The organism is Rubrivirga litoralis, assembly GCF_031846415.1.
Taxonomy (GTDB): Bacteria; Bacteroidota; Rhodothermia; order Rhodothermales; family Rubricoccaceae; genus Rubrivirga; species Rubrivirga litoralis.
Genome location: NZ_JAVRHT010000007.1, coordinates 1 through 57,671, shown reverse-complemented (window position 1 = coordinate 57,671; position 57,671 = coordinate 1). Strand labels below are relative to the sequence as shown.

Annotated in this window: 42 protein-coding genes; 31 read left to right on the top strand and 11 right to left on the bottom strand. The window is 74.1% G+C overall.

Features of this window, described 5'->3' with window-relative positions; translation table 11 throughout:
• Window positions 1-253 precede the first annotated feature (253 nt).
• Window positions 254-895 (top strand): hypothetical protein, encoded by a 642-nt coding sequence (locus RM540_RS04570; RefSeq protein WP_311662355.1) that lies wholly within the window; start codon window positions 254-256, stop codon window positions 893-895.
• 160 nt (window positions 896-1,055) lie between these two features.
• Here the strand turns inward: RM540_RS04570 and aspS are convergent, their stop codons facing one another.
• Window positions 1,056-2,945: an aspartate--tRNA ligase gene (aspS, locus tag RM540_RS04565; protein ID WP_311662354.1), complete on the bottom strand. Its 1,890-nt coding sequence runs from the start codon at window positions 2,943-2,945 to the stop codon at window positions 1,056-1,058.
• A 285-nt stretch (window positions 2,946-3,230) separates the two neighbouring features.
• Here aspS and meaB point away from each other — a divergent pair, with 285 nt between their 5' ends.
• The 19 genes from meaB (at window position 3,231) to RM540_RS04470 (ending at window position 31,091) form a co-directional block, all read left to right on the top strand.
• The gene (gene meaB, locus RM540_RS04560) at window positions 3,231-4,232 is read left to right on the top strand and encodes a methylmalonyl Co-A mutase-associated GTPase MeaB (protein WP_311662353.1); all 1,002 of its coding nucleotides are present in this window, start codon (window positions 3,231-3,233) and stop codon (window positions 4,230-4,232) included.
• 341 nt (window positions 4,233-4,573) lie between these two features.
• Complete coding sequence (locus RM540_RS04555; protein WP_311662352.1) at window positions 4,574-5,557, top strand: LacI family DNA-binding transcriptional regulator; 984 nt, start codon at window positions 4,574-4,576, stop codon at window positions 5,555-5,557.
• Between the two features lie 86 nt (window positions 5,558-5,643).
• The gene (locus RM540_RS04550) at window positions 5,644-8,718 is read left to right on the top strand and encodes a SusC/RagA family TonB-linked outer membrane protein (protein WP_311662351.1); all 3,075 of its coding nucleotides are present in this window, start codon (window positions 5,644-5,646) and stop codon (window positions 8,716-8,718) included.
• A gap of 58 nt (window positions 8,719-8,776) precedes the next feature.
• Window positions 8,777-10,624 carry a RagB/SusD family nutrient uptake outer membrane protein gene (locus tag RM540_RS04545; RefSeq protein WP_311662350.1) on the top strand — a complete coding sequence of 616 codons (1,848 nt, stop codon included), beginning with the start codon at window positions 8,777-8,779 and terminating at the stop codon, window positions 10,622-10,624.
• 275 nt (window positions 10,625-10,899) lie between these two features.
• Window positions 10,900-13,218: a beta-glucosidase BglX gene (gene bglX, locus RM540_RS04540; protein ID WP_311662349.1), complete on the top strand. Its 2,319-nt coding sequence runs from the start codon at window positions 10,900-10,902 to the stop codon at window positions 13,216-13,218.
• Window positions 13,219-13,336: 118 nt separating this feature from the next.
• Window positions 13,337-14,860, top strand: coding sequence for a sulfatase family protein (locus RM540_RS04535; protein ID WP_311662348.1), 1,524 nt, complete (start codon window positions 13,337-13,339; stop codon window positions 14,858-14,860).
• The gene (locus RM540_RS04530; protein ID WP_311662347.1) at window positions 14,860-15,792 is read left to right on the top strand and encodes an endonuclease/exonuclease/phosphatase family protein; all 933 of its coding nucleotides are present in this window, start codon (window positions 14,860-14,862) and stop codon (window positions 15,790-15,792) included. Before RM540_RS04535 ends, RM540_RS04530 begins: the two co-directional genes overlap by 1 nt.
• Window positions 15,789-17,954 (top strand): glucoamylase family protein, encoded by a 2,166-nt coding sequence (locus tag RM540_RS04525; protein ID WP_311662346.1) that lies wholly within the window; start codon window positions 15,789-15,791, stop codon window positions 17,952-17,954. Before RM540_RS04530 ends, RM540_RS04525 begins: the two co-directional genes overlap by 4 nt.
• Before the next feature lie 113 nt (window positions 17,955-18,067).
• Window positions 18,068-19,093, top strand: a complete 1,026-nt coding sequence (locus RM540_RS04520; RefSeq protein ID WP_311662345.1) for an extracellular solute-binding protein — start codon at window positions 18,068-18,070, stop codon at window positions 19,091-19,093.
• A gap of 391 nt (window positions 19,094-19,484) precedes the next feature.
• Window positions 19,485-19,853: a fluoride efflux transporter CrcB gene (gene crcB / locus RM540_RS04515; RefSeq protein WP_311662344.1), complete on the top strand. Its 369-nt coding sequence runs from the start codon at window positions 19,485-19,487 to the stop codon at window positions 19,851-19,853.
• Window positions 19,854-19,959: 106 nt separating this feature from the next.
• Window positions 19,960-21,396: an ABC transporter substrate-binding protein gene (locus RM540_RS04510; protein WP_311662343.1), complete on the top strand. Its 1,437-nt coding sequence runs from the start codon at window positions 19,960-19,962 to the stop codon at window positions 21,394-21,396.
• Window positions 21,397-21,885: 489 nt separating this feature from the next.
• Complete coding sequence (locus RM540_RS04505) at window positions 21,886-22,698, top strand: outer membrane protein assembly factor BamD (protein ID WP_311662342.1); 813 nt, start codon at window positions 21,886-21,888, stop codon at window positions 22,696-22,698.
• Between the two features lie 250 nt (window positions 22,699-22,948).
• Window positions 22,949-23,509: an RNA polymerase sigma factor gene (locus RM540_RS04500; protein ID WP_311662341.1), complete on the top strand. Its 561-nt coding sequence runs from the start codon at window positions 22,949-22,951 to the stop codon at window positions 23,507-23,509.
• Window positions 23,510-23,520: 11 nt separating this feature from the next.
• Entirely contained in the window at window positions 23,521-24,714 is a 1,194-nt protein-coding gene (locus RM540_RS04495) for a FecR family protein (RefSeq protein WP_311662340.1), read from the top strand.
• Between the two features lie 60 nt (window positions 24,715-24,774).
• Window positions 24,775-27,342, top strand: a complete 2,568-nt coding sequence (locus RM540_RS04490) for a TonB-dependent receptor (RefSeq protein WP_311662339.1) — start codon at window positions 24,775-24,777, stop codon at window positions 27,340-27,342.
• A gap of 449 nt (window positions 27,343-27,791) precedes the next feature.
• A complete protein-coding gene (locus RM540_RS04485; RefSeq protein WP_311662337.1) occupies window positions 27,792-28,505 on the top strand; it encodes a regulatory protein RecX in 714 nt (237 codons plus the stop codon).
• Window positions 28,506-28,560: 55 nt separating this feature from the next.
• A complete protein-coding gene (locus RM540_RS04480; RefSeq protein WP_311662336.1) occupies window positions 28,561-28,959 on the top strand; it encodes a hypothetical protein in 399 nt (132 codons plus the stop codon).
• Window positions 28,960-29,083: 124 nt separating this feature from the next.
• Window positions 29,084-29,950: a purine-nucleoside phosphorylase gene (locus tag RM540_RS04475; protein ID WP_311662335.1), complete on the top strand. Its 867-nt coding sequence runs from the start codon at window positions 29,084-29,086 to the stop codon at window positions 29,948-29,950.
• A gap of 241 nt (window positions 29,951-30,191) precedes the next feature.
• Window positions 30,192-31,091, top strand: coding sequence for a hypothetical protein (locus RM540_RS04470; protein ID WP_311662334.1), 900 nt, complete (start codon window positions 30,192-30,194; stop codon window positions 31,089-31,091).
• A 129-nt stretch (window positions 31,092-31,220) separates the two neighbouring features.
• Here the strand turns inward: RM540_RS04470 and RM540_RS04465 are convergent, their stop codons facing one another.
• A complete protein-coding gene (locus RM540_RS04465) occupies window positions 31,221-31,874 on the bottom strand; it encodes a DUF1684 domain-containing protein (RefSeq protein WP_311662333.1) in 654 nt (217 codons plus the stop codon).
• A 163-nt stretch (window positions 31,875-32,037) separates the two neighbouring features.
• On the opposite strand from RM540_RS04465, the gene RM540_RS04460 reads away from it, so the two are divergent.
• The 4 genes from RM540_RS04460 to ggt all read left to right on the top strand — a co-directional run bounded on the left by RM540_RS04460 (window position 32,038) and on the right by ggt (window position 37,982).
• Entirely contained in the window at window positions 32,038-32,469 is a 432-nt protein-coding gene (locus tag RM540_RS04460; RefSeq protein ID WP_311662332.1) for a hypothetical protein, read from the top strand.
• Window positions 32,466-33,134 carry a hypothetical protein gene (locus RM540_RS04455; protein ID WP_311662331.1) on the top strand — a complete coding sequence of 223 codons (669 nt, stop codon included), beginning with the start codon at window positions 32,466-32,468 and terminating at the stop codon, window positions 33,132-33,134. Before RM540_RS04460 ends, RM540_RS04455 begins: the two co-directional genes overlap by 4 nt.
• Before the next feature lie 423 nt (window positions 33,135-33,557).
• Entirely contained in the window at window positions 33,558-36,014 is a 2,457-nt protein-coding gene (locus RM540_RS04450) for a prolyl oligopeptidase family serine peptidase (protein ID WP_311662330.1), read from the top strand.
• 207 nt (window positions 36,015-36,221) lie between these two features.
• Window positions 36,222-37,982: a gamma-glutamyltransferase gene (gene ggt, locus RM540_RS04445; RefSeq protein ID WP_311662329.1), complete on the top strand. Its 1,761-nt coding sequence runs from the start codon at window positions 36,222-36,224 to the stop codon at window positions 37,980-37,982.
• 280 nt (window positions 37,983-38,262) lie between these two features.
• Here the strand turns inward: ggt and RM540_RS04440 are convergent, their stop codons facing one another.
• A complete protein-coding gene (locus RM540_RS04440) occupies window positions 38,263-41,502 on the bottom strand; it encodes a TonB-dependent receptor (RefSeq protein ID WP_311662328.1) in 3,240 nt (1,079 codons plus the stop codon).
• Window positions 41,503-41,673: 171 nt separating this feature from the next.
• Between RM540_RS04440 and RM540_RS04435 the strand changes: the two genes are divergently transcribed.
• Entirely contained in the window at window positions 41,674-43,005 is a 1,332-nt protein-coding gene (locus RM540_RS04435; protein ID WP_311662327.1) for an alkaline phosphatase family protein, read from the top strand.
• A gap of 139 nt (window positions 43,006-43,144) precedes the next feature.
• Here RM540_RS04435 and RM540_RS04430 read toward each other — a convergent pair whose 3' ends face one another.
• The 4 genes from RM540_RS04430 to thyA form a co-directional block, all read right to left on the bottom strand.
• A complete protein-coding gene (locus tag RM540_RS04430; protein WP_311662326.1) occupies window positions 43,145-44,317 on the bottom strand; it encodes a dipeptidase in 1,173 nt (390 codons plus the stop codon).
• Between the two features lie 209 nt (window positions 44,318-44,526).
• Complete coding sequence (locus RM540_RS04425; RefSeq protein WP_311662325.1) at window positions 44,527-45,432, bottom strand: SDR family oxidoreductase; 906 nt, start codon at window positions 45,430-45,432, stop codon at window positions 44,527-44,529.
• Window positions 45,433-45,597: 165 nt separating this feature from the next.
• On the bottom strand, window positions 45,598-46,152 hold the full coding sequence (locus RM540_RS04420) for a dihydrofolate reductase (RefSeq protein ID WP_311662324.1): 555 nt from the start codon (window positions 46,150-46,152) through the stop codon (window positions 45,598-45,600).
• A gap of 120 nt (window positions 46,153-46,272) precedes the next feature.
• The gene (gene thyA, locus RM540_RS04415) at window positions 46,273-47,226 is read right to left on the bottom strand and encodes a thymidylate synthase (protein ID WP_311662323.1); all 954 of its coding nucleotides are present in this window, start codon (window positions 47,224-47,226) and stop codon (window positions 46,273-46,275) included.
• 195 nt (window positions 47,227-47,421) lie between these two features.
• On the opposite strand from thyA, the gene RM540_RS04410 reads away from it, so the two are divergent.
• Both RM540_RS04410 and lysA read left to right on the top strand, forming a co-directional pair.
• Complete coding sequence (locus RM540_RS04410) at window positions 47,422-47,685, top strand: hypothetical protein (RefSeq protein WP_311662322.1); 264 nt, start codon at window positions 47,422-47,424, stop codon at window positions 47,683-47,685.
• A gap of 61 nt (window positions 47,686-47,746) precedes the next feature.
• Complete coding sequence (gene lysA / locus RM540_RS04405) at window positions 47,747-48,988, top strand: diaminopimelate decarboxylase (protein ID WP_311662321.1); 1,242 nt, start codon at window positions 47,747-47,749, stop codon at window positions 48,986-48,988.
• A gap of 35 nt (window positions 48,989-49,023) precedes the next feature.
• On the opposite strand, the gene RM540_RS04400 is transcribed toward lysA, so the two are convergent.
• Genes RM540_RS04400 through RM540_RS04390 form a run of 3 tightly spaced genes read right to left on the bottom strand, consistent with a single transcriptional unit; the run spans window position 49,024 to window position 50,584 of the window.
• On the bottom strand, window positions 49,024-49,398 hold the full coding sequence (locus RM540_RS04400) for a hypothetical protein (RefSeq protein WP_311662320.1): 375 nt from the start codon (window positions 49,396-49,398) through the stop codon (window positions 49,024-49,026).
• A 23-nt stretch (window positions 49,399-49,421) separates the two neighbouring features.
• Window positions 49,422-49,805: a Co2+/Mg2+ efflux protein ApaG gene (gene apaG, locus RM540_RS04395; protein ID WP_311662319.1), complete on the bottom strand. Its 384-nt coding sequence runs from the start codon at window positions 49,803-49,805 to the stop codon at window positions 49,422-49,424.
• Entirely contained in the window at window positions 49,805-50,584 is a 780-nt protein-coding gene (locus RM540_RS04390; protein ID WP_311662318.1) for a BtpA/SgcQ family protein, read from the bottom strand. The genes apaG and RM540_RS04390 overlap by 1 nt, the downstream gene beginning before the upstream one ends.
• 227 nt (window positions 50,585-50,811) lie before the next feature.
• Between RM540_RS04390 and RM540_RS04385 the strand changes: the two genes are divergently transcribed.
• The 4 genes from RM540_RS04385 (at window position 50,812) to dut (ending at window position 56,700) form a co-directional block, all read left to right on the top strand.
• A complete protein-coding gene (locus RM540_RS04385; protein WP_311662317.1) occupies window positions 50,812-52,710 on the top strand; it encodes a 2-oxoacid:acceptor oxidoreductase subunit alpha in 1,899 nt (632 codons plus the stop codon).
• A 528-nt stretch (window positions 52,711-53,238) separates the two neighbouring features.
• On the top strand, window positions 53,239-54,276 hold the full coding sequence (locus RM540_RS04380) for a 2-oxoacid:ferredoxin oxidoreductase subunit beta (RefSeq protein ID WP_349256296.1): 1,038 nt from the start codon (window positions 53,239-53,241) through the stop codon (window positions 54,274-54,276).
• Between the two features lie 281 nt (window positions 54,277-54,557).
• Complete coding sequence (locus RM540_RS04375; protein ID WP_311662315.1) at window positions 54,558-56,183, top strand: peptide MFS transporter; 1,626 nt, start codon at window positions 54,558-54,560, stop codon at window positions 56,181-56,183.
• 64 nt (window positions 56,184-56,247) lie between these two features.
• On the top strand, window positions 56,248-56,700 hold the full coding sequence (gene dut, locus RM540_RS04370; RefSeq protein WP_349256295.1) for a dUTP diphosphatase: 453 nt from the start codon (window positions 56,248-56,250) through the stop codon (window positions 56,698-56,700).
• Between the two features lie 107 nt (window positions 56,701-56,807).
• Here dut and RM540_RS04365 read toward each other — a convergent pair whose 3' ends face one another.
• Window positions 56,808-57,563 carry a class I SAM-dependent methyltransferase gene (locus tag RM540_RS04365; protein ID WP_311662313.1) on the bottom strand — a complete coding sequence of 252 codons (756 nt, stop codon included), beginning with the start codon at window positions 57,561-57,563 and terminating at the stop codon, window positions 56,808-56,810.
• Window positions 57,564-57,671: the final 108 nt, after the last annotated feature.

Genomic DNA, 57,671 nt, shown 5'->3' with positions numbered 1-57,671 from the left:
CGGAGAGCGGCGGCGGCCGGTCGGACCGCCCCGCCCGGCGTGCCCACCGTGTCGTGGGCGCCGCCGGACGGGTCCGCGCCTCCTGAGACGGGCGGGGCGGGGCGGGGTTCGGAGTGGGCGCCTGTCGGGTCGCCTTGCGCCGTGGGCTCCCGCCCCGCCCGCCGCGTGACTGAGCGGGGCGGCGCTGTTTTGGTGGGGGGTGACCTGCGCGGTCAGCCCTTTGCGTACAGGAGGGTAGACCTCCCTCCTCGCCATGCCCCGCCTCCCGCTCCTCGCCGCCCTCGCCCTCCTGGCCGCCCCGCTCGCCGGGTGCGGCGGCTCCGACGACTACGGCGGCGACGTCGAGGATACGGGCGAGACCGGCCTGTTCGGGCGCGCTCAAGAAATGGCCGCCGCCGTCGAGCAGATGGAGGAGACGGCCAACCAGGCGCCCGCCGAGCCCGTCGACTTCCGCCGCCTCCGCGACCTCCTGCCCGAGACCCTCGTGGGGTTGGAGCGGACGAACGTCGAGGGCGCCAAGCAGGGCTCGATGGGCTTCTCGATCTCCGAGGCCTCGGCCGACTACGGCGCCGGCGACTCGACCGTCAGCGTCAAGGTCACCGACATGGGCGCCGTCCCGGCGATGGGCATGATGGGCGCCGCGTGGACGATGACCGACGTCGACCGCGAGACGGCGACGGGCTACGAGAAAACGGTTCGCCTGGGCGAGAGCAAGGGGTACCGCACGTACGACACCGGCTCGCGGCGCGGCGAGTTCAGCCTCGTCGTCGCCGACCGCTTCCTCGTCAACGTGACCGGGCGGGGCGTGGACGACGCCGACCTGGAGGCGGCGCTGCGGGCCGTCGACCTGAGCGCGCTCGCGGCCATGCGCGACGACGGCCGGCAGGAGGCGTAGGGGAGGGATCGAGGGATGCGGGACGGAGGGATGGGCAGAGCGGCCGCCCCGCCCCCGCGCTCGCACCGAGGGCGGGGCGGCTCGGGCGACCGTCCGAGGGCGGGGTGGTCCGGCACCGCCCCGCCCCATCTCTCGATCCCTCCATCCCGTATCCCTCCCCTTACGTCGGGTCCGCCGAGAGCGGCTGCGTCGTGTCCACGTCGGGCGGGGCGGCGGTCGTCTCGATGTGGAGCTCGGCGAGCTGCTCGGGGTCGACGGCGGCCGGCGCCGACGACATGAGCTCGGTCGCCTGCTGCGTCTTGGGGAACGCGATCACGTCGCGGAGCGACGTCGCCCCGGTGAGGAGCATGACGAGCCGGTCCAGGCCCAGCGCGATGCCGCCGTGGGGCGGGGCGCCGTAGCGGAGGGCGTCCAGCAAAAACCCGAACCGCCGCTCGGCCTCCTCGTCCGAGATCCCCAGCAGGTCGAACATCCGGCGCTGCACGTCGGCGCGGTGGATGCGGATGGAGCCGCCGCCGACCTCGGACCCGTTGAGGACGAGGTCGTAGGCGCGGGCTCGCACCTCGCCCGGGGCGCTGTCGAGCTTGCCCATGTCCTCGGGCGCCGGGCTCGTGAACGGGTGGTGCATGGCGTAGTAGCGGCCGTCGTCCTCGCTGTACTCGAGGAGCGGGAAGTCGGTCACCCAGAGGAACCGCCACGGGCCATCGGCGCCCTCGGGGACGAGCCCGGTCTCGCGCGCCATGTGCAGGCGGAGGCTGCCCATCTGCTCGAACACCGTCGGCTGCGGCCCCGCCAGAACGAGTACGAGGTCGCCCGCCTCGGCGCCGACCGCGTCGATCACGGCCTGCATCCGGTCGCGGCCGAACACCTCGTCCTTGACGGACTGCGAAAACTCGGACCCGTCGCTCGGGAGCTTGGCGTAGAACAGGCCGCCGGCGCCGATCTGCTTGCGGACGACGTCCTTGTCCAGCTTGTCCATCGGCTTGCGCCCGCGGTCGCCCTCGCCCTCGACGCGGATCGCGACGACCGCCCCGCCCGCGTCCAGGATCGAGTCGAACACCGTGAAGCCCGAGCCCTCCACCGCCCCGCTCACGTCGGCGATCTCCATGCCGAAGCGGAGGTCGGGCTTGTCGGACCCGTAGCGGCGGAGCGCCTCGGCGTAGGTCACGTGGGGGAACGGCGTCTCGATCTCGATGCCGCGCGTGTCGCGCCAGACGTCCGCGATGAGCCCCTCGACGAGCGCGTAGACGCCCTCCTCGGTCGCGAACGTCATCTCGACGTCGATCTGCGTGAACTCGGGCTGGCGGTCGGCGCGGAGGTCCTCGTCGCGGAAGCACTTCGTGATCTGGACGTAGCGGTCCATGCCGGCCACCATCAGGATCTGCTTGTACGTCTGCGGCGACTGCGGGAGCGCGTAGAACTGGCCCGGGTGGACGCGGCTGGGCACGAGGTAGTCGCGTGCGCCCTCGGGCGTCGACTTCATGAGGACCGGCGTCTCGACCTCGACAAAGTCGCGGTCCGCGAAGTAGCGGCGGACGCTCTGGTACAGCTTCGAGCGCAGGAGCAGGTTCTTCTGGAGCGCCGGCTTGCGGAGGTCGAGGTAGCGGTACGTCAGGCGGAGCTCGTCGCCGGCCTGCGTCGACTTCGGATCGCCCGCCGACACCACGAACGGGGGCGTGTCGGAGACCGCGAGCACGTCCAGGTCCGACACGTAGACCTCGACGTCGCCCGTCGCCATGTCGGGGTTTTTCCGCTCGCGCACGCGGACCTCGCCGCGCACCGAGATCACGTCCTCGCCGCGGAGCTTCTCGGCGAGATCGGCGAGGTCGGCGTCGATCTCGGGGCTGAACACGAGCTGCGTGAGCCCGTAGCGGTCGCGGAGGTCGATAAACTGGAGCCCGCCGAAGTTGCGCCGCGTGTCGACCCAGCCCTTGAGGACGACGGTCTGGCCGGCGTCGCTCTCGCGGAGCTCGCCGCTCGTGTGCGTGCGGTCGCCGTGGTCCGAGGCGTCGGTGGGCGTGAGGGCGCGGGCGTGCGGGGCGTCGGGCATGGGGCCGGGGGCGGGGAGGGCCGGCCAAGCTAGGCGGCGCGACCCGCGGGGCGGGGTGGAGAGTGGGCGGAATGCGGGAGCGTAGGCTGCGGGCGGGGTGGCGGGCGCAGAAAGGGTCCAGGCCGCCCCGCCCAGCAGGTAGAGCAGGTAGGGCGGGGTGGCGGCCGAGGCGTCGTCCAGCGCTCCCGCCCCGCCCGGTGGCGCGGCGAGGGCGGGGTGGGCACTGTGCCGTCGTGCCCGCGCGATCTTCCACTCGCCCCGACACCCTCGACCGCCCCGCCCTGCGTGCCCGACGCCCCCGACCGCCCCGCCCTCGCCGACGACGTGCTCGCCGGCCGCCGCCGCGCCGTCGCCCGCGCGATCACGGCCGTTGAAACCGCCGCAGGCGACGGCGCAGCGGGCGACCTGGGCGGGGCGGACGCGCTCGTCGACGCGCTCTACCCGCACACCGGCCGCGCGTGGCGCGTCGGCGTGACCGGCCCGCCCGGCGCCGGCAAGTCGACGCTCGTGGACCGGCTCGTCGGCGCGTTCCGGGCGCGGGGGCAGACGGTCGGCGTCGTCGCCGTCGACCCGTCGAGCCCGTTCACGGGCGGGGCGCTCCTGGGCGACCGCGTGCGCATGGACCGCTGGGCCGAGGACGACGGCGTGTTCGTCCGCTCGCTGGCCGCGCGCGGCGCGCTGGGCGGGCTGAGCGAGGCGGCCGAGGCGGCCTGCGACGTGCTCGACGCGGCCGGCTACGACGTGGTCCTGGTCGAGACGGTCGGCGTGGGGCAGGGCGAGATCGACGTGGCCGAGACGACCGACACCACGCTCGTGGTCCTGGTGCCGGAGTCCGGGGACGCGGTCCAGGCGATGAAGGCCGGGCTCATGGAGGTCGCCGACGTGTTCTGCGTCAACAAGGCCGACAAGCCCGAGGCCGGGCGGCTCGTCCGCGCGCTCCGCCAGGCACTCCACCTGAGGGCCGCCGCCGCCCCGCCCGTCGTCACGGCGTCGGCTTTGAACGACGAGGGCGTGGGCGGGGTGGTCGAGGCGCTCGACGCGCACCGCGCCGGTCTCGACGCCGAGGCGACGCGCGAGGCCCGGCTGCGGCGCCGCGTCCGGCGGCTCGTCGAGGCGCAGTGGCGCCGCCAGTTCTGGGCCGGCGGGCGCGGCGCGGCCCTCGCCGACGCGGTCGCCGCGCTCGACCCGGCCGAGCGGGCGCCGCACCGGCTGGCCGCCCGCCTTCTGGCCGCCCCGCCCGCCCCGTCCGTGGAGCCAGGGCGGGGCGGGGTGGAGCGCGAGGCGTAGCCCCGGCGGCCCCGTCTGACACGAACTGGGGGATTCCGCGGCGGAGTCGCTCGGGACGAGCGCGCGAGGCTCTTCTGAAACGCTCGCGCTATCGCGGATCACACGTCGAGTCCCGACCGCCGATCCTGGCGTCGGAGAGCCGGAACGGGAGGAGTCGCCGGGCGGGGCGGGTGGAGGGGGCGGCAATTCACCAGACCACCGCCGCCTTCGCTTGACCCTGAGAGGGCAACCCCGTACACTCGCTGTAACCGATTACAGTCGGCTCCTCTACAGCGTGAGGGGCCAACGCCCTGCTTCTCAAACCCCCTGGCCACAGGCGCTCCCGGACAGTGGCCGTTACCATGCGCGAGGTAGCCCGACAGGCCGGCGTCTCCGTCGCCACCGTGTCCCGCGCGCTCAACGCGAGCGGGCCGGTCGGGGAGGAGACCCGCCGCCGGATCCTGGAGACGGCCGAGCGCCTCCGCTACGTCCCCAACCGGACGGCCCGGAACCTGAAGCGGGTTGCGACCGAGACCATCGGGGTCCTGCTCCCCGACCTCTACGGCGGCTTCTACTCCGAGGTCATCCGCGGCGCCGAGCGGGCCGCGCGGGCGGCGCGCTACCACACGCTCCTCGCGAGCGCCCACGACGGGCTGCCCGAGCTGGTCCGCGCCCTCCGCACGCTCGTCGGTCGCGTCGACGGGCTCGTTGTCATGTCGCCCGACATCGAGGCCGACGTGCTCCGCAAGAACCTCCCGCCCGGCCTGCCCGTCGTGGTTTTGGGCGGGGCGGTCGCCGGCCACGGCTCGGTCGCCATCGACAACGCGGCCGCGGCGGAGGCCGTGACGCGCCACCTCGCCGGGCTCGGGCACCGCCGGATCGCCCTCGTCTCTGGCCCCGCCCCGAACGCCGACGCCCGCGCCCGCCGTGACGGCTACCGGCGCGCGCTCGCCGAGGCGGACCTCGCGCCGGACCCCGTGCTCGAACTGGCCGGCGACTTTACCGAAGCCTCGGGCCGCGCCGCCGCCGCCTCTTTTCTGGCCCTCTCGCCCCGCCCGACGGCCCTGTTCTGCGCCAACGACGCGATGGCCGTCGGCGCCCTCCAAGCCCTCCGCGACGCCGGCCTCCGCGTGCCGGCCGACGTCGCCCTCGCGGGCTTCGACGACATCCCCCTCGCGCGCTACGTGACACCGGCCCTGACCACGGCCCACGTGCCCATCGACGAGATGGGGTCGCAGGCCATCGACGCCGTGCTCCGCGCCGTCCGCGGCGACGCGCCCGCCCCGCCCGCCGTCACCCTCCCCACCCGGCTCGTCGTGCGCGAGTCGTGCGGCGCGCGCCTCTAGTGGCCGCCCCGCCCCTCGCGCCCACTGCGGGCGCACCCTCCGCCTGAGCCCCCGGCTCCCACCCCGCCCGCCTTTCCCCGCTCCCCATGAACATGGTGACCCTGCGCCTCCGGCCGCCCGCCGCCGGACTCTCTGCCCGCCCCGTCCGGCGGCTCCTCGCGGTCCTCGCGCTCGTCCTGGGCGGGGCGGTCGCGGCCCAGGCCCAGACGGGCCAGATCGCCGGCGTGGTGACGGACTCGCTCGACGCGACGACGCTCCCGGCGGCCAGCGTCGTGGTCCTGGACGACGACGGGCAGGCGATCCCCACACTCGGCGCCAGCACCGGCGCCGTCGGCGAGTACGAGATCCGCGGCGTCCCGGCCGGTGCCTACACCGTCCGCGCCTCCTTTATCGGCTACGCCCCGCAGGAGCGGGCAGTCGTGGTCCGGGCCGGCGAGACGGCGATGGCCGACTTCGCGCTCGTCTTCGCTGATGCCTCGCTGGGCGAGCTCGTGGTCGTCGGCTACGGCGAGCAGCGCCGCCGCGACGTAACCGGCGCCGTGTCCTCGGTGTCCGGTGAGGAACTCGCCGAGCAGGCCACGCCGTCGGTCGCGCAGGCCCTCCAGGGCCGCGTCGCCGGCGTCCAGGTCACACCGTCCAGCGGCGCGCCTGGCTCGGGCGCACAGATTCGGATCCGCGGCGTGGGCACGCTCAACAACGCCAGCCCGCTCTACGTCGTCGACGGCCTGCTCCTCGACGACATCGACTTCCTCAACCCCAACGACGTCGAGTCCATCGAGGTGCTCAAGGACGCCTCTGCCACGGCCATCTACGGCTCGCGCGGCGCCAACGGCGTCATCCTTATCACGACGAAAAAAGGCGGGTTCGAGGCCGGCACGACCGTTAGCGTCGACGTCTACAACGGGGTCCAGAGCCTCCAGCGCGAGATCGCCCTCGTCAGTGGGGCGGAGTACGCCCAGCTGGCCAACGAGCTTGCGGCCAACACCGGGCTCGACCCGTTCTTTGCCGACCCCTCCGCCGTTGTGACGAGCACGGACTGGCAGGACCAGGTCTACCAGACGGCCCCCATCCGAAACCTCACCGTTTCGGCACGCGGCGGCAACGAGAACATCTCGTACTACGTCAGCGGCGACGTGATCTCGCAGGACGGGATCCTTCAGGGGTCTTCGTACCAGCGGGCGACGCTCCGCTTGAACAACGAATACCGGCTGGGCGGGGCGGCCCAGATCGGTCACAACATCAACCTCATCTACCGCGACGGCGAGCGCTCGGCTGGCGTCGTGCGGGCGGCCCTCCTCGCCGACCCCACGGTCGCGCCCATGACCGACGGCGTGTTCAACGACGCCGGCGTGCGGTCCTCGGCCGGCAACCCGGCCGCGTCCATCTTCTACAACCGGAACGACGAGGGCGGCTTCCGTCTGGCGGGCAACGTGTTCCTCGACCTCGACCTCCCGGAAGGGATTGGCTTCCGGTCCAACTTCGCCGTCGACCTCGACGACGCCGAGTACAAAAACTTCGTCCCCGTCTTCCTCGTCTCGCCGACGCAGCAGAACGAGACCAGCCGGCTCCTGGTCGAGCAGGGAAACACGGACACGTGGCTGTGGGAGAACACGCTGACGTACGACCTCCTCACGCCCGACGACCGACACCGGCTGGACGTGCTGGGTGGGTTCACGCTCCAGTCGTACTACACCGAGGAGATCCGGGGTCGGCGGCAGAACCTGATCGGCGAGGATCCCTCGTTCTGGTACCTCCGGGCGGGCGAGGAGGACGGGCAGACGGTCGAGGACGAGGCCTCGAGCTGGACGATGCAGTCCTACCTCGCCCGGGCCAACTACTCGTTCCTCGACCGCTACCTCGCCACCGTTTCGGTCCGTGTCGATGGGTCGTCGCGGTTCGGTGAGAACAACCGCTACGGCACGTTCCCGTCGATCGGACTGGGATGGAACGTGGCAGACGAGCCGTTCATGGACGGCGTCCCCTACGTCTCGGCCTTCAAGCTCCGCGGGAGCTACGGCCGGATCGGCAACGACAAGATCGACCCGTACGCCTCGCTCGCGCTCGTCGACAACAACCTCAACGCTGTGTTCGGCGGCGACCCCACGCTCAACTTTGGTCAGACGCTGACGTCGCTGGCCAACCCCGACATCCAGTGGGAGAGCGTGGTCCAGACGGACGTGGGGCTCGACGCCGCGTTCTTCGACGACCGCCTTACGGCCACGTTCGACTACTACCGCCGCGACACCGAGGACATCCTCGTCCGCGTGCCGATTCCAGACTACGTCGGATCAGCTCAGAACCCGTTCGTGAACGCGGCGTCCGTTCGCAACTCGGGGTTCGAGACCAGCCTCGGCCTCAGCGGCACGGCAGGCGACTTCCTCTACGGCGTGCGGTTTAACGGATCGACGATCCACAACGAGGTGCTCGCGCTGGGCGAGGGCAACGAGGAGATTCTCGCCGGTGGGCTTGGCAACGAGGTGACGAACACCAACCGGACGATCGTTGGCGAGCCTATCGGATCGTTCTATGGCTTCCAGGTCGAAGGCGTGTTCCAGACGCAGGAGGAGATCGACAACGCACCGACGCGCGGAGGCGAGAGGCCCGGCGACCTCCGGTTTGCCGACACGAACGGAGACGGCACGGTCACGAACGACGATAAGGTCAACCTCGGGTCGCCCATCCCGGACTACACGCTCGGGTTCGGCGTCGACCTCGGGTGGAACGGGTTCGACGTGAGCGCGGCGTTCACGGGCTCGATCGGAGCCGACGTCTACAACGCCCGGACGTCGGTCCGCTTCGGGGTCGAGAACTACGAGGAGTCGTTCCTCGACCGCTGGACCGGCCCCGGCACGAGCGACACCGAGCCGCGCATCACGAACGCGGGCCACAACTTCCTGGCGTCGAGCCGCTTTGTCGAGGACGCCTCGTTCCTCAAGCTCCAGACGCTCCAGGTGGGCTACGCCATCCCCGCCCAGTACGCGAACCGCATCCGCGTTGACCGCGCACGGATCTACGTGAGCGGGACCAACCTGTTCACGCTCACCGGCTACGACGGCTACACGCCCGAAATCGGCGGCAGCAGCGTCCTCGGCCCAGGCATCGACAACGGCGTCTACCCCATCGCGCGGACCATCACGGTCGGCCTCAACCTCTCCTTCTAGTCTGCCTGGGCGGGGCGGCGACCACCCCGCCCGCGCTCCTGACAGGACCCCCTTTGTTATGACCTTCCGATCCTTCCCCCTCGCGCGCCCAGCGACCCTCGTCGCCCTGCTGGCGACGGCCGGTCTCCAGGGCGGGTGCGACTCGTTCCTCGGGCCCGAGCCCCGCGGTGAGCTCACGACCGACAACTTTTTCGAGACCGAGGCCCACGCGGTCCAGGCCACGAACGCGACGTACAGCTACCTCCGCAACTGGAACGTCCACGTGTTCGGGTGGATCGGCATGACGGACATCGCCTCGGACCAGTCGGTGAAGGGGAGCACGCCGGCCGACGGGAGCTTCCTCCTGGACCTCGACAACCTCACGTTCGACCCGGGCAACAACGCCTTTAGCGGCACCTGGGCCGGGTACTACCGCGGCATCTTCCGCGCGAACGTGGCCCTGGAGGGGATCCCGCGCGTGCCCCAGATGGACGAGGCGCTCCGCGCGCGGCTGATCGGGGAGAACCAGTTTCTCCGGGCGTACTACTACTCGTTCCTCGTCCGCGCCTACGGCGGCGTTCCCCTCGTCACTGAGCCCCTGGAGCCGGACGAGCTGGAGCAGCCGCGCGCGTCGCGCGAGGAGACCTACGCGCTCATCGAGTCCGACCTGCGCGCGGCGATCGAGGCGCTACCGGAGGAGAGCGCGTACGGCGCCGCCGACGCCGGCCGGGCGACGAAGGGCGCTGCGAGGTCGCTGCTCGCAAAGGCTCACCTGTACCAGGAGGAGTACGAGGAGGCGTACCAGCAGGCGACGGCCGTGATCAACTCGGGCGAGTACGCGCTGTACCCGGACTACGCCGAGCTCTTCTCGTACGCGGGTGAGAACTCGTCGGAGTCTGTGTTCGAGGTGCAGACGGTGTCGACGGCCGAGAACAACGCAGGCTCGCAGTACTCCCAGGTCCAGGGCGCGCGCGGCAACCTCAACCTGGGCTGGGGCTTCAACCAGCCGTCGGACCAGCTCGAAGAGGACTTCGAGCCGGGCGACCCGCGCCGCGAGGCCACGATCCTCTACCCCTGGGAGCAGATCCCCGACGGGTCGGGCCGGGTGCCCTACCTCAACCCGCAGATCCAGAATCAGCGCTTTAACCAGAAGGCGTTCGAGTCGCCGGACCGGGCGGGCAACCAGGGCAACAGCGGCGTCAACATCCGCCGCATCCGCTACGCCGACGTGCTTCTGGTCGCCGCCGAGGCCGCCGCGCGGACGGGGCGGGACGCCGAGGCGCAGCGCTACCTCAACGAGGTGCGCGCGCGGGCGCGCGGCGAGATGACGGCAACGCTCGGGCTCCAAGTCGAGGCGCTCGCCCCCAGCATCGCCCAAGTCTTGAACCTGGGAGGCGTCGACAGCCGCGTGTTCGCCCGCCGAGTGGAGGGCGCCGCCGCCGAGGCGGGCCTCGCGCCCCTCGACGCCGGGCTCGACACGGAGGTGGAGCCGGCCCCCATCGTCGTGCGCAGCATCGACCTGGTCACGTCGGTGGACGGCGCGGCGGTTCAGAGCCTGGCCGATTACGAGGCCGCGATGGCATCCGTCACGCCCGGGCAAACCGTCTCGGTCGGCGTGGTCCGCCTCCGCCAAGCGGCCGCCGGCGCGGCGCCGACGCGGGAGGATCTCACGCTCTCCGTCACGGCCGAGGCTCTGCTCCCCGACGTCACCGCTGCCGGCGACGCCCTCGTGCAGGCCATCTGGCGCGAGCGCGGCAGCGAGCTCGCGATGGAGCAGCACCGCTGGTTCGACATCATCCGCCAGGGCCGCGCGCCCGAGCTGATGGCCGCCGCCGGCAAGACGTTCATCGTCGGCAAGCACGAGCTGTACCCGATCCCGCAGTCGGAGGTCGAGAGCTTCGGGCTCCAGCAGAACCCGGGCTACTAGACGCCGCCCCGCCCGCTCTCGACCGGCCACCCCGCCCCGCCCGCGTGTGGGGGCGGGGTGGTTCGGGTGGCACCCGCCCCGCCCGTAGCGCCGCCCGCGTGGGCGGCCACCCCGCGCTCCTCCTTTCGCCGCCCCGCGCGTGGGCGGGGCGGTCTGGGGCACCCGCCCCGCCCGAGACGTCGCCCTGCCCACGTGGGCGACCCGTCAGCGGGCGACCGCCGGCCGCCCCTACGGCCACCCCGCCCCGCCCTCTTTTCAGGCTTCCCATTCTGACTGTGCGTTCTGCCCTCCTTACCGCCCTCCTCCTCGTCGCCACGGCCGCTCAGGCGCAGCGGCCGCCCATGTTCGAGCGGGGCGGCTACGACGACGCCGCCGAGGCCGCGTTCGTCGACAGCCTGCTCGCGCAGATGACGGTCGAGGAAAAGCTCGGCCAGCTCACGCAGTACACGGGCCAGTGGGCCGTGACCGGACCGGCCGTGACGCAGGGCGGGGAGGAGGACATCCGGGCGGGGCGCGTGGGCTCGTTCCTCAACGTGTACGGGGCCGAGTACACGCGCCGCGCGCAAGAGGTGGCGGTCGAGGAGAGCCGGCTGGGCATCCCGCTGATCTTCGGGTACGACGTGGTCCACGGGTTCCGGACGATCTTCCCGGTCCCGCTCGCTGAGACGGCGTCGTGGAACCTGGGCGCCATCGAGCACGCGGCGCGCGTGGCGGCGCGCGAGGCGGCGGCGGTCGGGCTCCACTGGACATTCGCGCCGATGGTCGACGTGGCCCGCGACGCGCGGTGGGGGCGCATCGTCGAGGGCGCCGGCGAGGACCCGTTCCTGGGCAGCCGCGTGGCCGAGGCCCGCGTCGTCGGGTTCCAGGGCCGGTCCCTCACCGGGCTCGCCGCCGACACGACGGTCGTGGCGACGGCCAAGCACCTGGCGGGCTACGGGTTCGCCGAGGGCGGCCGCGACTACAACACGGCGGACGTGTCGGAGCGGACGCTCCGCGAGACGATCCTCCCGCCGTTCCGCGCGTCCGTCGACGCCGGCGTGCAGACGCTGATGTCGGCGTTCAACGAGATCGGCGGCGTCCCAGCGACGGCCGACGAGGACCTCTTTACAGACGTGCTCCGGGACGACTGGGGCTTCGACGGGTTCGTCGTCGCCGACTACACGGCGGTCCGCGAGCTGATCAACCACGGGATCGCCGCGAACGACGCCGAGGCCGGTGTCCAGGCGCTCCGCGCCGGCGTCGACATGAGCATGGTCGACGGGATCTACGTCGAGGACCTCCCCGCCCTCGTCGAGAGCGGGGCGCTGTCGATGGACGTGGTCGACGAGGCCGTGCGCCGCGTGCTCCGCGTCAAGCGGCGGGCGGGGCTCTTCGAGGACCCGTACCGCTACGGGAGCGAGGCGCTCGAAGCGTCGGTGCTCCTCGCGCCCGAGCACCGGGCGGCGGCGCGCGATCTCGCGCGGCAGTCGGTCGTGCTCCTCAAAAACGAGCCGGGGCGGGGCGGGTCAGCCGCCCTCCCGCTCCAGCGTGGCCTGGGCTCGGTCGCCGTGATCGGCGCGCTCGCCGCCGACTCCATCTCGGCGCTGGGCTCGTGGGCCGGGGCGGGGCGGCGCGAGGACGCGACGCCCATCCTCCCCGCCCTCCGCGACGCCATGCCGGGCACGGACGTCCGCTACGCGCCGGGCTACCCCGCCCCGCCCCGCGACGGGTTCCTGCCCATCGTCGACGCGCTCCTCAGCGACGACACTGCGGGACACGCCGAGGCCGTGGCGCTCGCGGGCGGGGCGGACGCCGTGGTCCTGGTCCTGGGCGAGCACCGCGAGCTGACGGGCGAGGCCGCGAGCCGCGCGTCGGTCGACCTGCCGGGCGCGCAGCTCGATCTGGCGCGGCGCGTGATCGCGGCGGCCGGCGATAAGCCCGTCGTCGTCGTCCTCACGAACGGCCGGCCGCTCGCGCTCGGCGCCCTCGACGCGGTCGCCCCGACGATCCTGGAGGCGTGGCACCTGGGGACCGAGATGGGGCCGGCCGTCGCCGACGTGCTCCTGGGCGACCACAGCCCCGGCGGCAAGCTGCCCGTCTCGTTCCCCTACGTGACCGGCCAGGAGCCGCTCTACTACAACCGCAAGCGGACCGGCCGCCCCGCCGACGTGCCGGGCGCGAGCGAGAAGTACGTCTCGCGCTACCTCGACGTGCCCGTCGAGCCGCTCTACCCGTTCGGGCACGGCCTCAGCTACACGACCTTCGAGACCACCCCGCCCGTCCTCAGCGCGGACCGCCTCGCGATGGGCGGGGCGGTCGACGTGACGGTCGAGGTCACGAACACGGGTGACCGGGCCGGCGCCGAAGTCGTCCAGCTCTACGTCCGCGACGAGGTGGCGAGCGTGACGCGGCCGCTCCGCGAGCTGAAGGGGTTCGAGCGCGTCGAGTTGGCGCCGGGCCAGACGCAGCGGGTCGCGTTCACGCTCACGCCGGACGACCTCCAGTTCTGGGGCGAGGGCGGGGCGTGGACCGTCGAGCCCGGGTGGTTCACGGTCTACGTCGGCGGCTCGTCGGCCGCGACCGAGTCGGCCCGCTTCGAGCTGGTCGCCGAGTAGGCCGCCCCGCCCACGCCCGCCACGAGTTCTGTTGTGACCACCCCGCCCGCGTCGGTCCACCACCCCTAGCCCCTCCTGTCCAGGAGGGGGACTTTGCACAAGACGTCCCGCTCGATCCATGCGCTTCCGCCCCGCCCTCGCGCTTTTCGTCGCCCTCGTCCTGTCGCTCGTCGCGGGCGGGGCGGTGCGCGCGCAGAGCGCTCCGCGCAACGTGGTCATCATCCTGTCCGACGACCACCGCTACGACTTTATGGGGTTCATGCCCCAGGCCCCGGACTTTCTGCGGACCCCGAACATGGACCGCATGGCGGCCGGCGGCGCGCACGTCGCCAACGCGTTCGTCACGACCTCGCTGTGCTCGCCGAGCCGGGCGTCGATCCTGACGGGCCAGTACGCCCACAACCACGGCGTCGTCGACAACACGAGCCCGATCCCCGAGGGCACGCGGTTTTTCCCCCAGGACCTCCAGGCCGCCGGCTACCAGACGGCGCTCATCGGCAAGTGGCACATGGGGGAAGACGACGACCAGCCCCGGCCCGGGTTCGACCGCTGGGTCTCGTTCCGCGGGCAGGGCGTCTACGTCGACCCCGTCCTCAACGTCGATGGCGAGCGCGTCGAGCGCGAGGGGTACACGACGGACCTCCTCACGGACTACGCCCTCGACTTCCTGAAGGAGCAGAGCGGCGACCGCCCGTTCTTCCTGGAGCTCTCCCACAAGGCCGTCCACGCCGAGTTCATCCCGGCCCCGCGCCACGCCGGCGCCTACGCCGCCGACGCGATCCCGTACGCGCCGTCGATGTGGCTGACCGAGGCGAACTACGCCGGCAAGCCGCGGTGGGTGCGCGAGCAGCGCGGCTCGTGGCACGGCGTCGACTTCGCGTACCACGGCGACCTCGGCCCGGGCATGACCGGGTTCGACAATTTCTACCGCCGCTACGCCGAGACGGTCCTGGCCGTCGACCAGTCGGTCGGCCGCGTCCTCGACTACCTCGAGGAGAGCGGGCTGGCCGAGAACACGCTGGTCCTCTACCTCGGCGACAACGGGTTCCTGCTCGGTGAGCACGGGCTGATCGACAAGCGGAACGCCTACGAGGAGTCGATCCGGATCCCCTTCCTGGCGTGGTCGCCTGGGTTCGTGCCAGCCGGGAGCCGCGTCGACGGCCTCGTCCGCAACCTGGACATCGCCCCGACGCTCCTGGAGATGACGCGCACGACCTCGCCCATCGACATGGACGGGACGTCGTTCCTCGGCCTGCTCGCGAACGCCGAGAGCGGGGCGGCCACCCCGCCCGACGCCGCCCCGCTCCCGACTGACCCGCTCCAGGCGGCGGGCGACCCGGGCCGCGAGTTCCTCTACGAGTACTACTGGGAGTACGCGTTCCCCCACACGCCGACCACGTTCGCGCTCCGCGGCGACCGCTACAAGTACATCACCTACCACGGCGTCTGGGACACGTCCGAGTTGTACGACCTCCAGGCCGACCCGCGCGAGCAGGTCAACCTCATCAACGTCCCGACGCTGAAGCCCATCGCCGACGCCATGCGTCGGCGCCTGTTCGACCGCCTCGAGGCCGACGACGCGATGCGCGTGCCGATGCGGCGCGGGAACTGGCAGGCCGCCGAGCGCCTGCTCTACGACTGATGCCCGCCGCCCCGCCCCAACAGTCGCCGCGCCGGTGGGGGAGAGGGCGGGGCGGTCCGCGCGCCCTGGACGGCGCCACCACCCCGCCCCGCTCCACCCGTTCTCTGCGCCTGTGGGCGGGGTGGACGCTCGCGGCCCTGTGCCTGCTGGCGACGCTCGCCCCGCTCCGCGCCGAGGCCCAGGCGCCGGACACGCTCGTCGTCGTCACCCTCAACATCTGGCACGACCAGGGCGACTGGCCGGCGCGGCTGGACCTGATCGAGCGCGACCTGCGGGCGCTCCGGCCGGACGTGGTCTTTCTCCAGGAGGTCCTGCAAAAGGAGGGGCTCCCCAACCAGGCCCGGACGATTGCCGACCGGCTGGGCTTCGCCCACGTCCACTTTGTCTCGGTCGACTCGGCCGGCGCGCCGAAGCGGTACGGCAACGCCATCCTCTCGGCCCACCCGTTCGCCGAGACCGCCGAGCGCCGGCTCCCCCCGCTCGACGCCTTCCGCACGGCCGCCTACGCCCAGATCGAGGTCGGCGGGCGGCCCGTCCGCCTCTACACGACGCACCTCCACCACCCGGCCACGCCTGAGGGGCGGGGCGTGCGCGCGATGGAGATCGCCCACCTCCTCGACTTCGTCGCGTCGACCGGCGGCGACGCCCCGCTCGTGCTCGGGGGCGACTTCAACGCCGAGCCGTCGTGGCCCGAGATGCGGATGCTCGGCGGGCTCCGCGACCTGGGCGGGGCGGGCATCACCTGGGGGCCGCCGTACGCCGGCGCCGCCGGCCGCCGCATCGACTACCTGTTCGACGCCGCCGACGCGCGGCTCGTCCCCGTCGCCGCCGGCGTCGCCCTCGACCGCCCCGCCCGCGACGGTGACGGGGCGGGGGCGGGGCGGTACCCGAGCGACCACTTCGCCGTCTTCGCCCGCTTCCTCCTCCCGTGAGCCACCCCGCCCGCCCGTTCGCCCTCCTGCTCGCCGTTCTGGCCGCCGCCGCGTGCGCGCCGCCGGCGGCCGTGGCCCCCGAGTCTGCCCCGCCCGCCGTGGGCGGGGTGGAGGTCGCGCTCACGGCCGACGACGAGGTGTTTCTCGACACGCTCCAGGCCCGCACGTTCCGCTGGTTCTGGGAGTCGACGGACCCCGAGACCGGGCTCGTCCCGGACCGCGCGCCGACGCGGGCGTTTTCGAGCATCGCGGCCATCGGCTACGGGCTCCCGGCCTACGGGATCGGCGCCGAGCGCGGCTACGTCACGCGCGGCGAGGCCGCCGAGCGGACGCTGAACACGCTCCGGTTCCTCTACACGCGGCCCCAGGGGACGGAGCAGGTGGGGACGGCCGGGCACCGCGGCTACTTCTACCACTTCCTCGAATACGACGGCGGCACGCGGTTCGGCAACACCGAGCTCTCGACCATCGACACGGCGCTCCTCATGGGCGGCGTCCTGTTCTCGCGCGAGTACTTCGACGGGGGCGGGGCGGACGAGGTGGCGATCCGGGCCTACGCCGACTCGCTCTACCAGCGCGTCGACTGGCCGTGGCACCGGCGCGCGGGCGAGACGCGGCTGACGATGGGGTGGTACCCCGAGGTCGGCTACGGCCCGGCCGTCTGGCAGGGCTACAACGAGGGCATGATCCTCTACCTCCTCGGGCTGGGCTCGCCCACGCACGCCCTCGACGAAGACGTCTGGCCCGCGTGGACCTCGACCTACGAGTGGGAGGACTTCTACGGCTACGAGCACGTCAACTTTACGCCGCTCTTCGGCCACCAGTACAGCCACCTTTTCGTCGACTTCCGGGACATCCAGGACGAGTGGATGCGCGGCAAGTCGGCCGAGCTGGGCGAGCCGTACGACTACTTCGAGAACAGCCGCCGCGGCACGCTCTCGCAGCGGGCCTACGCCCAGGACAACCCGCAGTCGTGGACCGGCTACGGCGGCGACGTCTGGGGGCTCACGGCCAGCGACGGGCCGTCGAACGAGGCCCACGAGTTCCGCGGCGAGCGCCGCCAGTTCCACACCTACTGGGCGCGCGGCGCGAGCGCCGACCACGTCAACGACGACGGGACGATCGCGCCGACGGCCGCGGGCGGGTCGCTCCCGTTCGCGCCCCGCGAGACGCTCGCGGCGCTGAAGGAGATGGCCCGGCGCTACCCGGGCACGCTCTGGACCGACGACTACGGGTTCCGCGACGCGTTCAACCCGTCGTTCACCTTCCGCGACGCCCGCATCAAGCAGAACTCCGAGGTGACGGACGAGGGCTGGTTCGACCACGACTACTTGGGCATCGACCAGGGGCCGATCCTGATCATGGCCGAGAACCTCCGCACCGGGCTCGTCTGGGAGACCATGAAGCGGAGCCCGTACCTCGTGCGCGGGCTGGAGCGGGCCGGGTTCCGGGGCGGCTGGCTCGACGGCGCCCGCCCCGCGCAGGCCGCCCCGCTCGACCTGCCGCCGGCCGCCGACGCGGGCGGGGCGGCGGAGGACGCCCTGCTCGTCGTGGTCCTGGGCTCGTCGACGGCCGAGGGCACGGGACCGGAGCACGCGGACAGCACCTGGGTCAACCGGCTCCGCGTGTACCTGGACGACGTGGACCCGCGGTTCGAGATCCTCAACCTCGCGCGCGGCGGCTACACGACGTACCACGTGCTCCCCGAAGGCTCGACGGTCCCGGCCGATCTCAACGGTGCGCCCGACCCGCTCCGCAACATCGACGCCGCCCTCGCCCGCGACCCCGACGCCGTCATCATCGGGCTGACGTCGAACGACGCGGCGCGCGGCTACGGCGAGGCGACGCAGGAGGCGAACTTCGAGGCCGTCGCCGCGCGGGCCGCCGCCGCCGGCGTCCCGCTCTACGTCACGACCACGGCCCCGCGCAACCTCGACGCCGCCGGGCGCCGGAGCCAGGCCGCCGTCCGCGACTGGATCCTCCAGCGCTTCGGCGACCGCGCCGTCGACGTGTGGACGGGCGTCGCGCTCCCGGACGGCCGCCTCGACCCGCGCTGGGACGCCGGCGACGGCATCCACCAGAACGACGCGGGCCACCGGCTGATCTTCGAGCGCGTGCGCGACGCGGGCCTCGCCGAGGAGGTCCTGAGCGGGGCGGAGTAGGGGCGGGGCGGTCCCTCCTGAGGAACGCGGGGCGGGCGGGGCGGTCTGCTGCACCGCCCCGCCCTCGGAGCCTGCCCGCTCTGGTCGGCCTCCCCTCTCGCTCCACCCCGCCCATGCGCCCCGTCCTCTTCTGCCTCGCCGCCGTTCTCGGCCTCGCCGCGTGCGGCGACGACCGTACGCCGCTCCTCGTCTACTCGCCCCACGGCAAGGAAATGCTCCGGGCCTACGAGGAGGCGTTCGAGGCCGAGCGCCCGGACGTCGACGTGCAGTGGATCGACCTGGGCAGCCAGGAGGCGTACGACCGGGTCCGCGTGGAGCAACAGAACCCGCAGGCCAGCGTGTGGTGGGGGGCGCCGCAGACGCTGTTCGCGCAGGCGGCCGACGAGGGCCTCCTCCAGCCGTTCGAGCCGTCGTGGGCCGCGGCGGTCCCCGCCGACGCGAAGGACGCGGGGGGCCGGTGGTACGGGACGTACCTCACGCCCGAGGGCGTCCTCTACAACACGGCCGCCGTCGACTCGGCCGCCGTGCCGGCGACCTGGGACGACCTGCTCGACCCGCAGTGGCGCGACCGGCTCCTCATCCGCTCCCCGCTCGCGTCGGGCACCATGCGAACGATCTGGGCGGCCATGATTCTCCGCCAGCCGACCGTCGAGGACGGCTACCGCTGGCTGGCGCGGCTCGACCAGAACACGAAGGGCTACGCCGCCGACCCGACGCAGCTCTACCTCCGCATCGCCCGCGGCGAGGCCGACCTCACGCTCTGGAACCTCCCCGACACCTACCTCCAGGCCCAGAGCTACCCGTTCGCGTTCTCGGCCCCGGCGCCCGCCGTGCCCGTCCTGGTCGACGGCGTCGCGATCCCCAAGGGCGCCCCGCAGCCCGACCTCGCCCGCGAGTTCGTCGAGTTCGTGACGACGCCGGACGCCCTCGTCCGCCAGGCGCAGGAGTTCGGCCGCATCCCCGCTCGCACCGACATCGCTCAGGACCGCCTCCCCGCCTGGATGGCCGCCCAGATCTACACGCCGATGGACCTCGACTGGGAGCGGATCGCGGCGGAGGGGGCGGGGTGGATGCAGGTCTGGGACGAGCGCATCAAGGGCCGCGGCGCGGAGTACCTCGCAGAAACGGGCGGGGCGTGAGGGACGGGAAAAGGGAAAAGGGAAAAGGGAAAAGGGAAAAGGGAAAAGGGAAAAGGGAAAAGGGAAAAGGGAAAAGGGAAAAGGCGTGCGCGGGCGGGGTGGTGCCCGCTTTTGTTCCGCCCCGCCCCGTGTAGGCACGGGCGGGGCGGTGATTAAGCGAGGCCGCCGTTAACCGGAGGCGACGGCAGTCCCCCTCCTGGACACCGCGCAGCGTCGGCGCAGCCAAGAGGGGCTAGGGGTGGTTGTGACGAGGGCGGGGCGGTCAGAGAAAGGCACCGCCCCGCCCGACGCCGCCCCGCCCAGCCCACGTTGCGGGCGGGGTGGCGGATCTTCTGCCCGCTGCCCGCCGCGGCTGTACGTTCCCCCGACGCCGCTCCGCCCCCGCCTCTCCATGCGCTTGCTGTTCGTTGCCCTGGGCGGGGCGGTCGGCGCCGTCGCGCGCTACGGCGTCGGGGTGGCCGCCGTGCGGCTGGCCGGGGCCGGGGTGCCGGCGGGGACGTGGGCCGTCAACGCGCTCGGGTGCCTCGCGATCGGGCTCGCCGTCCCGCTGGTGACCGACGACCGCGCCCGGCTCGCGCTCGTGGTCGGCGTGCTGGGGTCGTTCACGACGTTCTCGACCTACAGCGCCGACACGGTCCTGCTGTGGGAGGCCGGGCGGCGCGGCCTCGCCGTAGCCAACGCGGCGGGGAGCGTGGTCGTCGGCGTCGGCTTCGTGGCGCTCGGGCTGGCGCTGGGGCGCGCGTGGGGCGGGGCGGGGTAGGGCGGCGGCCGCCCCGCCCGCGCATCACCGCCGTGTTCACCGGGGCGCCTTGCGCTGCCGGGGTCGGAGGGCCAACTTGCCGGTCCCCCGGTTGCTCCCCCGCCCCATGCCCACTGCGCCGCCCGCCCGGCTCCGCCCCGCCCTCGCCGTCCTCGTTGCCCTGATGGCGCTCGCCGGCCGCCCCGCGGCCCAGCCGGCCGTGCCCGACCGCGTGCCGGCGTCGGACGCCGCCTTCGAGGAGGGTCTGGCGGCGTACCAGGCCGGCGACTACGCGGCGGCCGAGCGCCTGTTCACGCGCGCGGCGACCGAATACGGCTACACCGAGCGCACGACGGCGGCGACGCTTATGGCCGCCAAGGCGGCCTACGCCGCCGGCGACCCCGAGCGCGCCGCCTCGGCGGCCACGCGGCTCGTGTCCCGCTACCCCGCCAGCCGGTACGCCGCCGACGCCCGCGCGCTCCTCCCGCGCGTCGCGGAGTCCGCGCAGGGCCAGGTGTTCGACCTGGGCATCGTGCTCCCCGTGGGCGGCGAGCGGGGGTACCTCGGGCAGGCCCTGTTCAACGGGGTCCGCATCGCGGTCGACGAGCACAACGCGCGCGTCGCCGGGGGCGGGGCGGGGCGCCGCGTGCGGATGGTGTTCCGCGACTCCGAGGGGACGGGTCCGGGCGCGGCCGAGGCCGTCGCCGCCGTCGTCGCCGCGGGCGCCGACGCCGTCGTGGGGCCGCTGTTCAGCGACGAGGCCGAGCCGGCCGGGGCCGCTGCCGAGGCCGCCGACGTGACGCTCCTCGCCCCGCTCGCGACCGACCAGGCCGTCAGCCAGGGCCGGCAGTTCGTGTTCCAGGCCAACCCGACGTTCCCGGCCCGGGGCCGCGCGATGGCCCGCTACGCCGTCGGGCGGCTCGGGCTGGGCCGTCTGGGCACGGCGTCGCGGTCGGGCGCGCTGAGCGCCGACATGGCCGGCGCGTTCGCGACTGAGGTTCGCCGTCTCGGGGCGTCGGTCGCGTTCGAGGAGGGGCTCGAGAATGCCAGCGCGTGGGAGGACCTCGACCGCGAGATCGGCGAGGCCGCGCTCCGCTCGGTCCAGGCCATCTACCTCCCCGTCACCGGCGGCGACGCGCCGCGCTACGCCTCCGACGCCCTCCGCGCGCTCGACGCGCTGGGCTCGCTCGGGCGGACGCCCCGCCCGCTCGGGAACACGGAGTGGGAGGGGCTCGCGCCGAGCGCGGCCGACCGGGCCACGCGGCTCGGGGCCGTCTTTACGCAGGACTTTTTCGTCGCCCCGGGCGCGACCGACGCGTTCGGCGCCCGCTACCGGGCGCTTGCGGGCATCCCCGTCGACCGCCTCGCGCTCATCGGCTACGACCTCACGCGGTTCCTCCTCGCTCAGGTCGGCGGGGGCGGGGAAGGCTCGCTCGCCGACCGCGTCCGCGCGGCGCCCCGGTTCGACGGCGTGGCCCACCGCTTCGCGTTCGACGGCGGCCAGGTGAACGAGGCGCTCTTCATCCTGGGCTACCGCGACGGCCGCTCCGTGCTGCTGGAGTAGGAGGGAAAAGGGAAAAGGCATGCGCGGGCGGGGTGGTGCCCGTTTTTGTTCCGCCCCGCCCCGTGTAGGCACGGGCGGGGTGGTGAAAGCTGAGGCCAACGTCAACTGGAGGCGGCGGCAGTCCCCCTCCTGGCCACCGCGCAGCGTCGGCGCAGCCAAGAGGGGCTAGGGGTGGTGGACGACGTGGGCGGGGCGGCCTGGAAAGGCACCGCCCCGCCCGTTACGCCCGCCCACGGTCGACCGCCGGTCGCCCCTACGGCCGCCGCCCCGCCGGACACCGCGGCCCGACGGCGTTGCATGCAACGCCGCTACGGCGGTCGCCCCGCCCGTATCGTGGGCGGGGTGGGGCACCTCCGCTGCCCGCTGCCCGCCTCCGTCTTCGCCCCTTCTCGTCGGCCGGGCGGGGCGGGGCGGGGTACCCTGGGAGGCCCCTTGCAATAAGCCAAAACGGGCCTCGTTCGTCCCCGCATCGCGCTCCGCCCCCCGCCCATGCCCGTTCGTCTTGGACTCCTCGCCCTCGTCGCGGCCCTCGTCGCCGGGTGTGGCGGCGGCCCCCGGACCTTCGCCTCGGCCCAGGAGGCGTACGAGCAGGGCGTCGAGGCGTTCAAGGCCGAGAAGTACGGGCGCGCCATCGAGTCCTTCCGCGCCACGCTCGACTTTGGGCGGACGAGCGACATCGCGGACGACGCGCAGATCCTGCTTGCCCGGTCCTACGCCGGCGACGGCCAGTACCTCCTGGCCGGCACAGAGTTTACGCGGTTTATCGAGTTCTACCGCGCCGACCCGCGCGTCGAGGAGGCCGCGTTCGAGCGCATCCAAGCCTACGCCGCGCTCAGCCCGCGCTTCGAGCTCGACCAGACCGACACGCGGCAGGCGCTGACCTACATCGCCCTCTTCCTCCAGCAGTACCCCACGGGCGAGTACGCCGTGGCGGCGTCGGAGCTGGCCGACGAGCTCCGCGAGAAGCTGGCCCGGAAGCAGTTCGAGTCCGGCCGGCTCTACGAGCGCCGCGAGCTCTACGGGGCCGCTGTGATCGCCTACCTCACCGTGCTCGACGAGTACCCGACGAGCGTCTACGCCGACGACGCCCTCCTCAGCGCGCTCCGGGCGCAGGTCGCGTTCGCCGAGGGCAGCGTCCCGGCCCGCCAGGAGGAGCGCTACCGCGAGGCGACGGATATCTACGACCAACTGACGACGCTTTTCCCCCAAAGCGAGACGCTAGGCGAGGCGCAGGCGTTCTACGACCGGGCCTACCAGGGCTGGCGGGCGGCCGGCGGCGAGCCGATCAGCACGCGGCAGTAGAGCGGGCCGCCCCGCCCGCGGGGTGGAAAACGGTGGCCGCCCCGTTCGGCCTCGACCTGCGAGGGCGGGGTGGTCGGCGTGAGCGGGACTCGGTAGGGGCGGAGGCGCGCGGCCCTCGTGCAAGGCGTGGCCGTGGGCGGGGTGGCTTGCGCCCGCCCCGCCCCGTCGGCACCTTCCGGGACTGCCCCGCCTTTGCGCGGCGCCGTGTGACCCGGCGCGCCTGGGCGGCGGCTCGCGTGGTGCCCCTCCTATGAACCCTCTCGACCCCCAGACGGTAGCCCGCGCCCAGGCGGGCGACGGCGCCGCCCGCGACGGGCTGCTGGCCGCCGTCACGCCCGTGCTCCGCTCGTTCTTCTGGGGGCGCATCGGGCGCGGCCCCGACGCAGACGACCTCGTCCAGAACGCGCTCGTCCGCGTCCACCGCGGGCTCGAGAGCCTCCAGCGTCCCGACCGCTTCAAGGCGTTCGCCATGAAGGCCGCCCTCTTCGAGCTCCAGGACTTCTACCGCGGGCGGTACTCGTCGCGCGAGGCCCTGTTCGACCCCGACCTCCCCACGCCCGGCCGGAGCGAGCCCGACGACGTCGCCCTCCACATCGACCTCGAACGGGCGCTCGCCGACCTCAGCGAGCACGCCCGGGCCATTCTCGAAATGCGCGAGCTGGGGTACCCCTACGTCGAGATCGCCGAGGCGCTCGACACGACCGAGGCGGCCGTCAAGATGCAGGTGAAGCGAGCCTTCGAGAAGCTCCGCACCGCGCTCGCCGGCGCCGCCGTCGTCCTCGCCGTCCTCCTGGGCGCCGCCGCCCTTTAGACTCCGCGACCATGTCCACGCCCCTCGACCGCCTCGCCCTCTACGACTCGCTCCCGCCCGAGGAGCGGGCCGCCGTCGCGGCCGCGCTCGCCGACCGCCCCGCCCTCGCCGAGGCGTTCGCGCGGTGGCGCTCGCTGCGTGCCGAGGTCCGCGCCGACCTGTCGCGGGACCTCCCCGACCGCGCGCTCCTCGTCCTCTACGCGCTCGCCGACGACGACCTCCTGAGCGACGCCGAGCGCGCGCACCTCGACGCCTCGCGGGCCGACCTCGACGCCGCGCTCGCGGAGCACCCCGGCCTCGCCGCCGCCGTCCGCCGCATCCGGGCGGACCGGGCCGCGTTCGAGCGGGCCTGGGCCGAGGCCGCCGCCCCGCCCGCCGCTCCTCCGCCGTCCGCCCCGCCCCGCCCGACTCGCACGGCCGCCCCGCCCCGCGCGCTCGACCGGCCGCCGGCGCCCGACCGCCGGGGCGGGGCGGGGCGGTGGGTCTGGCGGACGGCGGCGCTCGTGGCCGTCGCCGCCTTCGTCGCCCTCCTCACGAGCGTGGCCCTGCGCGACGCCGGCTGGGAGACCGTCACGGCGTCGGAGGCGCAGACGCTCGCGTTCGCCGACGGCTCGACGGTCGAGTTGGCGCCCGGCGCCCGGATCATGGTCCCCGAGGGCGGGGCGGACGACGCCCGCGCGGCGCGGCTCCTCGGCGGCCAGGCCCTGTTCCGCGTCGTCCGCGACGCGTCGGACCCGTTCGAGGTGACGACGCCGAACGCCGAGGTGACGGTCTTGGGCACGACGTTCTCGGTCCGCGCGACGGACGTCCGCACCGAGGTCGTGCTCGCGAGCGGGGCAGTCGCGCTCGCGCCGCGCGCGAAGCCGGAGGCCGCCGTGCGCCTGGCGCCGGGCGAGCGGGCCGAGGTTCTCGCCCTCGACGCGCCCTCGGCGCCCGAGCGGGCCGACCTCGGCGCGGCGCTCGCGTGGGTCGGGGAGGGCGTCCGCTACTCGCCGGCCGGGCACGTGGCCGAGCAGATCGGGTGGAGGCACGGCGTGCCCGTGACCATCGACGCCGCGCTCGCGGCCGAGCCGGTCAACGGCGGGCTCAGCGGCGACGACCTCCGCGGCGCCGTCGGCCACCTGGCGCAGGCGCTCCGGGCGGCGGTCGACGCCGACGTGCACGTCGAGGCCCGGGGCGACGGCTTCCACATCGCGGCGGAGTAGGCCCCGGACGTTGGGCGCGGACGGGCGGGGCTCGGCCGTTGGCCCGGCCCCGCCGCCCCCATGCACCACCCCGCCCGCGTGCTCGCGCTCGTGGCCGCGCTCGCGGTCGGGGGCGGGGTGTGCGCAGCGCAAACCGCCCCGCCCACCGCGTGGCCTGAGCCGGGCGGGGCGGAGCTGACCTGGACCGACGCCCCGCTCGCGGACGCGCTCTACGAGCTGGCCGAGGCGACGGGGCTCGAACTCGTGTTCGCCCTCCGCCTCGTCCGCGAGGTCCGCGTGAGCGGGCGCTACCGCGTAGGCGACGACCCCGACCGCGCGCTCCGGCTCCTGCTCCGCGACACGGGCGTCCGCGCCGAGCGGGTCCGGCACCGCCAGTACGTCCTGATCCGCGAGCCGCTGGGCGTGCGCGAGGGCGACGGCCGCGAGGCGTACACGGGCACGCTCGACGGCCGCGTGGTCGACGCCGAGACGGGCGCGCCGCTGTGGGGCGCCCACGTGTGGCTGGTCGACCTCGGCCTGGGCAGCGTGGCCGGCGAGACTGGCACGTTCGCCGTGCCCGACCTCCCGACGGGGACCTACGCCGTCCGCGTGTCGCACGTGGGGTACCAGGCCGTCCGCCTCGAACTCGACGTGTTTCCCGCCTCCCCGCGCCTCCCGCCGACGCTCCGGCTCCAGGCCGAGACGGTCGAGACGCCGGACGCGGCGGTCGTGGCCGGGCCGGAGGCGCCCGGGCCGGCGCCGGGCGTGACCGACCTGGGCGCGCGCCAGGCGGCGGCCGTCCCTTACGCGCTCGGCGAGGGCGACCTCTCGGCCACGCTCTCGTGGCTCCCCGGGCTGAGCCGCACGGGCGGGGCGTCGGGCGCCCTCGTCGTCCGCGGGGCGGACCCGTCGCGGACGCGGTACGTCCGCGACGGCGTCCCGCTCTACGAGCCGTGGCACGCCTTCGGGCTGTTCTCGGCGTTCCAGCCCGAGGCCCTCGCGCGCGTCCGCTTCCACCGCGGCTCGCTGCCCGCCCCGCTCGGCGGCGGCCTCGCGGGCGTCCTCGACGTCGAGACGACGGACGCGCTGGACGGCGACACGGCCCGCGTGGTCGGGCTGGGCGCCGTCGCCGCGCGCGCCGTCGCCGACGTGCCGCTGGGCGGGGCGGTGGGCGTCCACGTCGGGCTCCGGCGCTCGACGCTGGGGGCGCTCCTGGAGCCCGGGCTGCGCCTGGACGGCGGCGCTCTCGTGCTCGACCCGACCGGCGGGCGCGCTCCGGGCGGCCCCGAGCCGACCGTCTCGTTCGACGACGCGGCCGTCAAGGTGAGCGCGCGGCTGGGCGCGCAGGCGCGGGTCGACGTCGCCGGCACGCTCGGCCGCGACGACGTGGCCGTCGACCTGGACGCCCTCGACCGCCCCGCCCCCGTTCGTCCCGGCCCCGACCGCCCCGCCCTCGGCCGAATGGCGTACGGGTGGCGCACGTCGACGCTCTCGGCCCGCTACCGCGCGCTCTACGGGTCACGGACCTACCTCACGGCGACGGCCTACCGCTCGGGCCACGGCGCCCGCGAAGAACGGGACATGGCGGGCGGGGCGGAGGACGTGGAGCAGACGCTCGTCGACGTCGGCGTCTCGGTCGGCGTCGAGCACGTCCGGTCGCTCCGCCACGAGGTCGAGGGCGGCGTCCAGGTCGCCGCGCGCCGCGTGGACGGCGCCGACGCGGGCGGCGTGGCGGCGCAGCGGGCGACTGAGGTGGCCGTCTACGCCGTCGACACGTGGCGGCCGTGGCCGTCGTGGCAGCTCCAGCCGGGCCTCCGCGCCGAGCTCGTCGCCGACGGCGCCGACGTCCAGGCGTCGCTCAGCCCGCGCCTGTTCGCGCGGTGGTCGCCGGACGCCCGGCTCGTGGTGCGCGGCGGGGTGAGCCGGCAGACGCAGGCGGTCCACCGCCTCCGCGGCAGCGCCGGGCGCTACGACCTGGCCGCCTCGCGGTGGGTGCTGGCCGGCGCCCGCGCCCCGGTCGCCGTCGCGTGGCAGGGCGGGGTGGGGGCCGAGTGGGCGCCGTCGGCGGCCCTCGCCTTCAGCGCCGACCTCTACGCGCGGCGCTCGTCGGGCCTCCTGGAGCCGACGGCCCCGGCCGCCGCCGACCCGGGCGTGGACCTCGACGGGCTCCTCCGCCAGTACGCCCCGCACGCCGGCCGCGCGGCGGGCGTCGAGCTGGCCGCCCGCTACCTCCGCGGCCCGTGGACGCTCGGCCTGAGCGGGGCGCTCGCCCGCGCCGACGTCCGGCCGGAGGTCGGCGAGCCCACGGGCGGGGCGTGGCGGCCGTCGCGCTACGGGCGCCCGCTCACGCTGGGCCTCCTCGCCGAGCGCCGCGCCGGCCCGTTCACGACGGCCGTCCGCCTCGACCTGGAGTCGGGCCTGGTGCGGCCGGACGGGACGCGCGAGGGCGCCGAGGTGCGCGCGAGCGCGGCGGTGGGCGCCGGCCTCACGCTCCTCGGCCTCCGGTGGACGGCGCTGGCCCAGGTCACGGCCCGCCCCGTCGGCGCCGACCCCGCCCCGCCCGCCGTCGCGGCCGATGGGCTCCCGCTCGCGACCGACGCCCGCGGCCTCCCCGCCCTCCCGCTCGTGACCCTGACGGCGAGGTGGTGAGTGGAAAGTGGAAAGTGGAAAGTGGAAAGTGGAAAGTGGAAAGTGGAAAGTGGAAAGTGGAAAGTGGAAAGTGGAAAGTGGGCGGGGTGGCGCTGGATTTGTTCCGCCCCGCCCGTTTATACCTGGGCGGGGCGGTGACGGGCGAGGTCGCCGTCAACTGGAGGCGGCGGCAGTCCCCCTCCTGGCCACCGCGCAGCGTCGGCGCAGCCAAGAGGGGATAGGGGTGGTGGACGATGCGGGCGGGGCGGTCGGAGAAGGCGCCGCCCCGCCCCTTGTCACCCCGCCCAACGACGGGCACCCGTAGGGACACGACGCGTCGTGTCCGACGAGGGCGGGGTGGTTCTGGACGACGCCGCCCGATGCCGCCCCGCCCCGCCCGCGCGCGTTGCGGGCGGGGTGGCGCATCGTCGCTGCCCGAACCCGGACGCGTGGACCCGGGTACCCTCGGCATGGCCTTCTCGACCCAGCAGAAAGAGCGCCCTGACCCCGCCGACCTCGACCTGAAGGACGGGACCGTCACGCGCGTGGCCCAGCAGAAAAAGGACCTCGACCGGGCCAGCGTCTTCATCGACGACGCCTTCGCGTTCGGGCTCGCCGTCGACCTCGTGATCGAGGCCGGGCTCCGCAAGGGCGTCCGGCTCACGGCCGACGAGCAGCGGGCGCTCCTCGTTCGCCAGGAGGCGTTCGCGGCCAAGGCGTCGGCGCTGGCCGGTGTGGCGAACCGGGCGCGGACATCCGAGGAGGTCCGCCGGTCGCTCCTCAAAAAGGGGTTCGCCGAGACGACCGTCGAGGACACGGTCGCCCACCTCGAAGGGCTCGGCTTAGTCGATGACGCGGCCTACGCGCGGGCGTTCGTGCGCGGCCGGTTCGAGGGCCGCGGCTACGGCCCGGCCCGGCTCCGCCAGGACCTCCAGAAAAAGGGCGTCGACCGCCGCACGATCGACGAGGCTCTGGAGGAGCTGACCGAGGCCGAGGACCTGGGCGCCGAGGCCTGCGGGCAGGCCGAGAAAAAGTGGCGCGCCCTCCGCTCCGAGGACGACCTCCGCAAGCGGAAAAAGAAGACGATGGACTTCCTGGTCCGCCGCGGGTTCGGGTTCGACACCGCCCGCGAGGCCGTCGACCGCGTGGCCGAGGCCGAGGACGACGAGCCGTGGGAGGAGTAGCGCCCCGCCCCGCCCCCCAGGCCTGCTCGGCCGGGGCGGACTCCGAGGGCGGGGCGTGACCGGCCGGACCGCCCCGCTCGTCGCGGCCGCGTACGCCGTCGCGGCGGCCGTCCTCGCGTGCGGCGTGGCGTACCCTTTCGCCGCCGAGGCGCTCCGCCCCGGCCCCGTCGCCGCGACGCTCCCGACCGTGCTCCGCAGCGCGGGGTGGGCCGCGGGTCCCGCCGCCGCGCTCCTCCTGGCCGCCCGGTGGGCGGGGCGGCGGCCGCTCGCCGCGTGGGCGGCGCTCGTGGGCGGGCTCCTCGTGCTCGCCCTCGGTTTCGCCCTCTACGCCTCCGCCCTCCAATCTCCTCGCGCGTTCGCGCCGGCCGTCGCCCTCCGCTTCGTCCCCCTCCGCCAGCTCGCCGCCGCCGCGTTCGTCGTGTGGGCTGTTTGGATCGCCCGCCGCGTCCGGTAGAATCGGTGAGTCAGTGGGGCCGTACGATCAGTGGGTCAGGGGGGAGCGGGGCGGTTCATGCCGGGTGCGGCGCTGTGGACAACTCCCCGACTCCCCGACTCCCCGACTCCCCGACTCCCCGCCCATGATCGCCCCGACCGCCGCCCCGCCCTTCGACCCCGACCTCGACGCCCAGCAGGTCGACGAGGCCGTCGCCGCCATCCGCGCCCGCACGGACCTCCGGCCCGACATCGTGCTCGTCCTCGGCTCCGGCCTGGGCGCGCTCGCCGACGAGGTCGAGGACGCCGTCGTGATCTCGACGGCCGACGTCCCGCACTACCCGCAGTCGACGGTCGAGGGCCACGCTGGGCAACTCGTGCTGGGGCACCTGGCGGGGCGGCCCGTTCTCGTGGTGCAGGGCCGCGTGCACCTGTACGAGGGGCACGCCCCGCGCGACCTGGGCTTCCCGGTCCGCCTGGCGCACGCGCTCGGCGCGGGCGGCCTGCTGCTCACGAACGCGGCCGGCGGGATCAACCCGGCGTTCGGGCCGGGCACGCTCATGCTCATCTCGGACCACCTCAACCTGGCCTTTGCCAGCCCGCTCGGCGGGGCCGTGGCGCGCGGCGAGACGCGGTTCCCGGACCTGTCGGACCCGTACAGCGAGGCGTGGCGCGAGCAGGCGCGCGCGCTGGCGCTCCGCGAGCGGGTCGCATTCCGGGAGGGCGTCTACGTGTGGGTCTCCGGCCCATCGTACGAGACGCCCGCCGAGATCCGCTTCTACGCCGGCGCCGGCGCCGACGCCGTCGGCATGAGCACGGTGCCGGAGGCGGTCCAGGCGGCGGCCCTCGGGCTCCCGGTGCTCGGCATCTCGACGATCACGAACCCCGCGGCCGGTCTCCAGGACGCCCCGCTCAACCACGAGGAGGTGCTGGAGGTGGGGCGGCAGGTCCGCGACCGGCTCGCCACGTGGGTCCGCGCGATCGTGGCCGAGACCACGCTCCCAAGCCGGTAACGCCCCGCCCCGCTCGGCCGCCCCGCCCGCGACGGCCCGCCCGCGACGGCCCGCGGGGCGGGGCGGTGTCCACCGAAGTAGACGGATTGAAGGGCCGCCCCGCCCGCTGGGCGCGTCTGCTACGGGCGGGGCGGGGTGGAATGGGCCTTGCACGCTCGGGTGTGACCCTGGGCGCTGGCGGCGCGGCTCAAGGTCCGGCGCGGCCCTCGGCGGCGCCTCGTCCCCTTGCCCCCCACCAGCCATGACCCGCACGACCTTCCTGCTCGCCCTCGCCGGACTCTTCGCCCTCAGCGGGTGCGCCGGGCTCGGCGCCTTTGGCATCCCCTACGGCGACCGGCACGACGGCGGCTACTACGAGACCGACCGCTACAGCGACCGCTACGACCACGACTCGGGCTACTACCGCGCCGTCCAGCGCGACGTCCGCGACTACGCCGACGCCCTCGACCGCTACCTCCGGATCTCGAACCGCGAGGAGCGGGCGGTCCGCGAGATTCTCGAGTACCGGACGTACCAACTCCTCGACCAGACGCGGGCGCGCGACCACGCCCGCGTCTACCCGTTCCCGCGCCGGCCGGGCCGGGCCGAGCGGTTCTGGGCCTACGCGGACCGCGACATCGAGCGCGTCCTCGACCGCCGCTACCGCGAGCCCTACGCTTACTACAACCGCTACGGCGCCGAGCGCTACCGCGAGTATTACCGCTACCGCCGCTATGACGAGCGCCGTGGCTGGGTCGACACGCGCCGCGACGGCACCCGGCGGGCGCCCCGCCGCGCCGCCGAGGACCGCCGCGACCGGCGCGAGGACGCCCGCGAGACGCGCCGCCGCGAGGCGCAGCGCGAGGAGGCCCGCCGCAACGACCGCCGCGAGCGCGCCGAGCAGGAGCGCCGCCGCGTCCAGGAGCGCCGGGCCGAGCAGGAGCGCGAGCGCCGCCGCGAACAGGCCGACCGCGACCGCTCCAGCCGTGAGCGGACCGACCGCGAGCGCGCGGACCGAGACCGCACCGACCGCGCCCGCCGTGGCGACCGCCGCTCGGTCCCACGCCGCGCCGACCGCGACCGCCGCGCCGACGACGACAAGGACTCGAAAAAGGACGAGTCGTCCGACCGCCGCCGGAGCCGGCGCGGCGGCAGCGACTAGCCACCCCGCCCGCGCACCGAGCGCCGCCTTCGTCCCCCCGGGCAGGTGCTCGACGGCCGCCCCGCCCGACAGATTGGGCGGGGCGGCCGCGTGTCTGGGCGGGGCGGCGGCGGCCGCGCGGAGGCGGGGCTAGGGCGCGGTCGGCAGGCGCTCGCCGGCCGTGACCGGGAGTTCGAGCCGGTTCTCGGCCGGCGGGAGCGGGCACGAGAACGACGGGTCGTAGACGCAGTACGGGTGGTACGCCCGGTTGAGGTCGAGCGCGTAGCGCCCCGAGGGCTCCAGGTCGACGTCGAGGTACCGGCCGCCGCCGTACGTCTCGCGCCCGCTCGTCGCGTCGCGGAAGGGGACGAACAGGCGACGCGGCCCGCCGTCGAGCGTCTGGAACGCCTCCAGCCGCCGCTGCACGCCGCCGGCCGTGAACACGAGGTGGCCGGCCGTGATCATCGGGCGGAGCTCGCCCGACGTGGTCGGGAACCGGACCGTGTCCTGGGACAGCGTGGGCACGAGCGCGGCCGGGACGGCGAGCGTCGAGTCGTAGGCGAAGTAGGGGAGCCCGTCGAACGCCGCCCGGTCGGCCGGCAGAAGCGGCGAGCCGGCGGAGCGGAACAGGGAGTCGCGCGAGGCCTCCCACTGCCCCCACTCGGCCCGCAGTGCGGCCCGGTCGAGCGGCTCGGCGTCGTCCGCGCCGCACCCCGCGAGGGGCGCGCACGCCAGCAGGAGCGCCGCGAGCGCGGTCCGGATCGGCAGAGCCAGGGCGGGGGGGCGGGGCGGCAGAGCGGGCACGGTCAGTACGGTTTGGGGACGAGAGCCTGTACGCCCCGCCCCGCCCTGGGTGCCACGCGCGGCGGGGCGGTCGGCTCGCTCCGGCCCCGAAGCGTGAACCGCCCGGGATGGTCAGTGGGGCGGGGCGGGGGTAGGTTTTCCGCCCCGCCCGCCCCCGAGAGTCATGGCCGATCCGTTTGTCCCGCCCTACGCCAAGCCCGACGACCCCGGCGTCCACATGGGGTTCGACAACACGGTCGCCGTGTACTACGTGGTCGGCGCCGCCGAGACGTTCGAGGAGGCGGCCGTCGGCGTGTTCGACCTCGTCCGCGACGCGCAGGCCCGGTTCCCCGGCTGGCCGCGGTCGTTCTACCTCGACGTCGAGGGCCACGAGGGCGAGGCGGCCGGGTTCGACGCCGACTTCTACGAGTTCCAGCAGGACTTCCTGTTCTCGACGATCGCCCCGTTCGTGACCGCGCTCGAAACGCCGATCACGGGACCGCTCCTGAACCCGAACCCCCAGCGGGACGACGTCCCCGACCGCCTGAACATCGGCCCCGACGTGCGCCCGCACGCGGGCCGCGTGCTCCCGGACCACGGGCCGGGCGCCGCATGAGCCGCCGCCCCGCCCGCCGCGCCGCGTGGGGCGGGGCGGCGCTCCTGGCCCTCGCGCTGGCCGCCCCGCCCCGGGCGCAGATTGCCGTCGGCGCCGACGTCTCGGTCGGCCCGAGCGTGACGGCGCTGGGCACGCGCGGCGTCGTCCGGGCGGGCGGGGTGGCGCTCCCGCTGGGCGAGGTCTCGTTCCCGACCTCGGTCGGCGTCGACGCCCGCGCGCGCGTCGAGGTGCGCGGCCCCTCGCTGGGCGGGCGGTTCGGCGTCGGCTACCTCTCGGCGAGCGACGTGTTCGACGGCGCCTCGCTCTTCAACCAGCGCGGGCTCGACCTCCAGTTCCTCCTCGCCAGCGCCGAGCTCACGCTCCGCCAGCCGTTCCAGGGGGGGAGGCTCCTGGTCGGCGTCGGGCCTGAGGTCCGCGCGCTCGTCGGCGGCGGCGGCGGCCTCACGCGCTACCTCGGCGACGTCCGCGACGGCCACCTCGCGCTGGGCGCCTCGGTCGGCGCGCGGTTCGCGGTGGGCGGAGTGGTCGTCGGGCCGGAGGTCCGGGCGGGCCTCGCGCTCACCCCGTTCTCGGACGGCACGATCACAGCGCTGGGCGGGGCGGTCGAGCTCGACGGCTCCTTCCGCTTCGACCACCTCAGCGTGAGCGTGACGGTGGGAGTGTAGGAAAGTGGAAAGTGGGGCGGGGTGGCGCCGGTTTTGTTCCGCTCCGCCCCGCTCGGGCGGTTGGCGAGGGCGGGGTGGTCGGAGGCGAGACCGCCGTTAACCGGAGGCAGCGGCAGTCCCCCTCCTGGCCACCGCGCAGCGTCGGCGCAGCCAAGAGGGGATAGGGATGGCGGACGACGCGGGCGGGGCGGTTCTAGGAAGGCGCCGCCCCGCCCGTGGACCTGAGAGGGCCGGTCGCGTCGTGCTCTGGTGCGGATGCCGCGCACGGGGTCTCTACGGCCTCGCCCAGAGCGCGGGCGGGGCATCTTCTGCCCGCTGCCCGCTGCCCGCTGCCCGCTGCCCGCTGCCCGCTGCCCGCTGCCCGCTGCCCGCTGCCCGCTGCCCGGTATCTTCGGCGCCACCCCGCCCTCGCGCCCCGTGCTTATGTCCCGATTGCTGACCGCGTCGACCTCCCGGCTTCGCCCCGCCCTCGCCCCGCTGACGGTCATCGGGCTCGTGGCGCTCTGGCTGGCGCCGGCCGCGTCGGCCCAGGTGCCGACGCTGACCGTCGAGCAGATCACGCAGCGGCCCGAGACGTGGATCGGCGCGTGGCCCAGCGCCCCGTTCTGGACGGACGCCGGCGACTACGCCTACTTCGAGTGGAACCCGCGCGGCGAGATGCCCGCCGACTCGCTCTTCCGCGTCCCGGCCGCCGGCGGTGTGCCCGAGCGCGTCCCGGCCGCCGAGCGGCGCGCGCTCCCGCCCCGCTTCGACGGGTGGCACGCCGAGGCCGGCGCCTACTCCGCCGACCGCCGCCGGCACGTGTTCGAGCGGGGCGGCGACCTGTTCGTCTACCACCTCGACGACGACCGCCTCGAACGCCTCACGCAGACAACGGCCCGTGAGTCGAGCCCGGCCTTCCTCGCCGACGGCAGCGTCGTCTACCGCCAGGGCGACGACCTGTACCGGATCGCCGAGGGCGGGGCGGTCCGCCAGGTGGCCGATGTCCGGGAGGGCAGGGAGACGCCGGAGCCCGAATCGTCGGAGCAGGCGGCGTACCTCCGCGACCAGCAGCGGCGGCTGTTCGACGTGATCCGCGAGCGCGTCCGGCTCGACTCGCTCGGCGAGGCCGAGGGCGAGCGCGACCGGGAGGCGCTCGGGCTCCCGACGCCGATCTACACCGGCGACCGGGCGCTCTGGACCCTCGCCCTCGACCCGACCGGCCGGTTCGTGACCTACACGCTCGCGTCGAAGGACCGGCCCGACCCCACGCTCATGGTCGACTACGTGACCGAGACGGGCGTGGCCGCCGAGATCAAGGCGCGGCCCAAGGTCGGCGCGGTGCGGGGCGGGGTGGCGCTCTTCGTGCAGGACACGGACCGCGACACGACCTACCAGATCGACCTCGCCACGCTGCCGGGCGCCTACGACGCGGCCGACTACGCCCGCGAGCGCGGCGAGACGGCCGACTCGTCGCGCGGGCTCGTCCCCTGGGGGCCGTACTGGAGCCCCGACGGGCGCACCGCGATCGTCGACGTGCGGACGGTCGACAACAAGGACCGCTGGATCGCCCGGCTAAACGCCGAGACGGGCGCGCTGACGAGCCTCGACCGCCAGCGCGACGAGGCATGGATCGCCGGCCCGGGCATCAACTGGGGCGGCGGCCCGAGCGCGGTCGGCTGGACGGCCGACGGCCGCCGGTTCTGGTTCCAGAGCGAGCGGACCGGGTGGAGCCACCTCTACGCCGTCGACCCGGTGACGGGCGCCGTCGACGCGCTCACCGAGGGCGCGTTCGAGGTCGAGAGCCCGACGCTCTCGCGCGACGGGCAGACGTGGTTTTTCCAGTCGTCCGAGGGCGACCTCGGCCAGCGCCACGTCTACCGGATGCCGGCGGGCCGCGACGGCTTCGCCCAGCGCGAGCGGCTGACGGACGGCGTGGGCCGGTGGGACTTCGCGCTCGCGCCGTCTGGCAACCGCCTGGCGCTCCTCTACTCGCAGGCCGCCGCCCCGCCCGAGGTCTACCTGCAAGACGCGGCGCCGGGCGCTGAGCCCGAGCGCGTGACCGAGAGCACAACGGCCGCGTGGCGGGCCTACCCGTGGCGCGACGCCGAGATCGTCGAGGTCCCGGCGTCGGACGGCGCGCTCGTCCCGGCCCGGATCTACCGTCCGCGCGAGGGCGTGACGCCCAACGGCGGGGCCGTCCTCTTCGTCCACGGTGCGGGCTACCTCCAGAACGCCCACCGCTGGTGGAGCAGCTACGCCCGCGAGTACCAGTTCCACAACCTGCTCGCGGACCTGGGCTACGTCGTCCTCGACCTGGACTACCGCGCCTCGGCTGGCTACGGCCGCGACTGGCGGACGGCCGTCTACCGCCACATGGGCGGCCGCGACCTCCAGGACTACGTCGACGCGAGCGACTACCTGGGCCGCGAGTTCGGCATCGACCCGGAGCGCGTGACGATCTACGGCGGCTCGTACGGCGGCTTCCTCACGCTCATGGCGCTCTTCACCGAGCCCGACCACTTCGCGGGCGGGGCGGCGCTCCGCAGCGTGACCGACTGGGCGCACTACAACGACACGTACACGCGGAACATCCTCAACACGCCGCTTCAGGACCCCGACGCCTACCGCCGGTCGTCGCCCATCGAGTTCGCGGACGGGCTCGACGACCCGCTCCTGATGACGCACGGGCTGGTCGACGACAACGTGCAGCCGCAGGACATCTTCCGCCTGAGCCAGCGGCTCATCGAGCTGGGCAAGCGCGACTGGGAGCTCGCGGTCGCGCCCGTCGAGCCCCACGCCTACGCCGAGCCGACGTCGTGGGCCGACAAGCTGGCGCGCGTCCTCGACCTCGTCGAGCACACGGCCGGCCCGGAGCGCGCCGACGGGTCCGAGGGGTAGGCCGCCCCGCCCACACCGCCCCGCCCTCGCCTTGGCACGCGCCCCGCCCTCGCCTCTGCATCCACCCCGCCCTCGCGCCCGCCCCGCCCGAAGTGTGCGGGCGGGGTGGGAAGAAGACGGGGGCGGGGCGGACGCCGGCTGGGGGCGGGGCGGGCGTAGGTTCGTCGGCCGCCACCCTGCCCTTTGGGTCCGCCCTTCAGGTCCGCCATGCACCGCCCCGCCCTCGCCCTGTTGGTCCTCGCCCTCGTCTGGGGGACGTCGTGCCGCGCGCAGCGGTCGCCGGCGCCCGCGCCCGTGCGGGCCGAGCGGGGGATGGTCGTCTCGGCCGAGGCCCACGCCTCGCAGGCCGGCGTCGACGTGATGCAGGCCGGCGGGAACGCCGTCGACGCGGCCGTGGCGACGGGTTTCGCGCTCGCCGTCACGTTCCCCATCGCCGGAAACGTCGGCGGCGGCGGGTTCATGGTGGTCCGGTTCCCCGACGGGACCGCCACGGCGGTCGACTACCGCGAGACGGCGCCGGCCGCCGCCACGCGCGACCTGTTCATCGACGACTCGACCGGGGCCATCCGGCCCGACCTCAGCCGGCGCGGGGCGCTCGCGTCGGGCGTGCCGGGCGCCGTCGCCGGGCTCCTCTACGCGCACGAGCGCTACGGGCGGCTGCCGCTCGCCGACGTCCTCGCCCCGGCCATCGGCCTCGCCCGCGACGGGTACGCGCTCTCGCGGGCGCAGGCCGAGCGGTTCGACAGCTACGCGCGGTCGTTCTCGTCGACCGGCGCCGCCCGCTACTTCGTGCGCGAGGGCGGCTTCGCCGAGGGCGACACGTTCCGCCAGCCCGACCTCGCGGCCGTCTTGGAACGCGTCCGCGACGGGGGGCGCGACGGGTTCTACCGCGGCCGCACGGCCGACCTCCTCGTGGCCGAGCAGGAGCGGGGCGGTGGGCTCATCACGCACGCTGACCTGGAGGCGTACCGGCCCGTCGAGCGCGCCCCGCTCGTGGGCCACTACCGCGGCCACCGCGTGCTCTCCATGCCGCCGCCGTCGTCGGGCGGGGTGGCGCTGATCCAGATGCTCGACGCCGTCGAGCCGTTCGACCTCGCTGGCATGGGGTTCAACTCGTCGGCGTACGTCCACCTGCTGGGCGAGGCCATGCGGCGGGCGTTCGCTGACCGCGCCGAGCACCTCGGCGACCCCGACTTTTCGGCGGTCCCGACCGGCGCCCTTATCGACCCGGCGTACACGCGGCGGCGGATGGCCAGCTTCAACCCGCACCGGGCCGACACGAGCCGCGCGCTCGGCGCCGGCGACCCGCGGGCCTACGAGAGCGCCGAGACCACGCACTACTCGGTCGTCGACGACGACGGCCTCGCGGTCTCGACCACGACCACGCTCAACGGGGCCTACGGCTCGCGCGAGGTCGTGGGCGGGGCGGGGTTCTTCCTCAACAACGAGATGGACGACTTTACGTCGGCGCCGGGCGTGCCCAACATGTTCGGGCTCGTGCAGGGCGAGGCCAACGCGGTCGGGCCGGGCAAGCGGATGCTCTCGTCCATGACGCCGACGATCGTCGAGGACCCCGAAGGCCGGCTGATGCTCGTCGTCGGGAGCCCGGGCGGGCCGCGCATCATCACGGCCGTCTTCGAGACGGTCCTCAACGTGGTCGACCACGGGATGGACGTGCAGGAGGCCGTCGCCGCCCCGCGCGTCCACCACCAGTGGCTCCCGGACGTGCTCTCGGCCGAGCGCGCGGCGCTGGCCGCCGACGTGGTCGTCGGGCTCCGCCAGCGCGGCTGGGCCGTCGACGAGTCGGACGGCTACTGGGGCCGCGTCGACGCCATCCGCGTCCGCTACGGCGGGGCCGACGAGACGGTCGACCCGTCGGGCCTGGACACGATCCGCGCCGCCCGCGCCGGCCGCGTCTACACGGGCGGGGCGGACCCGCGCGGTCAGGACGCGGCGGTCGGGTACTAGCCGCCCCGCCCAGGGAAAGGGGGCGGGGTGGGGGAAGGGCGTGCGCCCACCCCGCCCCGCTGCCGTTCGCAGACCGCCCACCGCGCCGCGGGCGGGGCGGGGGCGCCTGTCGTTTCGCCCCGCCCCGCGCCGGGCACGCCGCCCCGCTCTGCCGCCGTAGGGGCGACCGGCGGTCGCCCAAGCCTGACCGCCCCGCCCGGACGTAGCGCGGCCCCGCCAGACGTGCTGACGGGGCCGCGCCGGTCCTACCTGCCGAGGCGTACGCCTCGGGCGGGGCGGTCTAGAACGTGTACCGGACGCCGAGCTGGAGCTGCCAGCGGCTCGCGATGTTCGACCGCGAGAACAGGTCGTCCCGGTCGATCTCGCCGTCCGCGTTCTCATCTTCGAGCTCGTTGAACGCGACGACCGGCTTGCCCAGATCGGCTTCTGTAATCGTCACGCCGTTCACCTCCGTCCCGATGTCGTCTTGGTCGACGTAGCCGAAGAAGTCGAGGAATCGGTAGTTGTTGAACGCCGGGAACAGCACGTGACCCCACTCGCTGTTGAACAGGTTGAGCACGTTGAGCAGGTTGGCCGTCAACTCCACCTTCTGGCCACGCACGGTCTCGATCTCCTGCGTGAGCTGGAGGTCGAGGATGTTCCGCCACGAGGAGCGCGCCGAGTTCCGCTCGGCCACCGTCCCGCGGTTGTCGGCCAGCGACGGCTCGCCTTCGATAAACGCGTCCAAGGCATCGTAGTTATTCGTCACCAGGACGATGTCGCTCGGCGACGCCGGGATGTAGGCGAGGTCGTTGTCGTCGCGGGTGTCGGCGTTCGCGTTCCCGTCGTAGATCCACGAGAACGGCTCGCCCGAGCGCCCGTCGTAGACGAGCCCGATCGTCGTCGCGAAGCGGTCGGCGTAGGCCGCCCGGTAGGCGAGGTTGCCGAGCACGCGGTGGCGGACCTCGAAGTCCGCCGTCCCAACCTCCTGGGCGTTCGGGTTGAAGCTCTCGTTGTACTGGAAGTTCGAGATCGCCCGGCTGGACGACCCGTTGTTCACGTTCGTCGCGCGGCCGTAGGTGTACGAGAGGCCGGCGTCGAGGCCTTCAGACCGCTTCCGCAGCGCGGCCGTGAGGAAGTACTCGTACCCCTCCGACGTGTTTTCGAGCAGGATCGCGTTCGTGAACCGATCGTCCACGAGGCTTGTCCGGCCGCGGATGGGGCGGCCAGGCGTGAAGCCGTCGAACTCAGCGGTGCCGAAGACCGGGCGGCCGTCGAAAGCCGTCCCCGTCTGTTCCAGGTTGAGGTTCCTGAACGCGACATCGTTGATGTTCTTGGTGTAGAGCCCTTCGAGCGTCGCGACCACATCGCCTGGGAGCCGCTGGTCGAACGCGAGGTTCGAGCGCCACACCTGGGGGAACTTGAAGCCGTCGGCGAGCAGGTTGATCTCCGACGTGTCGCCAATCGGCAGGTTCTGCGCCGCGCCCTGCTGCGCCGAGGGGTCCGCCGAGGGCACGAAAAAGCCGGCGTCCCGGGTGTCGACGCGCGCAAAGTCGACGCCCGTGTTCGAGTAGACGTTCGAGACCCACACGAAGGGCGCGCGGCCGGAGAAGATGCCGGTCCCGCCGCGGACTTGCGTCGACCGCGTCTCGTCGACGGCGTAGTTGAACCCGACGCGCGGCGAGAACAGGACCTGCCCGTTCGGGACGTCCGTCGTGCTCAGCCCAAAGGCGTCGACCGAGGCGGGGTTGTCGAGCGGCGTGTCGAGGAAGACAGGGAGATCGACGCGGAGCCCGCCTGTGAGCGCGAGCGTCGGCGAGACCTGGTACTCGTCCTGGGCGTAGAGCCCGAACTGGAGCGCCGAGAACGCGGCCCGCGGCTGCTCGTCGTCGAGGAGCGAGTAGCTGAGGTTGAACCGGGCCGGGTCGCCCGCGGCGAAGTCGTTGATCGAGTCGAACTCGTACGCCCCGTAGTAATCCTGAATAAACAGGTTCGAGAAGCGGTAGTACTGGTTGCTCGTCCCCAGCGTGACCGTGTGGGCGCCGCGCGTAAGCGTGAGGTTGTCGGTGAACTCCAGGATGTCCTGGTCGAGCGCGTTGGCCTGACTAAAACGGTCGATCCCGAGGTTGACGGTCCCGCGGTCGGGCTGGTCCGGGTCGCCCGACGGCGACGTCACGTCGATCTCGACCTGGGGGAACGGGTTGGACTGGACGTCGCGGCTGTCGCGGATGCGGGTGTAGACGAGGCGGGCCTCGTTGTACGCGTCGGCCCCGAAGTTCGAGCGGAGCTCGGCGACGCTGGAGAGCGTCTTCGAGGCGAAGTTGTACTGGCGGTTCGAGAGGTCGAAGCTCCGCCGGCCCCGGCCGACGCCGGCCTCGTCGGTCGCGTCGACGTAGTTGACGCGGAAGCTGGCCCGGTTGGCGTCGCTCACGTTCCAGTCGAGCTTGCCGAGCAGCTTGAGGTTGTCGGTGTCGGCCGAGAAGGCGTCGAAGGTGCCCGGGTCGTAGCCGTACTGGTTCTGGGCGATGTCGATGATCCGCTGGAGCGAGTCGGCCGCGATCGGGAAGATGTTCGACGAGGACGACCCGAGGACGCCTGCATCGAGCGGGGTCGTGATCGTCTGGACCTCGGCGTTGGCGAAGAAGAACAGCTTGTCCTGGATGATCGGGCCGCCGAGCGTCCCGACGAAGAACTGGTTGCTGAAGTCGCCGAACTCGTCGGTCTCCCCGATGGCGTCGGTGCTCGGAAGGCTGCCGACGAGCGCCTCGTTGCGGCCGAGGTAGCGGACCGAACCGGAGAAGTTGTTCGTCCCGCTCTTCGTGACCGCGTTGATCTGGGCGCCCGTGAACCCGTTGTACCGGACGTCGAACGGCGCGATGTCAACGTTGAACGTCTCGACAGCGTCGAGCGAGATCGGCTGCGCGTTGGCCTGACCGCCCGGGGCGCCTGTGCCCGAGAGCCCGAACACGTCGTTCAGCGTGGCCCCGTCGACCTGGATGTTGTTGTAACGGTTGTTCCGCCCCGCCACCGAGACCTGGTCGTCGGTGCCCGTCGCCGCCTGCGGCGTGAGGCGGGCAAAGTCGGCGAGCGAGCGGTTGATGGTCGGGAGCCGTTCGATCTGCTCCTCGTCGACCGTCGTCCGGGCGCCGGTCCGGCTCCCGCTGAGAATCGGGTCGTCGATGGCGATGACCGAGACCTCCCCCAACTGGGCCGTGTCCTCGGCGAGCTCGAAGTCGACCGTCTCAGTCTGGCCCAGCGTGAGCTGGAGGCCCGTGACCGAGGTCGCCCCGTAGCCGACGAACCGGGCCGTGACCGTGTACGGCCCGCCGACGCGGAGGCCGCGGATGCTGTACCGGCCGTCGGCCTGCGTCGCCGCGCCGTACGGGGTGCCCGAGGGCTCGTGGACGGCGACGACGTTGGCGCCTGGGATCGGGACGCCAGCGACGTCGGTGACGGTGCCCGTCAGGGTCGACGTCGTGGTGCCCTGGGCCATCGCGGCGGCCGGGGCCAGCACGAGGAGAGCGAGTAGCAGGTTGCGCATGGAAGGAGGTGGGTGAGGAGGCCGCCGCGAAGCTAGGAGCGGGGTCCGTGGAGTTGGGTAAAACCCCGATGCAGACACACTCGCTTAATGCGAAGGATGCGCCCCGCCGCGTCCTGCGCGGGCGTCCGCATATTTTTGCCCTTCCTGCCCCGCCCGCCCTTCCCGCTCCCCATGCGCCACCCCGCCCCGGCCTTACCGACCCGACTTGGGTTCGCCGTCCTCCTCGCCGCCGCCCTCGCCGCGTGCGCGCCGACCCGCCCCGCCCCCGACGCCGCCCCGCCCGAGCGGGGCGGGGTGGAAGCCGTTCCGTCCGCCGAGCACGCCCTCGTGCTCGTCTCCATCGACGGGTTCCGCTGGGACTACCTCGACCGCGGCGACGTCGCCGCGCCCACGCTCCGGCGGTTGGTAGCCGAGGGCGTCCGCGCCGAGCGCCTCGTCCCGGTCTACCCCTCGAAGACGTTCCCCAACCACTACTCGCTCGTGACGGGCCTGCACCCCGAGGACCACGGGATCGTGAACAACACGATGCACGACGCGGCCGTGCCCGATTCGGCGGGCGGGGCGGGGCGGTTCTCGCTCTCGGACCGGGCGGCCATCGCCGACGTCCGGTGGTGGGGCGGCGAACCCATCTGGGTGACGGCCGAGCGCCAGGGCGTGCGCGCCGGGACCGTGTTCTGGCCCGGGTCGGAGGCCGCGATCGGGGGCGTCCGCCCGAGCGACTGGCTGGTCTACGACGGCGACCTGCCGTACGCGGCGCGCGTGGACTCGGCGCTCGTGTGGACGGGCCGCCCCGCTCCGCGCCGCGACCGCTTTGTGACACTCTACTTCGAGGGCGTCGACACGGCGGGCCACCGCTTCGGGCCGGACGCGCCCGAGACGGCGGCGGCCATCGAGGAGGTCGACGCCGCGCTCGCGCGCCTCGTCGCCGGCCTGGAGGCGCGCGGCGCGCTCGACCAGACCGACCTCGTGATCGTCAGCGACCACGGCATGACGGCGCTGGCGCCCGACCGCGTCGTGGTCCTGGACGACGTCGCGGACCTGGAGACCGAGGTCGAGGAGGCCGTCTGGGGCCAGACCGCCGGCGTCTGGCCCGCGGCCGGCGTCGACGTGGACGAGCTCGTGGCCCGGATCGACGCCGTCCCCCACGTCCGCGCGACCCGCCGCGAGGCGACGCCGGAGCGGTTCCGTTACCGCGCGAGCCGCCGTATCCCGCCCGTCGTCATCGTCCCCGACGAGGGGTGGACGGTTTCGTCGCGGGAGTACGTCGAGCGGTACCCGGACCGCCCGTCCGGCGGCGGCCACGGCTACGACAACGAGCTGGCCGACATGGGCGCCCTGTTCGTCGCGCGCGGCCCGAGCTTCGCCCGCGGCGTGACGGTGGCGCCGTTCTCGGCCGTCGACGTGTACGACGTGCTGGCCGAGGCGCTCGGGATCCGCCCCGCCCCCAACAGCGGCGACCCGGCCGTGGCCGACCGCGTGCTGCGGGCGCCGGCCGAGCGGTAGGACCCGATCGCTGAGCTGTTGCGACGTCGTCCACCCCGCTCTCAGTGTCACTACGAGGTCCCCTCTCCTTCTGGGAGAGGGACAGAGTGAGGGCGGGGTGGCGCACAACCCTTCAGAACCGGTACAAAGGCGGGGCGTCCTACTGCTCGGCCACCCGCTCCGCCGCCTCCAGCACGCGGAGCGCGTTCTCGCCCAGGATCTTGCGGACGTCGGCCTCGGAGAAGCCGCGCCGGAGGAGGCCGTACGTGACCCAGGGCAGCCGCGTCACGTCCTCCAACCCCTCGGGCAGCGTCGGGACGCCGTCGAAGTCGCTCCCCAGCCCGACGTGGTCGACGCCGGCCACGCGGGCGATGTGCTCGATGTGGTCGAGGACGTGGCCGGTCGTGACGCGGCCGCTCCCCACGTACTCCGGGTAGAAGTTGACGAGGACCACGCCGCCGTTGTCCGCGACGGCCCGGAGCATGTCGTCGGTCACGTTGCGGACGTGGTCGTGGAGCGCCCGCGCGGACGAGTGGCTGAGAATGACCGGCGCCTCCGTGGTCTCCAGGGCGTCGTAGAACGCCTCGTCGCTCACGTGCGAGAGGTCGACGAGCACGCCCAGCCGGTTCATCTCGCGGACGAGCGCCCGCCCGGTCTCGTTCAGCCCGCCCCACCGCGCCGAGTCGGTCGAGGCGTCGGCCCAGGCGTTCGTGTTCGTGTGCGTGAGCGTGACGTAGCGGACGCCCCGCCCGACTAGCGCCTGCAGCACCTCGGGGCTCGCCTGGAGCGCGTGGCCGCCTTCGAGCCCGAGCAGAACGGCCGTCCGCCCCGCCCGCGCGAGGCGGCGGACGTCGGCGGCCGTGCGCGCGACCTCGGCGCCGTCGAGAGCCGCCACCTGGCGCTCGATCTCGTCGGCCTGGAGGAGCGCTCGCGCCGTCGCCTCCGGCCCCTCGCCGAAGGTGCGGCTGACGTAGAGCGCGAAGAACGCGGCGTCCAGCCCGCCCTCGACCATCCGCGGCAGGTCGACGTGCGCGCGCCCAGCCTCGGGCGCGTGGCGCTCGCCGAACGCGTACCCCTCGTCGACCATGAGCGACGGCGTGTCGACGTGGCCGTCGACCACGACGGCGTCGTAGTGGATGCGGAGGGCGTCGGCCCACAGCGGGTCCTCGGCGACGAGCCGGCGGACGGCCGCGTCGGGGAGCCGAATGGCCGCGCTCGGGCGCGCGGGCGGGGCGGAGGGGGCGGGGCGGGGCGCGTCGGCGCACGCAGCACCGGCGAGGGCGGCGGTCAGGAGCACGGCGGCGCGGAGCCAGGGGGGCGACGCGGTCGGCATCGGCGACGGGGAGCGGGCGGGCAGTGTACGCCGACCGCCCCGCCCTCAGCCGTGGGCGGGGAGCATCGGGCGGGGCGGCCCACCCCGCCCGTTCAGCGTCCGCCCCGAAGCGCGCCTAGATCATCCTTCGGGTGGATACGGGGTACGAGGTATGGCTCACTCTGAGCTGGGCGCCCGTACCTCGTACCGAGTACCCGTACCCCCTTGCTCTAGGTCGTCGGGTTGCCGCCGGTCACGCCGAACACCTCGCCCGTGATGTAGCCGGCCTCCTGGGTGGCGAGGAACACGTAGGTCGGCGCGATCTCGGCCGGCTGTCCCGGGCGCCCGAGCGGGACCTCGGACCCGAACTGCTCGACCTTGTCCTGCGGCTGGCCGCCCGACGGCTGGAGCGGCGTCCAGAACGGGCCGGGCGCGACCGCGTTGACGCGGATGCCCTTTTCGGCGAGCTGCTTGGCGAGCGACTTCGTGAACCCGATGATGGCCCACTTGGTCGAGGCGTAGTCGAGCAGGTTGTCGGACGGCTTGAACCCCTGGATCGAGGTCGTGTTGATGATCGACGCGCCGGCCGGGAGCAGCGGGATGGCCTCCTTCGACAGCCAGAACATGGCGTAGACGTTCGTCTTGAACGTCCGGTCGAACTGCTCGGTCGTGATGTCCGCGATCGACGGCTGCGACGTCTGCTTGCCCGCGTTGTTGACGAGCACGTCGAGCCCACCCAGCGCCTCGTGGGCGTCGTGGATCAGCTTTTTGCAGAACGCCTCGTCCGTGAGGTCGCCGGGGAGCGTGACGATCGTGCCGCCCTCGCCCTCGATCAGGTCCACGAGCGAGCGGACGTCGGGCGCCTGCTCCTCCGACAGGTAGTTGATGGCGACGGCCGCGCCCTCGCGGGCGTAGGCGATCGCCGCCGCCCGGCCGATGCCGGAGTCGCCGCCGGTGATGAGCGCCTTGCGGCCCTCCATGCGCCCGAACCCGCGGTAGCTCTCCTCGCCGTGGTCGGGGCGGGGGTCCATGTCCGCGATCGACCCCGGCGCCTCCTGCGGCTGGCGGGGGAAGGGCGGGCGGGGGTACTGCGTGAGCGGGTCCTGGATCGCGTACTGGTTCGGCGTGTCGGCCATGGGGGTGAGGGGGCGGGGTGGAAGGGGACGCGTCCGACGGCGCGGCGGCGCGGCGGGTTCGGCCCCCACGCGCGCTTCAGGGAACGCACGGCCCGCCCCGCCCCCGCTTCCGCACAGAGTCCGGGCCTGAGCCGCCCCGCCCTCGGGGCTGCACGGGCGGGGTGGTCAGGCGCGGACGTAGGTCTCGAACCGGAACGCGGGGCGGTCGCCCTCGGCCGCGTGCCGCTCCGAGGCGTCGAGCCGGAACGGGCCGCCCTCGGCCTCCAGGAGGTGCCGGTAGGGCGGGAAAAACGTGTCGCCCTCGAAGGCGCCCTCGACGAGCGTGAGCTCGAGGCGGTCGGCGAGGACCGGGCCGCCGCCCTCGCCCAGAACCTCGCCGTAGACCGACGCCCCGCCCCCGACGAACACGCGCTCGCGGTCGGCGAAGGCGTCGAGCGCCAGGTCGAGCCCGCCGTAGACGTGGATGCCCGGGTGGTCGACCTGGGTCGGGTGCCGCGTGAGGACCACGTTCTCGCGGTCGGGGAGCGGGCGGCCAAACTGGTGCAGCAGGCTCTCGAACGTCCGCCGCCCCATCACGAGCGGCGAGCCGACGGTGAGCGCCTTGAACCGGCGGAGGTCGGCCGGCAGGTGCCACGGCAGGTCCATCCCGTCGCCGATGAGCCGGTCGGACGGGGAGCCGGGCGCCTCGGCGACGGCGGCGATGACGACGAGTTCGGACATGGGCGGGGTACGGGGTACGGGGTACGGGGTACGGGCAAGATGACCGCCCCGCCCCGCTCGCGCCACAGGCCGCTCCGCCCTCGGCCCGTCCCTGTCCGTATTTCCTGCGCGCAGCGCGCCCTACACCGCGACCGGGAAGCGGATGGCGGGGGCGGGGCGGTAGCCCTCGACCGAGAAGTCCTCGAAGGCGAGGTCGTCCAGGCCCTTGGGGGAGCCGTCGGCGTGGCGGGCGATGGAAAGGCGCGGGGCGGGGCGGGGCGTGCGCGACAGCTGCTCCTCCAGGCCCTCGACGTGGTCGACGTAGACGTGGGCGTCGACGAGCGTGTGGGCGAAGCGGCCCGGCGCCATGCCGACGATCTGGGCCAGCGCCTGCGTGAGCAGCGCGTAGCAGGCGAGGTTGAACGGGACGCCCAGCGCGAGGTCCGCGCTCCGCTGCGTGAGGTGGCAGTGGAGCCGGTCCGCCCCGCCCTCGACCGGCTCGACGTTGAAGCAGAACGTGTAGTGGCACGGCGGGAGCCGGCTGACGGCCGCGTTCGCCGGGTGCCACGCGCTCACCACGAGCCGCCGGCTCATGGGGTCCGTGCGCAGCGTGTCGACGACGTAGCCCAGCTGGTCGAACGCGAGCGCCCCGCCCGACTCGCGGCGGACGTTCGGGTGCTCGGCGTCGGCCCAGACCTCCCCGCCCACGGTAGCGCCCGCGTCGGGGACTGGGAAGCGGCGCCAGAACCGGCCGTAGGCCGTCTGGAGGTCGCCGGCGTCGTCGGCCCAGGCGTCCCAGATCTTCGTGTGCCGCTGCAGCTCGCGGACGTGCTCGGCGCCGGAGAGGTACCACAGGACCTCGCGGAGCATGGAGTCGAAAAAGACCTTCTTCGTCGTGAGCAGCGGGTAGCCCTCGGCCAGGTCCACGCTGTAGTGCTCGGCGAAGAGCGAGAGCGTGTCGGTCCCCGTCCGGTTCGCCTTACGCACGCCCCGCTCCAGCACGCGGCGGACCACGCCGAGGTACGCCTCCTCGGCGGCCGTCGTGGTCGCGTCGGTCGACGGGGGCGGGGCGGCGGCGGGCGGGGCGGCGGGCATCGGGTACGGGGTACGGGGTACGGGGTACGGGAAGATGGCCACCCCGCCCCGACGGCGCCACCGGGAGTGCGGCGAGTTGTTCAGGAGTTGTCCACCCCGCCCCGACGGCCGGGACCTTTCCGCCCCGCCCGGCCATTCCCCCTTCGCCGTTGGCGCCTCCGGCCTTCGGCTCATCGCTCGTCATTCCGCATACTCATGGATCCTGGCCTCCACGTCAAGCAGGCGATCAACCACCTCAACAAGGTCCTCGCCTACTACCCCTACGTCACCGAAGGCGGCGAGGCCGTCGTCGCGCTGACGCCCGAGGACTGGGGCGTCGTCGCCGACGCCCTGTTCCACATGGGGACCCCGCCCGAGGTGTTCCCCGACGCGATCGCGTCGTACGGGCAGAGCGACGACGGCCGCGAGATCCTGCTGACGGCCAACGACGGAACGCTCATCCACGTCCAGGCGGGGTAGCCGGCGGCGTACACTGGGGCGGGGCGGCTCTTCTCCCGCCCCGCCCGCCGGGTCTGCCCGCATGGACGCCACCCCGCCCCCCAAGCCCGCGGCCCACGCCGACGCCCTCCGCGAGGCCGCCGAGCGGTTCGGGACGCCGACCTACGTCTACGCCGAGGCGACCGTCCACGAGCGGTGCCGGGCGCTCCGCGACGCGCTCGACGGGCTCCCCACGCGGCTCCTGTACGCGCTCAAGGCCAACCCGACGCCCGCGCTCCTGCGCGTGATCGCCGACGAGGGGTTCGGGTTCGACGCCGTGTCGCTGGGCGAGGTGGCCCTGCTCCGGGCGCTCGGCGTGGACGCCTCCCGCATCCTGTTCACGACCACGAGCACGACCGACGCCGAGCTCGACGCGGCCGCCGAGGCCGGCGTGCTCCCCAACCTCGACGACGCCGAGCGCGTGGCCGCGTTCGGCGACCGCCACCCGGGCGCCGAGGTGTGCGTCCGGTTCAACCCCGGCGTCGGGGCCGGCCACCACCGGCACGTGGTCACGGGCGGGGCGGCGTCCAAGTTCGGCGTGGCGCTGGGCCAGGCCGAGGCGGTCGCCGAGGCCGCCGCGCGGCGCGGGCTCCGCGTGGTCGGCGTGCACCAGCACGTGGGGAGCGGCGTGCGCTCGGCGGCCGAGCTGTGGCCGGCCGTCGACGCGCTGCTCGGCGTGGTGGGGCACTTTCCCGACCTCCGGTTCGTCGACGGCGGCGGCGGCATGGGCGTGGCGTACCGGCCGGGCGAGGCCGGCTTCGAGCCGGCTGCCCTCCGCGACCACGTCGCCCGCCCCGCCCTCGACCGCCTGGCGCGGGCGGGGCGGGGCGACGTCGACGTGTGGTTCGAGCCCGGCCGCTACCTCGTCGCCGAGGCCGGCGTGCTCCTCACGCGCGTGCACACGCTGAAGGACACGGGCGAGCGCGTGTTTGCCGGCACCGACTCGGGCTTCAACCACCTTCTGCGGCCGGCGCTCTACGACGCCTACCACGCGCTCGTCAACCTCTCGAACCCGGGAGGACCGCCCCGCCCCTACGACGTGGCCGGCAACGTGTGCGAGTCGGGCGACCTGTTCGCGCGCGGGCGCGAGGTCCCCGAGATCCGCCGCGGCGACCTGCTCGCGGTCCTCGACGCCGGCGCCTACGGGGCGTCGATGGGGTCGACGTACAACCTCCGCCCGCCGCCGGCCACGGTCGTCCTCCGCCCCGACGGAACGCTCGACCTCGTGCGGCCGCGGCGGACGCCCGAGGACGTGGCCCGCGACGTCCTGGGCGGGGCGGGGTGACGGGCCGCCCCGCCCCGGCGCCGCCGGGGCGGCCGCTACGGGAGCCGCGCGCGCAGGGCCTCGATCCGCTCGTGCACATCGAACGGGACCGCCCCGCCCGAGGAGAGCACCGCCTCGTACAGCCACAGCGCCCGCCGCCACCCCGCCGCGGAGTCCGTTTCCCGGAGCACGTCCGCCACCGCGAGGGCGCTCTCGTCGGAGCGCGCGCCGTCGGGGAGACACCGCGCGAGCACGTCCTCGCGGGGGAGCCGGCACAGGGCCTCCAGCTCCAGCCCCAGGGCGCCCGCCAGGCCGGCGGCGAGCGCCTCCTGGGCCTGCTCCGGCTGCTCCGCCCGCTTGTGGAACAGCGCCAGCGCGAGCGCCTGCGCGAGCTGCTGGACCTGGCGGAGAATGACGTCTTGCTGGACCACGGGCCGTTCGGGCGGGGCGGCGCCTAGTTGGCGAGCGCCCTTAGGTGGAACCGCGGGATCTGCGCGTGGAACCGGGCGCCGTTCTCGCGCTGCATGAGGTACGACCCGTGCATGGTGCCCTCAAACGTCGGGAGCACGCAGAACGACTGGTACTCGTGGTCGCCGCCGGGCGCGATCGTCGGCTGCTGGCCGACCACGCCCGCCCCCTCGACCTCCTGGACGTGCCCGCGCCCGTCGGTGATCACCCACCGCCGGCGGAGGAGCTGGACCTCGTCGGCCCCGCCGTTCTCGATGCGGACCACGTAGGCGAAGACGAACCGCCCCGCCAGCACGTCGGATTGGTCGTCGAGGTAGGCCGGGCGGACGGAGACGGTGACGGCCTCGGTCGTGGCGTCGTAGGAGAACATTACTGGCGGACCTCCTGGCCTCGGGCGTATTCGGCGGCGCCGACGAGCGCGCGCACGCGGGGCTCGCACACCGGCCCCTGCCAGCGTCCCCGCTCCTTGAGCCCGCTCCCGACGAGGAACCCGTCGGCCAGGTCGACGACGGCGGGGAAGGCGTCGGCGTCCACCCCGCCCCCGAAGAACAGGGGGAGCGCCGCGTGCTCGCGGGCCTCCTCGACGACGCCCGGGCGGGGCGGCACGCCGACGCGGGGGCCGAGCACGAGGAGCGCGTCGGGCCGCCCGGCCTCGACGGCGGCGACGAGCGCGGGCACGTCGTCGAGCCCGTCCGGGCGGACGTCGGCGAGGGCGGGGAGGTCCGTCTGGAGGAGCGCGCGGTAGCGGTGGAAACGGGCGGGCTCGCCTGGGTCCTCGGCCCACCCGTCGACGCGGACGAAGTGGCAGCCGGCCCCGTGCGCGACGGCCAGCGCGGCCCGCGACGAGTGGAGCACGCGGACGCCGACCGGCAGCCGCCCGGCGTGGCGGCGCACGCCGGCGGCCACGCGCGTCAGGAACGCGACAACTTCGGGGCCGACCTCGTCGCCCGCCAGCGCCGGCGCGTCGTGGGCGTTCTCGACCAGGAGCCCGTCGACGCCCAGGTCCACGAGCAGCCGGGCCTCGGCGACCGCCCGGTCGACGGCCGCCCCGACGCCGCGGCTCCCCGGCACGCCCGGCGACGGCCCCACGTGGAGGACCGCCACAACCGGCTTGGGCCGGGGGAACAGGTCGCAGAAAGGGTGGGGCATGGGGCCGGGACCCGCGGGGGACCCCTGACGGGGACCGTGGTACCCGACGGCGCCCCCACCCTGTTCCCCCCGAGCGGGGCGGGCGCAGCGAATCGCCCCGCCCCGCCCGAAGACGTTGCCGCCAAGGCGCCGTTAAAAGGGCGCGAAACGGGCGCCACGGGCGCCCTCCCCCCTCCCACCCCGCCCGCGCCGTGAATCTCCGGGCGGCGCGGCGCGGTACCGGACCCATGACCGACACCGACTCCGCCCCGCCCCCCGAGGGCACGCGCCCGACCGAGAGCCGCGACGACGTGGTCGTCCTGTTCGCCGGCGACTCGGGCGACGGGATGCAGCTCACGGGGTCCCAGTTCACGCTCGCGACGGCCCACGCGCGCAACGACCTCGCCACGCTCCCCGACTTCCCGGCCGAGATCCGCGCGCCGGCCGGGACGCTCTACGGCGTCTCCGGCTTCCAGCTCCACTTCGGGTCCACGCCCGTCCTCACGCCGGGCGACGCCGTCGACCTGCTGGTCGCCATGAACCCGGCGGCGCTCAAGGTGAACCTGCCGCGCGTGCGGCCGGGCGGGGCGGTGCTCGTGAACGCCAACGCGTTCGGCGACCGCGACCTGGGGCTGGCCGGCTACGACCAGAACCCGCTGGAGGACGGCACGCTCGACGGCTACGAGCGCCACGACGTCGAGCTCACGCGGCTCACGCACGAGGCGCTCGCGGACACCGGGCTGAGCAAGCAGGAGATCGACCGGGCCAAGAACATGTTCGCGCTCGGGCTCGCGCTCTGGCTCTACACGCGGCCCGTCGAGCCGGCGCGGGCGTGGATCCGGTCCAAGTTCTCGAAGGTCCCCGCGATCCGCGACGCCAACCTCCGCGCGCTCGACAAGGGCTACCACTACGGCGACGTCTCGGAAAGCTTCGTCGCGCGCTACGAGGTGGCGCCGGCCGACCTCCCGCCCGGGACCTACCGGGCCATCACAGGCAACGAGGCGCTCGCGCTCGGGCTCGTGGCGGCGTCCGTGAAGTCGGGCCGCGACCTGTTCTACGGGACGTACCCCATCACGCCGGCGTCGGACGTGCTCCACGCGCTCGCCAAGTACAAGAGCTTCGGCGTGCGGACGGTCCAGGCCGAGGACGAGATCGCGGCGGTCGGCAGCGCGGTCGGCGCCTCGTTCGGAGGGGCGCTGGGCGTGACGGCGACGTCGGGGCCGGGCATGGAGCTCAAGAGCGAGTTCATGGGGCTGGCCACGATGGTCGAGCTCCCGCTCGTGGTCGTCGACGTGCAGCGGGCGGGGCCGTCGACCGGGATGCCGACGAAGACGGAGCAGTCGGACCTCCTCATGGCCCTCTACGGCCGCAACGGCGACGCGCCGACGCCGGTCCTGGCGCCGAAGACGCCGGGCGAGTGCTTCTACGCCGCCTTCCACGCCGCCCGCATCGCCCTCCGCTACATGACGCCGGTCGTCCTGCTCTCGGACGGCTACCTGGGCAACGGGTCCGAGCCGTGGCTCGTCCCCGACGCCGCCGCGCTCCCCGACATCGACGTCGCCTTCGCCGAGCCCGACACGGCGGCCCGCGCCGAGGACGGCGCGTTCCTCCCCTACGTCCGCGACGAGGCCACGCTCGCGCGCGGCTGGGCGCCGCCGGGCACGCCGGGCCTGGAGCACCGGATCGGCGGGCTCGAAAAGGACGCGCGCACGGGCGGCGTCAGCTACGACCCCGAAAACCACCAGCGGATGACCGAGACGCGGGCGGAGAAGGTGGCCCGGATCGCCCGAGACTTCCCGCCCGTCGAGGTCGAGGGCGACCCGGCCGACGACGGCGCCGGCGACGTCCTCGTGGTCGGCTGGGGCTCGACGTACGGCGCCATCAAAAAGGCCGTCGCGAGCGCGAACGCCGACGGCCTCCGCGTGGGGCACGTCCACCTGCGGTGGCTCAATCCGCTCTCGCCTGGGCTGGAGGAGGCGTTCGGCCGCTACCAGCACGTCCTGGTGCCCGAGCTCAACAACGGCCAGCTCGTCCGCGTCCTCCGCGACCGTTTTCTGGTGGACGCCCAGAGCCTCGCCAAAGTGCAGGGGCTGCCGTTCCAGGCCCGCGAGATCGAGGCGGCGATCCGGGCGATGGGTGAGGTGTAACGAGTAACGGGCGACGGGTAATGAGCAAGAGGCTCTCCACCCCGCCCGCAGTGCTTGTCACCCCGCCCGCAGCGCTTGCAGGGACGGGCGGGGCGGTGGACCGACCGCGCGCCCGCCTCGCCCTGTACCGCCCCGCCCGAAGCTTTACGCAGTTGCCCATCACCCGTCACTCATCACCCTTTACCCATGACTGACGACCCCCGCCCCGGTGGCGAGCCGCCCCAGCCGCGCGGACAGAAAGGCGCCCGGCCCGACACGCCCGAGCCCGCCGGCAAAGAGTACCCCGTCGAGGCGCCGGCTTCGCCCTCGGCCGGCGACGGCCCGGACCTCCCGGCGATCCCCGAGACCGGCCCCGACGACGCCACCCCGCCCACGACCGAGGGCGGGGCGGGCCGCAAACCGGCGGACCGCAAACCGACGCTCCCGCCAGGGGCGGGGCGGGGCGGCGCCAAACCTGCGGGGCCGCCCGTGCGGAAGCCGGCGCGACCGCCCGGGGCGCCGCGGCCCGCCGCCCCGCCCGCGGCGCGCGTGGTCGATCCCGAGGGCGACGGCGCGGCGCTCGGGCTCCCGGTGCTGTCGCGGAAGGACTTCGTGAGCGGGGCGGACGTCCGGTGGTGCCCCGGCTGCGGCGACTACGCCGTGCTGGCCGCCGTGCAGCGGGCGCTGCCCGAGCTGGCCGAGCGCAAGGAGGACGTCGTGTTCCTGTCGGGCATCGGGTGCTCGTCGCGCTTCCCGTACTACATGGACACGTACGGCTTCCACTCCATCCACGGCCGCGCGCCGGCCGTCGCGCTCGGCCTCAAGTCGACGCGGCCCGAGCTCGACGTGTGGGTCGTCACCGGCGACGGCGACGCGCTCTCCATTGGGGCTGGCCACACGGCGCACATGCTCCGCCGCAACGTGGACCTGCAAGTCCTCCTGTTCAACAACCAGATCTACGGGCTCACCAAGGGCCAGTACTCGCCGACGTCCGAGGTGGGCAAGGTCACGAAGTCGAGCCCGTACGGGTCGCTCGACCACCCGTTCAACCCGGCCGCCCTCGCGCTCGGCGCCGACGGCACGTTCGTCGCGCGGACGCTCGACCGCGACCCGAAGCACATGCAGACGGTCCTCAAGGCGGCCCACGCCCACCGCGGCACGTCGTTCGTCGAGGTCTACCAGAACTGCAACATCTTCAACGACGGCGCCTTCTTCGACTTTACCGAGCGCGACTCGAAGCCGCTCAGGACGGTCTTCGTCGAGGACGGTCAGCCGATGACGTACGCGAACGGCGACAAGGGGATCGTGCTCGACGGCCTCCGCCTGCGGTCGGCGGACCTGGGCGGGGCGGTGACGGCCGACGACTGCGTCGTCTACGACTCGACCGACAAGGCGCTCGCGCTCCTCGTCACGAGCCAGATGTTCTGGGACCCCGACCTGCCGCGCCCGTTCGGCGTCCTCTACCGCGAGGACCGGCCGACGTACGACGCGCTCCTCAACGAGCAGGTGGCGGCGGTGACGGCCGAGAAGGGGCCGGGCGACCTCGCCGCGCTCCTGGCGTCGGGCGAGACGTGGACCATCGAGTAGGCTAGGCGGCGCGGGGCCAGCCGGCGCCACCCCGCTCGGGCGGGGTGGGGCAGAGTGCGGTCGCCCTGCCCGTGGTCCGGCCGAGCGCGGGCGGGGTGGAGGCGCCGCCCCGCCCCAACTTCACCGGCCGCTCCGGTGGAGCGGGGCGGCGGCGGGTGGCGAACGAGGCGGACCGGCTCGGGGCGTGACGCCGCGGCCGGGCGGGGCGGCTGGGGGAGCAGCCTACCCCGCCCCGCCTCTATCTTCACGCCCTAGGAACGCCACCCCGCCCCACCGACAACATGAGCAAAGGACCCGACGCCGAGGCCTCGACCGACCTCGCGGCCCACGAGATCGCCGCCGCCGGCGGCGCGGCGGCCGCCCCGGTCGCGATCGGCGCGAACGACACGCGCTTTTTCGGGCACCCGCTCGGCCTCTCGAACCTGTTCTTTACGGAGCTCTTCGAGCGGTTCTCGTACTACGGGATGCGGGCGCTCCTCGTCCTGTTCATGACGGCCCAGACGGTCGACGGCGGGCTGGGCTACGACGTGGCGACCTCGGCGCTCATCTACGGGTTCTACACGTCGCTCGTTTACCTCGTCAACCTCCCCGGCGGATGGATCGCCGACCGGCTCCTGGGCCAGCGGCGGAGCGTGCTCATCGGCGGGACGGTGATCGCCCTCGGCCACTTCACGATGGCCGTGCCGACGACGGCGTTCTTCTACGCCGGGCTTGGACTGATCGTGCTCGGGACCGGCCTGCTCAAGCCGAACATCTCGGTCATGGTCGGCCAGCTCTACCCGGCCGAGGACGCCCGCCGCGACGCCGGGTTCACGATCTTCTACATGGGGATCAACATGGGCGCGTTTGCCGCCCCGCTCGTCTGCGGCGCGCTCGCGGTCAACTACGGGTGGCACTACGGGTTCGCGGCGGCCGGCGTCGGGATGGCCGTCGGGATGATCGTCTACGTCCTGTTCGGGAAGCAGCTCGGCAACGTCGGCGCGCTGACGGCCGAGGCGGTGGCTGAGAAGAGCGCGGCGCGCGGGTCGTTCCTGAAAGGGCTCGGGGCCGTCGTCGTGCTCGTCGCCGTCCTGGGCGGCCTGATGGCGGCCGGCGTGATCGCGCAGACGGCCGAAGCCATCACGACGGTCTACACGGTCGTCCTGCTCGCCATCGTGCTCGGCCTGTTCGGGTGGCTGTTCTCGCGCGACTACTGGACGGAGGCCGAGCGGAAGCGGCTCTACCTCATCGGCCTCCTGTTCGTCGGCGCCGCCATCTTCTGGGCCGCCTTCGAGCAGGCCGGGACGAGCCTCAACCTGTTCGCGCAGGAATCGACCGACCGCGTCCTGCCCAGTTGGCTCGCGTGGATCCCCGGCCTCGAGCTCCTGCCGTCGGGGCTCAGAGCGATCCCGGCGGCCTGGTTCCAGTCGGCCAACGCCTTCTTCATCTTCACGATCGCGCCCGTCGTGGCCGCCATCTGGGTCTCGCTCGGGCGGCGCGGGAAGGACCCGGCGAGCCCGACCAAGTTCGGGATCGGCCTCGTGCTCCTCGGGCTCGGGTTCGTGGTCATGGTCGGGGCCGGGATCGCGGCCGGCAGCGGCGCCCAGGTCTCGCCGTGGTGGCTGGTCCTGACCTACCTGCTCCACACGCTCGGCGAGCTCACGCTCTCGCCGGTCGGCCTGAGCGCGATGACGAAGCTGGCCCCGGCCCGCGTGTCGTCGCTCATGATGGGCGTGTGGTTCCTGGGCGCGTCGGTCGGCAACTTTATCGCCGGCTTTATCGCGTCGTTCTACGAGACGATGGAGCTCCCGTCGTTCATGGGCCTCGTGGCCGCCATCGCGATCGCCGCCGGCGTCGTGTTCTTCTTCGTCGCCGGCCCGTTCAAGCGGATGATGGCCAAGGCCGAGTCCACGTCCGTCGCCGCCTAGCCACCCCGCCCGCGCCCCCTCCGCCCCGCCCGTGCGGTTTGGGCGGGGCGGGGTGGAGATTTTTATGACCGACGTTTCTGTGACCGTCCTCCCTCACGGCGAGGGCCTGGACCTCCCCGCCCACGCCGAGCCCGGCTCGGCGGGCCTCGACCTCCGCGCGGCCGTCCCCGACGGCGAGCCGATCACGCTGGCGCCGGGTGCGTTCGCGCTCGTCCCGACCGGGCTCCAGGTCGCGCTCCCGGAGGGGACCGAGGGCCAGGTCCGCCCGCGCTCCGGGCTCGCGTTCCGCCACGGCGTGACGGTCCTGAACAGCCCGGGAACGGTCGACAGCTCGTACCGCGGCGAAGTGGGCGTGCTTCTCGTCAACCATGGGCCGGAGCCGTTCCGGGTCGAGCGGGGCGAGCGGATTGCGCAGCTCGTCGTGGCCCGCTACGAACGCGTCCGCCTCGTGCGCGCCGACGCCCTCGACGCGACCGCGCGCGGGGCCGGCGGGTTCGGCTCGACGGGGACCGCCTAGGGCACCCTCGGGGTGGGTACGGGGTACGGGGTACGGGGTACGGTCCGATCCGACCTCGACGCGCACGTACTCCGTACCGAGTACCCTGTACCTACCGGAACGTTGCGCTAGCGCCGACCGACGCGCCGGGCGATAGCGTTCCGCGCCGCGTGCGGGAGCGCGGCGAGCACGCCCCGGAGCGGCCGCCGCCGCGGGTCGTTGGCTTCGGCCCACTTCCGCGGGTGGACCCGGTCGAGCGTCGGATCGTCGGGGTCGACGACGAACGGGGCGAGGGCGGGGTGGTCGCCGAGCGCGCTCTCGCGGACGAAGAGGAAGGCGTTCTGGGCGTAGTAGTACGCCACGCGGTCGTCGTCCCAGAACGCGGGGCGCAGCCGGTCGACCGTGAGGTAGCCCTCGCCGGCGAACCGGCGGGTCCAGTACCTCGGCCACTGCTCGTTGACGTGGTCGGTGCCGCCCTGGTGCGGGATGGCCGCCGAGAACAGGACGACGGGCGCGCGGGCCGTGAGCGACCGGACGAGCGTCTGGGCGGCGCGGGCGGGGAGGTGCTCGCCCACCTCCATCGACACGGCGAGGTCGAACGTCTGGGGCAGCCGGTCGGGGAGCGCGAGCGGCCGCGTGAGGTCGGCCGCGACGAAGCGGTCCGCCGGGACGAGGAGCTGCCCCGGGTCGACGTAGGGGCCGTCGACGCCGACGAGCGTGTCGGCGCCGGCCTCGCCGAACGCCCGGAGCCAGGTCCCGATGCCGCACCCAACGTCGAGGACGCTCCGCGGCCCCAACTCGCCCGCGAGGCGCGCGGCGAAGGCGGCGGCCGAGCGGGCGGACTCGCCGTGGTACGTGTCGTAGAACGGGCCGTCGTAAGGCATGGCGGGGCGGGGTGGGGCGCGCGAACCTAGCGCCGGCCGCGGCGTCGAGGCCTACCTTGCGGCTCCCCACCCCGCCCGCGTCCGCCCCGCCCGCGTCCGCCCCGCCCG

What these genes read in the sequence shown, in the direction of transcription:
- RM540_RS04570 (WP_311662355.1), top strand. Translation starts at nt 254, where the DNA reads ATGCCCCGCCTCCCGCTCCTCGCCGCCCTCGCCCTCCTGGCCGCCCCG.
- aspS (WP_311662354.1), bottom strand. Translation starts at nt 2,945, where the DNA reads ATGCCCGACGCCCCGCACGCCCGCGCCCTCACGCCCACCGACGCCTCG.
- RM540_RS04555 (WP_311662352.1), top strand. Translation starts at nt 4,574, where the DNA reads ATGCGCGAGGTAGCCCGACAGGCCGGCGTCTCCGTCGCCACCGTGTCC.
- RM540_RS04550 (WP_311662351.1), top strand. Translation starts at nt 5,644, where the DNA reads ATGAACATGGTGACCCTGCGCCTCCGGCCGCCCGCCGCCGGACTCTCT.
- RM540_RS04545 (WP_311662350.1), top strand. Translation starts at nt 8,777, where the DNA reads ATGACCTTCCGATCCTTCCCCCTCGCGCGCCCAGCGACCCTCGTCGCC.
- RM540_RS04535 (WP_311662348.1), top strand. Translation starts at nt 13,337, where the DNA reads ATGCGCTTCCGCCCCGCCCTCGCGCTTTTCGTCGCCCTCGTCCTGTCG.
- RM540_RS04530 (WP_311662347.1), top strand. Translation starts at nt 14,860, where the DNA reads ATGCCCGCCGCCCCGCCCCAACAGTCGCCGCGCCGGTGGGGGAGAGGG.
- RM540_RS04520 (WP_311662345.1), top strand. Translation starts at nt 18,068, where the DNA reads ATGCGCCCCGTCCTCTTCTGCCTCGCCGCCGTTCTCGGCCTCGCCGCG.
- crcB (WP_311662344.1), top strand. Translation starts at nt 19,485, where the DNA reads ATGCGCTTGCTGTTCGTTGCCCTGGGCGGGGCGGTCGGCGCCGTCGCG.
- RM540_RS04510 (WP_311662343.1), top strand. Translation starts at nt 19,960, where the DNA reads ATGCCCACTGCGCCGCCCGCCCGGCTCCGCCCCGCCCTCGCCGTCCTC.
- RM540_RS04505 (WP_311662342.1), top strand. Translation starts at nt 21,886, where the DNA reads ATGCCCGTTCGTCTTGGACTCCTCGCCCTCGTCGCGGCCCTCGTCGCC.
- RM540_RS04500 (WP_311662341.1), top strand. Translation starts at nt 22,949, where the DNA reads ATGAACCCTCTCGACCCCCAGACGGTAGCCCGCGCCCAGGCGGGCGAC.
- RM540_RS04495 (WP_311662340.1), top strand. Translation starts at nt 23,521, where the DNA reads ATGTCCACGCCCCTCGACCGCCTCGCCCTCTACGACTCGCTCCCGCCC.
- RM540_RS04490 (WP_311662339.1), top strand. Translation starts at nt 24,775, where the DNA reads ATGCACCACCCCGCCCGCGTGCTCGCGCTCGTGGCCGCGCTCGCGGTC.
- RM540_RS04485 (WP_311662337.1), top strand. Translation starts at nt 27,792, where the DNA reads ATGGCCTTCTCGACCCAGCAGAAAGAGCGCCCTGACCCCGCCGACCTC.
- RM540_RS04475 (WP_311662335.1), top strand. Translation starts at nt 29,084, where the DNA reads ATGATCGCCCCGACCGCCGCCCCGCCCTTCGACCCCGACCTCGACGCC.
- RM540_RS04470 (WP_311662334.1), top strand. Translation starts at nt 30,192, where the DNA reads ATGACCCGCACGACCTTCCTGCTCGCCCTCGCCGGACTCTTCGCCCTC.
- RM540_RS04460 (WP_311662332.1), top strand. Translation starts at nt 32,038, where the DNA reads ATGGCCGATCCGTTTGTCCCGCCCTACGCCAAGCCCGACGACCCCGGC.
- RM540_RS04455 (WP_311662331.1), top strand. Translation starts at nt 32,466, where the DNA reads ATGAGCCGCCGCCCCGCCCGCCGCGCCGCGTGGGGCGGGGCGGCGCTC.
- RM540_RS04450 (WP_311662330.1), top strand. Translation starts at nt 33,558, where the DNA reads ATGTCCCGATTGCTGACCGCGTCGACCTCCCGGCTTCGCCCCGCCCTC.
- ggt (WP_311662329.1), top strand. Translation starts at nt 36,222, where the DNA reads ATGCACCGCCCCGCCCTCGCCCTGTTGGTCCTCGCCCTCGTCTGGGGG.
- RM540_RS04440 (WP_311662328.1), bottom strand. Translation starts at nt 41,502, where the DNA reads ATGCGCAACCTGCTACTCGCTCTCCTCGTGCTGGCCCCGGCCGCCGCG.
- RM540_RS04435 (WP_311662327.1), top strand. Translation starts at nt 41,674, where the DNA reads ATGCGCCACCCCGCCCCGGCCTTACCGACCCGACTTGGGTTCGCCGTC.
- RM540_RS04430 (WP_311662326.1), bottom strand. Translation starts at nt 44,317, where the DNA reads ATGCCGACCGCGTCGCCCCCCTGGCTCCGCGCCGCCGTGCTCCTGACC.
- RM540_RS04425 (WP_311662325.1), bottom strand. Translation starts at nt 45,432, where the DNA reads ATGGCCGACACGCCGAACCAGTACGCGATCCAGGACCCGCTCACGCAG.
- RM540_RS04420 (WP_311662324.1), bottom strand. Translation starts at nt 46,152, where the DNA reads ATGTCCGAACTCGTCGTCATCGCCGCCGTCGCCGAGGCGCCCGGCTCC.
- thyA (WP_311662323.1), bottom strand. Translation starts at nt 47,226, where the DNA reads ATGCCCGCCGCCCCGCCCGCCGCCGCCCCGCCCCCGTCGACCGACGCG.
- RM540_RS04410 (WP_311662322.1), top strand. Translation starts at nt 47,422, where the DNA reads ATGGATCCTGGCCTCCACGTCAAGCAGGCGATCAACCACCTCAACAAG.
- lysA (WP_311662321.1), top strand. Translation starts at nt 47,747, where the DNA reads ATGGACGCCACCCCGCCCCCCAAGCCCGCGGCCCACGCCGACGCCCTC.
- apaG (WP_311662319.1), bottom strand. Translation starts at nt 49,805, where the DNA reads ATGTTCTCCTACGACGCCACGACCGAGGCCGTCACCGTCTCCGTCCGC.
- RM540_RS04390 (WP_311662318.1), bottom strand. Translation starts at nt 50,584, where the DNA reads ATGCCCCACCCTTTCTGCGACCTGTTCCCCCGGCCCAAGCCGGTTGTG.
- RM540_RS04385 (WP_311662317.1), top strand. Translation starts at nt 50,812, where the DNA reads ATGACCGACACCGACTCCGCCCCGCCCCCCGAGGGCACGCGCCCGACC.
- RM540_RS04375 (WP_311662315.1), top strand. Translation starts at nt 54,558, where the DNA reads ATGAGCAAAGGACCCGACGCCGAGGCCTCGACCGACCTCGCGGCCCAC.
- dut (WP_349256295.1), top strand. Translation starts at nt 56,248, where the DNA reads ATGACCGACGTTTCTGTGACCGTCCTCCCTCACGGCGAGGGCCTGGAC.
- RM540_RS04365 (WP_311662313.1), bottom strand. Translation starts at nt 57,563, where the DNA reads ATGCCTTACGACGGCCCGTTCTACGACACGTACCACGGCGAGTCCGCC.